This is a genomic window from Paraburkholderia sp. Ac-20342 (assembly GCF_017104985.1).
Lineage (GTDB): Bacteria > Pseudomonadota > Gammaproteobacteria > Burkholderiales > Burkholderiaceae > Paraburkholderia.
In genome coordinates this window covers 57,672-112,959 of sequence record NZ_JAAGPQ010000017.1, presented here as the reverse complement: position 1 = coordinate 112,959, position 55,288 = coordinate 57,672, and the positions used below count along the sequence as shown (strand labels likewise).

Below are 55,288 nucleotides of genomic sequence, written 5' to 3'. Positions count from 1 at the left end.
GTTCTTCGCTCGCCGCGGATGGCGCGGATTTGGCGGCCGGTGCCGCTGCGGGCGCTTCGGTATTCGTCGCGCCTGCGTTGCTACCGGGCGCGGCAGCCGCCGCGGCGCATGCGCCCGGCGGCAGCGCCAGCGTCATGCCCGCGCAGCCGAGCAGCCATACCGCGCATCGCGCCGCGCGGCCTGCCTCGACCGGGAAAGCGCGCGCCGCCGCGAAGCGCCGCATGCGTGTGATAAGCGTGACTGTCACGGCCGGGTTCTCCACGGCGCGATGCGCAGCAACAGCAGCATGCCGGGCACGGCCAGCGCGGTGCACACGAGGAAGTAGTCGAACCAGCCGATCTTCGCGACGACGTAGCCGCTCGCCGCCGACGCCAGCGTGCGCGGCACCGAGGCGAGGCTCGTGAACAGCGCGAACTGTGTCGCCGTGTAGCGCGGATCGGTGGTGCTCGCGATGTAGGCAGTGAACGCGGCCATCGTCAGGCCGGTCGCGAAGGTCTCGAAGCCGTAGACGAGCGCGAGCGCGACCGAGCGCGGATCGAGCTGCACCGACCAGTCGATGCCGACGAACGCGAGCAGCTTCGTCGTGCCCTGGCTGATTGCGACCGCGATGTCGTAAATCGCGGCGAGACCGGGCGAAGCCGGGCCGAGATGCGCGAGCCATGCGAAGCCGAGCGTCGATACGATCTGCAGCAAACCGAAAATCCACAAGCCGCGGCCAATGCCGATTTTCATCAGCCAGATGCCGCCGACGATACCGCCCGCGAGACTCGCGCCGAATGCCGTGGTCTTCGCGATCACGCCGATCTGCGTGCGCGAAAAACCGATGTCGAGGAAAAACGACGTGGACAGCGTGGTCGCCATCGTATCGCCGAGCTTGTACAGAAAGATGAAACCGAGCACGAAGAGCGCGCCGCGCCAGCCGTCGCGCTGAATGAATTCCCTGAACGGTTCGACGATCGCCTCGCGCAGATTCTTCGGTGGCTTGCCGTGCACCTCGGGCTCGCGCACCAGCAGCGTCATCAGAACGCCCGGCAGCATGAACGCGGCCGTCACGATGAACACGGTGCTCCACGGCAAATGGTCGGACAGAATCAGCGCGAGCGAGCCGGGCACGAGCGCCGCGATCTTGTACGCGTTGACGTGCACCGCATTGCCGAGGCCCTGCTGCGTGTCGCTGAGCAACTCGCGCCGGTACGCGTCGATCACGATGTCCTGGCTCGCGCCGAAGAACGCGACCAGCGCGGTCAATGCCGCAACGGTCCAGATCGATTCGCGCGGTGACACGAAGCCGAGCGTGGCGATTGCGCCGGCCACGAGAATCTGCGTGACCAGCATCCAGCCGCGCCGCCTGCCCGGACGCCAGCCCGGCGGACGCGGCACGTAGCGGTCCATCAGCGGCGCCCAGACGAACTTCCATGTGTAGGGAAACTGGATCAGCGCAAAGAGGCCGATTTCCTTCAGATTGACGCCTTCGGAGCGCAGCCACGCCTGCACGAGATAGACGAGCGTAAACAGCGGCAGTCCCGATGTGAAGCCGAGAAAGACGCAGATCAGCATGCGCGTATTCAAAAACGCGCGCCAGCCGGGATGTTCTTCGTGAGCGGTAAGTGCGGGCGCCTCGTGCGGCGGGTTCGACATGTGGATAACTAAGCTTAGCTTTTCGTGACGCGATAGACCGCAAGACTACCACGCCAGTTCACGCCCCAACGTACCACCTGCCCGTCGTGCAGCACGACGCGATCGAGAATTTCGATGCCGACCTCGGGCGCGAGCGCTTCGAAGTCCTTGATGGTCAGCACCCGCACGTTCGGCGTGTTGTGCCATTGATAAGGCAGCGACTTCGATACCGGCATGCGCCCGTTCAGCACCGACAGCCGATGCGCCCAGTAGCCGAAATTCGGAAACGAGACGATGCATTCCTTGCCGACGCGCACGGTCTCGCGCAGGATCGCGGCGGTCTGATGAATCGTTTGCAGCGTCTGCGACAGGATCGCGAAATCGAAGCTGCCGTCTTCGAAGAGGCGCAGGCCGTCTTCGAGATTCTGCTGGATCACGTTGATGCCGTTCTGCGTCGCCGCGAGCACGCCCGCGTCGTTGATCTCGATGCCGTAGCCCTGCACGTCGAGTTCCTCGTTCAGCAGCGACAGCAGCGAGCCGTCGCCGCAGCCGAGGTCGAGCACGCTCGCGCGCGGCTCGACCCAGCGGGCGATCGCGCGGAAGTCCGGGCGCGACGCCAGGTAATCAAGGGCTCGCTGGTTCATGCGTTCACCTCGTTGGCAATGCGTTCGTAATAGGCGCGCAGCAGGTTGTGATAGCGCGCGTCGTCGAGCAGGAAGGCGTCGTGACCGTGCGGCGCGTCGATCTCCGCGTAGGTGACCGTGCGCTTGTGGTCGAGCAGCGCCTTCACGAGTTCGCGCGAGCGCGCCGGCGCGAAACGCCAGTCGGTCGAGAAGCTCGCGATCAGATACTTCGCCGTGGTGTGCGCGAGCGCGGCGGTCAGGTCGCCGGCGAAGGCCTTGGCCGGGTCGAAGTAGTCGAGCGCGCGCGTGATCAGCAGGTAGGTGTTCGCGTCGAAGTAGTCGGCGAACTTGTCGCCCTGGTAGCGCAGATACGACTCCACTTCGAATTCGACGTCGAAGTTGAAGTTGTAGTCGTCGAGCGCGCCTTCCGCGCGGCGCAGCGAGCGGCCGAATTTCTCGGCCATGTCGTCGTCCGAGAGATACGTGATGTGGCCGATCATGCGCGCGACGCGTAAGCCCCGCTTCGGCTTCACGCCGTGCGCGTAGTAGTCGCCGCCGTGGAAGTCGGGGTCCGACAGGATCGCCGAGCGCGCGACCTCGTTGAACGCGATGTTCTGCGCGGAGAGCTTCGGCGTCGACGCGACCACGATGCAATGCGCGACGCGCTCCGGATACATCATGCTCCACGCGAGCGCCTGCATGCCGCCGAGGCTGCCGCCCATCACGGCGGCAAAGCGCGTGATGCCGAACGTGTCGGCGACGCGCGCCTGGGCGTTGACCCAGTCTTCCACCGTGACGACCGGAAACGTCGCGCCATACGGCTTGCCGGTGGCGGGGTCGAGGCTCATCGGCCCGGTCGAACCGAAGCACGAGCCGAGGTTGTTCACGCCGATCACGAAGAATTTGTCGGTATCGAGCGGCTTGCCGGGGCCGACCATGTTGTCCCACCAGCCGACGTCTTTCGGATTGTCGGCGTAGACGCCCGCCACGTGATGCGATGCGTTGAGCGCATGGCACACGAGCACCGCATTGCTGCGCGCGGCATTGAGCGTGCCGTAGGTCTCGACCATCAGGTCGTAGCCGGCGAGCGAGCTACCGTTGCGCAATGGCAGCGGCTCGGTGAAATGCATTTTTTGGGGAGCGACGATGCCGATGGATTCCATTCATTCCGCCATTGGGTCAACAGGGCGGCTAAACGGCGTCGGCGATGCACGGAGGAGAAGGCTGTGTGCGCAGCTGACGACCTCTTTAGCCGCATTTATAGTGAACCGCGGGCCGTTGGCCAGTGGTTCGCGCGCCCGCAATCGAGTCAGCAAATCGGCGCGTGGAAAGGTGTGAAGCAAGGGGTAAAGCCGGGTGCAGCGTGTTCGGGATGCCTTGGCGCGGTCCGTTGTGCATCGACGGGCCGCGGCGGCATCAGGCGCAAAGTATAGCGGAAAATTCCGCGCGGCAGCGGCGCGGGCAGACCGCGCGGACGACTGAAAGAACTACTGAAGAATCAGCAGCAGTTGCGCCTCTGCGTGTTCGGCGGGCGGGCGCGCGAAACCGCTGCGCACATAGCGGTGCCAGCGGCCGATCACGTAGCTCAGGAGCAGGCTCGCGCGGATCGTGGGATCGTAGCCGGCGGGCAGCGTGGCGTGTGTCGTGGCGTCCGGCTCGGCGGGTTGATCCGCGTGAGCGTGCGCACTGGCGAGTTCTTCCGTTTGCGCGAGCCGCAGGCACTGCTTCAGCGAGGCCTCGACGCGTTCGAGCATCTGGTTCACGCGCTCGGTCAGCCGCTCGTGTTCGCCGACCAGCGCCTCGCAGGTCAGCACGCGCGTCATGCCGGGATTTTTCGCGGGGAAATTGAGCAGCATCAGCGCGATCGAACGCGCTTGCAGCACGCCGTTGCTTTCGTGGCTGGTGATCTGATTGATGAGCCCGAAGAGCGTCTGCTCGATGAACTCGATCAGTCCTTCGAACATTTGCGCCTTGCTCGCGAAGTGCCGGTACAGCGCCGCTTCCGACACGCCGATCCGGGCGGCGAGCGCCGCCGTGGTGATCTTCTCGCCCTTCGGCGCTTCGAGCATGCCCGCGAGCGTTTGCAGGATATGCACGCGGCGCTCGCCCGGTTTCGGGCGCGGCGTACGTGTGGTGGGCGCCGCGGGGGAGCGTTCGGCTAAGGCTTCGTGAGGCTTGTCGATCGGCTGCATGGCTGTCCCCCGGCTGCTGTGGTGGCGGCTTCGTGGCTACTGTCCCGGCTTGCGTCCCTTCCATCGAACCGAGCGGGTGCCCAGTCGTAGCGATTTTAACGAACGAATGCTGTGATCGACATAATGCGGCCGGCCGGTGCCCGGCAGGCGCGTCGGCACGCCGTCCGCGTGCGGGCGGCGCGGCAGGTGGCCGGTGATCCACACCGTGCGGATGCCGAGCCGCCGGTAGTTCTTCAGGTGCGAGCGCGTGTCTTCGACGAGGATCGCGTCTTTCAGCGACACGTGCGCGTCGCGCATTGCGCGGCGCAGCATCGCGTGATCGGGCTTCGCGCGCCACTGGCGGCGGTCGCGCATGTGTTCGATCGCGATCACGCGTTCGAACAGCCGTTCGATGCGCAGTTCGGCCAGCACCGCGCGCGCGTATGCTTCGGGCGCGTTGGTCAGCACGATCTTGCGGCCCGGCAGCGCCGCGACGAGGCGCGCGACGCCGCGTTCGTGGCGGATCATCGAGCCGAGATCGGGGAAGGTGTGCACGACCTTCAGGAAGTCGTGCGCGTCGAGCGGATGGTGGCGTGTGAGGCCGAGCAGCGCGGCGCCGTAGCGCTGCGTGTAGCCGGTGCGCAGACGGTTCGCCTCGTCGATGTCCACGTGCAGCGCGTCGATGATGTACTGCGTCATCCCGTGATTGATCGCCGGGAAAATGGCGTGCGATGCGCGGTGCAGCGTGTTGTCGAGGTCGAACAGCCAGACGGGCTTGCCGCCCGCGATGTCGGGACGGCGGCGCCGTGAAGTGGGGGTGCGCATGGTGGAGACCTTCAGGCGCTGATGGGCGCTTCATGCCGCCAAGGCGGCCGGCCGGTTTGCCGCGGGGAAGCAGGGGAGCCCGGATGCAAGCACGGTGGCGGCACGAGGCGGGCGGTGTTACTCGTGTTGCCGTCCGCCGGTCGTGCCGGCGGGACGAACCGAATGGTTTGCGCGGGCGCCTGTAACGCCGTTGCGGCCACCGCGACCGCTGTTGCGGCATGACCGGCGCGATCCACACAACCGGCCAGCCGCGCCGTCCGGCACACGCGCCGCGTGTGGCCGGTGCTCGGCGCCGGAATCAATGCGAGCGGATCATCGTGCCGAACGGCTGTTCGGTCAGGATTTCCAGCAGCACCGAATGCTCGATGCGGCCGTCGATGATGTGCACCGAGCGCACGCCGCTCTTCGCCGCGTCGAGTGCGGACGAGATTTTCGGCAGCATGCCGCCGGAGATCGTACCGTCTTCGAACAGGCCGTCGATTTCGCGCGCCGACAGATCGGTCAGCAGATTGCCTTCCTTGTCCATCACGCCGGGGATGTTGGTCATCATTACGAGCTTTTCGGCGTTCAGCACGACCGCCAGCTTGCCCGCGACGAGGTCCGCGTTGATGTTGTACGACAGGCCGTCTTCGCCGGTGCCGATCGGCGAGATGACCGGAATGAACGCGTCGTCCTGCAATGCCTTCACCACGGCCGGGTTGATCGACTCGACCTCGCCCACCTGGCCGATGTCCACGTACTGGCCCGGATTGTCGCGATCCGGCATCAGCATCTTGCGCGCGTGGATCAGGCCGCCGTCCTTGCCGGTCAGGCCGACCGCGTGGCCGCCGAAGTGGTTGATCAGCATCACGATGTCCTGCTGCACCTCGCCGCCGAGCACCCATTCGACGACTTCCATCGTCTCTTCGTCGGTGACGCGCATGCCCTGGATGAACGTGCCTTGTTTGCCGATTTTCTTCAGTGCCTGGTCGATTTGCGGACCGCCGCCGTGCACGATGACCGGATTGATGCCGACCAGCTTCAGCAGAATCACGTCGCGCGCGAAGCCCTGCTTCAGGCGTTCCTCGGTCATGGCGTTGCCGCCGTATTTGATGACCACGGTCTTGCCGTGGTACTGGCGGATGTAGGGCAGCGCCTCGGCCAGAATTTCGGCCTTCAGGGTGGGCGCAATCTGCGAGAGGTCGGGAAGCTCGGACATGGCGGCAGGCTCGGGCAGGAAACAGTTAAAACAGCGCGAATTGTACAGGACTGGCGCGCTGCAACAGGGTTTTCCGCAACGGCGCGAGCGACGGGCAGGGCGCGATTGGCGTACCGCACCAGGACCACTTTCGCGGACGAAGCGAGGAGCAAGCTTAACGCGCCTGCATGACGGCTGTGAATCAGCCGGATGGCCGATGCACCGGCGCTGCCGATCGTGGCATCATTTCCCGAGCGATGCCTTTGGGGGCGTCCTTCCGCAATCCTCTTCCGGTCTGCAATGAACGCATCTTCTTCCGTCCTTTCCGGGCACAGCGCGCGCTGTTCGCGCTGCGGTAGCGCATTCGACTGCGGCATGCATGCGCAGCCGTTCGATTGCTGGTGCCGCGAGTTGCAACCGCTGCCGGCCGAACGGCTCGATCCGGCGAGCCGCTGTCTGTGCCCGGAATGTCTGGTCGCGGAGATCGCGCGCGCGAGGCAAGGAGAGTCCGGGACCGAGCAACGCCGATGATGCACCGAATCACCAACACCGGCCGGGTCAATCTCGGTCATCTGTTCTGGCTGCGCAGCCTCGCGATCATCGGTCAGCTGGTGACTATCGCGTTCGTGCAGATCTTCATCGGCGTGAATCTGCCGTTGCCGGCGATGCTGCTCGTCATCACGCTCGAAGTTCTGTTCAACGCGCTCACGTGGTGGCGCGTTGCGCAGCAGCGGCCCGAGTCCAACATGGAGCTGTTCGGGCAAATATGGGTCGATCTCGGCGCGCTGTCCGCGCTGCTGTTTCTCTCGGGCGGCACGACTAATCCGTTCGTTTCGCTCTATCTCCCTTCGCTCGCGATCGCCGCGGCCGTGCTGCCCTGGCGTCTGATGGCCTGGCTCGCGGCATTCGCGGTCGCCTGCTATGCGGTGCTCGGTTTCGATTCCGTGCCGCTCAATCTCGACAATCCCGCGAACCTGTTCGAGTACTACCGCGCCGGCATGTGGGTCAACTTCATGGTGAGCGTCGGGCTGATCGCATGGTTCGTCGCGCGCATGTCGCGCGCGCTGCGGCTACGTGACGCAGCGCTCGGAGAAGCGCAGCAGCGCTTGCTTCACGACGAACGCGCGGTCGCGCTCGGCGTGCAGGCGGCTACCGTGGCTCACGAAATCGGCACGCCTCTGTCTACAATCGCCATGTTGTCCGAAGAATTGCGCGACGCGGCGCGCACCGACGCGGGACTCGCGCCCTACAGCGCCGATCTTGAACTGCTCGAGCAGCAGATGACGCTCTGCACGTCCGCGCTCGCGCGCCTGCGCAGCCGCGCAACGACCACGACGAACCGCCAGCCGGTCGGCGAATGGCTCGAATCGTTTGCCGAGCAGTGGCGCCTGCGTCATCCGCACGTGAGGTTCGAGCGGATCGGCGCTCCGCCCGCGGACGTGAGCATCGACGATACGGTCGCCGTTGGCCAGATCCTGACGATCCTGCTCGATAACGCCGCGCGCGCGAGCCGCGATCACGTCACGCTGTCCTGCGCGCTCGCGGCGCGCGGCGATCAGATCGAGTTCGACGTGTGCGACGCGGGCCCGGGCATTCCGGCCGCGTTGCGCGGCTCGCTCGGCGCGATGCCGGTGGAGAGCACGCAAGGCGGACACGGTGTGGGGCTGTACCTGGCCTTCTCGGCGGCGGCGCGTCTGCGGGGCTCGATCGAGCTGACCGATGTCAAGGCGGCCAAACCGCGCGGCACGCGCGCGGTGCTGCGGCTGCCGCTGGCCGGGCGCAAATTTTCCGGCGCGAGCCCACGAGGCGCCGCGCCATCCAATAGGGAGAAACAGGCATGAGCGAAAAGAATTTTCTGGTGATCGACGACGACGAAGTGTTCTCCGGCATCCTTGCGCGCGGTTTGACGCGGCGCGGCTACACCGTGAGCGAAGCGCACAACGCGGACGAAGCGATCAGGCTGGCGAATCAGCAGAAGTTCAGCGAGATCACGGTCGACCTGCATCTCGGCGACGATTCCGGTCTCACGCTCGTGGCGCCCTTGCGCGATCTGCAACCCGATGCGCGCATGCTCGTGCTGACCGGCTATGCAAGCATCGCGACCGCGGTGCAGGCCGTGAAGGACGGCGCGGACAACTACCTCGCGAAGCCCGCGAATGTCGAGACGATTCTGTCGGCGCTGCAAAGCGAGGCGAGCGCGGTGCAGGCCGAAGAAGCGATCGAGAATCCACAGCCGCTGTCGGTTGCGCGGCTCGAATGGGAGCATATCCAGCGCGTGCTCGCGGAAAACGGCGGCAATATTTCGGCTACGGCGCGTGCTTTGAACATGCATCGGCGGACTTTGCAGCGCAAGCTCGCGAAGCGGCCGGTCAGGCAGTAGGCGGTACGGTAGGGCGAGGCGCGCGCGCTCGGCGTGGCGCGCGCGGTTCGAGGCGCTGCGACCACGTAGTGATGGTGAGCGGCATAAAACAAAACGGGCTGCCTTGTTGAAGGCCGCCCGTTTTTTCATGCATCGGCTTCGAGCGCGATTACGCGATCACAGCACGTAGCGGGACAGATCTTCGTCTTCCGCGACTTCGTTCAGCGCGCGATCGACATACGCCGCGTCGATCTGCACCGTGCGGCCCGAATGATTGCCGGCCGAGAACGACACTTCTTCGAGCAGTTTTTCGATGACCGTATAGAGACGCCGCGCGCCGATGTTCTCGGTCTTTTCGTTCACCGAGTACGCGATTTCGGCGAGACGGCGAATGCCGTCGTCGGCGAATTCGAGGTGCACGTCTTCGGTGGCGAGCAGTGCCTGGTATTGCTTGACGAGGCTCGCATCCGTCGAGACGAGAATCGACTCGAAGTCGTTGACCGACAGCGAATCGAGTTCGACGCGAATCGGGAAGCGCCCTTGCAGCTCGGGGATCAGATCGCTCGGTTTGGCGAGATGGAACGCGCCGCTCGCAATGAACAGGATGTGATCGGTCTTCACCATGCCGTACTTGGTGTTGATCGTCGTGCCTTCGACGAGCGGCAGCAGATCGCGCTGCACGCCCTGACGCGACACCTCGCCGCCGCTGCCTTCGTTGCGCGACGCGATCTTGTCGATCTCGTCGAGAAACACGATGCCGTTCTGCTCGACGTTCTGCACCGCCTTGGTCTTCACTTCCTCGTCGTTCAGCATCTTGCCGGCTTCTTCGTCGGTGAGCACCTTTAGCGCTTCCTTGACCTTCATCTTGCGGCGCGTCTTCTTGCCGCCGCCGATGTTGGCGAACATCGAGCGGATCTGCTCGGTCATGTCTTCCATGCCCGGCGGCCCCATGATGTCCATGCCGACCTGCGGCTGCTCGACGTCGAGCTCGATTTCCTTGTCGTCGAGCGTGCCTTCGCGCAGGCGCTTGCGGAACGTCTGACGCGTGGCGCCGCCCTCGTCGGCGGTGTCGGTCGCGCCCGAACCCGAGCCGAAGCCGACCGCGCGCGCGCTCGGCAGCAGGATGTCGAGAATGCGGTCTTCGGCGAGGTCGCCGGCCTTGGTGCGCACCTTGCGCATTTCGGTTTCGCGGGTCTGCTTGACCGAGATTTCGATCAGGTCGCGCACGATGCTGTCGACGTCGCGGCCCACGTAGCCGACTTCGGTGAACTTGGTCGCTTCGATCTTGATGAACGGCGCGTCGGCGAGCTTGGCGAGGCGCCGCGCGATTTCGGTCTTGCCGACGCCGGTCGGTCCGATCATCAGGATGTTCTTCGGCGTGATTTCCTGGCGCAGCGGCTCTTCGACCTGCTGACGGCGCCAGCGGTTGCGCAGCGCGACAGCCACGGCTTTTTTCGCGCGGCCTTGGCCGATGATGTGTTTGTCGAGTTCGGAGACGATCTCGGCAGGGGTCATGGTGCTCATCGTGGGTCCTTACTCGATTGTCTCAATGACGCGGTTGTGGTTCGTGTAGATGCACATGTCGCCGGCGATTTCGAGCGACTTTTCCACGATGTCGCGCGGCGAGAGTTCGGTGTTGTCGGCGAGCGCCTTCGCGGCTGCCTGCGCATACGCGCCGCCCGAGCCGATCGCGCAGATGCCGCCTTCGGGGTCGAGCACGTCGCCATTGCCGGTGATGACGAGCGTGGTGGTGGCGTCCGCGGTAATCAGCATGGCTTCGAGGCGGCGCAGCATGCGGTCGGTGCGCCAGTCTTTGGCCAGCTCGACGGCCGCGCGCGTGAGATTGCCCTGATGCTTTTCCAGCTTCGCTTCGAAGCGATCGAGCAGCGAGAAGGCGTCGGCCGTGCCGCCGGCGAAGCCGACCAGCACCTTGCCGTTGTAGATGCGCCGGACCTTCTTCGCGCCGCCTTTCATGACGATGTTGCCGAGGGTCACCTGGCCGTCGCCGCCGAGCGCGACCTTGTTGCCGCGGCGCACGGAAACGATCGTCGTGCCGTGAAATTGCTCCATATGCGTTCCTCTTTGCAAAACGGGTAGGACGCGATAGCGCGGCGCGCTACCGCATGAATCCTGTCAGCGGACGGCGCGCCGGCCGGCGCGCTCGTGAGCGCATGTCCGGTCTATTTTAGGGCGTGCGCGCCCATATCAAGATCGGCCAAAAGGCATAGGACGAAAAACAGGAAGCGTGGCGCGAGGGGGGCGCGAACGGCGGGCCGGGCACGGCGGCGGCTCGCGGCGGGAAGGTGGTGGCACCGGAAGGACCGCACCGAATGGACGACAAAAAAGACGACACCAAAAGAAAAGGCGCACGGCTTACCGTGCGCCTCTCGACGAAGCAGCGTTGTGGGGCGCGCGGCCGCAGCCCGCGCCACTGGCGTTCAGTCGCCGAACAGCTTCTGGCGCAGTTCGCGGCGCTCCTGGGCTTCGAGCGACAGCGTGGCCGTGGGCCGCGCGAGCAGACGCGGAATGCCGATCGGCTCGCCGGTTTCTTCGCACCAGCCGTAATCGCCCGCCTCGATGCGCGCGATCGATTGCTGCACCTTCTTCAGCAGCTTGCGCTCGCGGTCGCGCGTGCGCAGTTCGAGCGCATGCTCTTCCTCGATCGTCGCGCGGTCGGCCGGGTCCGGCACGATGACCGTTTCGCGCAGATTTTCGGTCGTCTGGCCGGCATTGCGGAGAATGTCCGCCTGCAACTGTTCGAGCCTGTTCTTGAAGAAGGCGAGCTGATCCTCATTCATGTAATCCTTGTCGCTCATCTTCAGGATTTCGGCTTCGGTCAAGAGTCGTTTCGTCGTCATCTGGCTTACTTCTTCAATGTGGGGCAAAACTCTTACATAGTGCCCGCACTCTCGTATTGCCCGCACAGGCATTGCGCGGACGCACAGCGCCGGGTGGCCACGAACGTTGGGCTGTCGTGACGCCGAAGCGCCTCGCGACCACGCGCCGGGCGTTGCTAGCTACGCCGCTGCGGGGCCGAACTCCTCTGGAAACCGATTCTCACATGCTCCCGAGGCATCGCTTGCCGGCAAGCGCGTGCCCTTTCGGGCCATGCTCGCCGACGTTTTCGGCGTGTCTCCGGACAAGATTTTCCGGCGCCATTTCAGGCCCGCCGCGGGATACGCGCGACCGGGCAATTCGTTGTCATTCTCCAGTGGGCCCGTATTGTAACTGAATCACAATACGGCACCGCAACTGGCGGAAATCTGTCTGTGGCGCATTGATATCCTGAAAATATAACGCGCACAAGGCCAAAAAGCGATGGTCGTGCGCTGTTTGATACAACAGGGTTTTCACGCGCTTTTCATACTATTGGCTTTCGACTGGCTTGGGCACCGCCGAGCCGTGCTTTTAGCAGAGGATTGCGGCCCGGTGCCGCGGTGCGCGGCGAGCGCCCCGGCACACCGTGGCCATGACACGCACTGCCTGCCGCACGGCGCGCGCGGCAGGCCATGTACCTTCCCGGGCCCGCCAGGGAGCGGGGCGGCCGCTCAGGCGAGACAGGCGTCGAGCCCGTCGGTGATGAGGTCGCGCGGCAGTTCGATGCCGATGAACACCATCTTGTTGGTCTTCTTCTCGGCGGGCTGCCATTTCGCGGCGAGGTCGCTGCCCATCATCTGGTGCACGCCCTGGAACACGACCTTGCGATCGACGCCCTTCATATACAGCACGCCCTTGTAGCGCAGCAGATGCTCGCCGTAGATCTGCAGGATGCCGCCGAGGAAGTCTTCGAGCTTGTTCGCATCGAACGGGCGGTCGCTGCGGTACACGAACGACTTGATCTTGTCGTCGTGGTGCGCGTGGTGGTGATGCCCGTGATCGTGGCCTTCGTGGTCGCAATGGCCGTGCTCGTGATCGCAGTTCGCGTGGTCGGCGTGCGTGTGGCCGTGCTCGTCGTGCGCATGCGCGTGGCTGTGCGCGTGCTCGTCTTCGGTGAGGAAGTCCGGATCGATTTCGAGCTTCGAATTGAGGTTGAAGCCGCGCAGATCGAAGATTTCCTTGATGTCCGCCTCGCCGAAATTGACGACCTTGATCGCCGCCTTCGGGTTCATGTGCAGCAGACGGTGGCGCAGATCGGCCACGTGCTGTTCGTCGACGAGATCGGCCTTCGTGACGAACAGGCGGTCGGCGAAACCGACCTGGCGCTGCACCACTTCGTGTTCGTCGAGCTGATGGTTCGCGTGCTTCGCGTCGACCAGCGTGATGATCGCGTCGAGCAGGAATTCGCCCGCGATCTGGTCGTCCATGAAGAAGGTTTGCGCGACCGGGCCCGGATTCGCGAGGCCGGTGGTTTCGATCACGACGCGGTCGAAGTCCACTTCGCCGGACTGCTTCTTCGCGGCCAGATCGCCCAGCACGCGCGAGAGGTCGCCGCGAATCGTGCAGCAGATGCAGCCGTTGCTCATCTGGATGATCTGCTCGTTGCTGTCCTGCACGAGGATGTCGTTGTCGATGTTCTCTTCGCCGAACTCGTTCTCGATGACGGCGATCTTCATGCCGTGCTTTTCGTTCAGGATGCGCTTGAGCAGAGTGGTTTTGCCGCTGCCGAGAAAGCCGGTCAGGATGGTGACGGGGATCATGTAGGTCGCCTGTAAGTCGTAAAACGGTGCGTACTCGAACGCTAGCCTGAGCTAGCCGGATGCGTGGGCCGGGCGCGGCGGCCGCATGGCGCGCAGCCCGTCTGGCCGGTTATTGAAACATATTTGCCGGGCGGGCGCAGGTCGGGGCCGTTTGCGCCCACGACGGCCAACCCGCGCCGATGCTGCCGCCGGCGCCTGCAATCCGCCCGTAAATAGGGGCGATCAGGCGATTTGCAACAGCAGACCCTTCAGGTATTCGCCCTCGGGGAAGGCCGTGAGCAGCGGATGGTCGACGCCCGCGCCGAGCCGCTTGAGAATGCGCGCGTCGACGCGGGCGTCGGCGGCCGCGCCGGAGACGATCTTCTGGAACAGCTCGGGGTCGATCGCGCCGGAGCACGAGTAGGTGAACAGCAGGCCGCCCGGGCGCAGCAGCTTCAGGCCGGTCAGGTTGATGTCCTTGTAGGCGCGCGAGGCGCGATCCACGTGCTCGCGCGACGGCGCGAATTTCGGCGGATCGAGCACGATCAGATCGAAGCGCTCGCCTTCGTCATAGAGGCGACGCAGCGTCTTGAACGCGTCGGCGTCGAGCCATGTGGCGCGTGCCGCGTCGAAGCCGTTGGCGGCGACGTTCTGCTGCGCGAGCGCCAGCGCTTCGCCCGACGAATCGACCGACACCACGCGCTTGGCTCCCCCCTTCAATGCCGCGAGCGAAAAGCCGCCGGTGTAGCAGAAGCAGTTCAGCACGTCGCGATCCTGCGCGAGCTGCTGCACGAGCAGGCGGTTGTCGCGCTGATCGACGTAGAAGCCGGTCTTATGGCCGTTGCGCACGTCGACGTGATAGCGCACGCCGTTTTCGCTCGCGATCAGCCGGTCCGACGGCGGTTCGCCCGCGAGCACGCCGGTGATCTGTTCGAGCCCTTCCTTCTGGCGGATCGAGACGTCCGAGCGTTCGTAGACGTTCGGGCAGCCGGTCGCGCCGACCAGCGCCGCGACGATCGCCTCTTTCCACGCCTCGACGCCCGCCGCCATGAACTGGCAGACGAGCTGGCTGCGCTGGCCCGCATCCTCGGCGACGTAGTGATCGACGATCAGACCGGGCAGGCCGTCCGCTTCGCCGAAAATCAGCCGCACCGCGCCGGTGTCGCGCACCATCGCGCGACGATGCGCGAGCGCGCGCTGCACGCGGCGCTTGAAGAACGCGTGATCGATCGGCTCGGCTTCGTCGAAGCTCCAGACGCGCGCGCGGATCTGCGAGTGCGGGCTGTACGCGGCGCGTGCGAGAAAGCGGCCGTCGCGCGCACGCACGAGCACGGTCGCACCCGGCTCGGGGTGGCCGTCGACGTGATCGATCGCGTTGGCATAGACCCACGGGTGGCGGCGCAGCAGCGATTTTTCTTTCGACGGTTTGAGCGTAACGGTATTCATCGGATGTCAGCGGGAACAAGGGGCCGCGGGGCAGGCCCGGCGCGGCGCATGAAGCGGGGGGGAGGGCCGCGTGCCGTGGCGGGCGGCGGCGGTCGTGTTGTCGGTGGCGCGATCCGTTGCGTGGTCAGTTGCGTGATCAGTTACGTTTTCTGGCGCGCGGATGCGCGCTGTCGTAGACGTGGGCGAGATGCTGGAAATCGAGCCCCGTATAAACCTGCGTTGCGGTGATGCTCGCGTGGCCGAGCAGTTCCTGCACCGCGCGCAGATCGCCGCTCGACTGCAATACGTGCGTCGCGAACGAATGCCGCAGCACGTGCGGATGCACGTTGGCGGGAATGCCGGCCGCGAGCGCCGCGCGCTTCACGCGCTCGCGCACGACGTTCGGCGAGAGTCGGTTGCCGCGTGCCGACAGAAAGAGCGGATGCGGATCGTGCTTCACCATCTGCCCGCGCACCGCGAGCCATGCGTTCAGCGCCGCCACCGCCTTGCCGCCGACCGGCACGACGCGGCGCCGGTTGCCCTTGCCGAGCACTTCGACTTCGGCCGAATCGAGCTTGAGCCAGCCGGCGGAGCGGTAGCCTTCGGTGTCGGCGAAACGGACGTCGAGGCCGACCAGTTCGGCGAGCCGCAGGCCGGACGAGTAGAACAGTTCGAGTATCGCGTGATCGCGCAGGCCCTCGGGCGAGTCGGCCGGCGGGTTGTCCATCAGACGCGCGGTGTCGTCGACGGACAGAGCCTTCGGTAGCGTTTTGGCCTGCTTCGGCGCGCGCACGGCCGCGACCGGATTGGCCGGCAGATCGACGCGGCCGGCGAGCCAGCGATAAAACGCGCGCCATGCCGACAGCCGGTGACCGATCGAGCGCGCCGTCAGGCCGCCCGCGTGTGCGCGCGCGACGGCGCCGCGAATGTCGACCGCCGTGAGGCTTTCGAGCGGCCGGCCGTTGGCGAGCCGCTTCAGTTCCTCGAGTTCGTGCGTGTAGCCGCGCAGCGTATGCGCCGAGAGCCGCCGCTCGTGCTCGAGATGCGACAGGTAGGCGGCGATCGGGTCGGCGGCGGTCACGGTGGGTTGCGGCGGCGAGTGCGCGAGCGGCGCGGAATCAGCGCGGCAGCAGCCGGCTCAGCGCGGCGCTCGCGAGCGCGCCGATCTGCGTGAGGAAATCGGTCGCCATGCCGTCGTGGAAACGGCGCGCGTCGGCCGAACCCATCACGAGCAGGCCGAACGTGGGGGCAGTCTCGGCGCTTTCGGGGTCGCGTAACGCGAGCAGGGCGACCGATTCGGTCGTGTGGGCCGCTTCATCGGGTATGGCGCCGTTTTCGTCGGCCGCGCCGGTTGCTCCGTTCGCGCCACTCGCGGCGCCGTTCGCCGCCGGCACGAGCCATTGCGCGGCCTCGAAGCCGGTGTTCGCGCCGCAGTACGGCGTCGTCAGGCTGCTCGCGAAAATGCGCACTTCCTCGCTGACGTGGCGCGCGAAATCGGCTTGCCCGTACGGCTCGGCGATGTCCCACACGCGCAGCGCCGCTTGCGGCACGTCGAAGATGTCGCGCAGACCGTTGGCGATCGTGCGCGGCAGTGCGTACGGATCGCGCTCCGCCATCACGCGGATGGTCCAGCGGTTGAACTTCGACGCGATGCTGTCGTTTTCGTGACCGTAGCGCAGCAGTTCGGCGAGGCGCCGTTCGAGATGCTTGTTCTTGTCGCGCAGCATCTCCATTTGCCGCTCCTGCAGCGAGACCGCGGCTTTGCCATGCGGATTCGCGAGCCGGATGGTCGCGAGCGTTTCCGCGTGTTCGACGAAGAATTCGGGGTTGGCGAGCAGGTATTCGGCGACTTCGCGATCGTTCATGGTTTCGGCTAAAGGACGACGGGACGGCCGCCGCGGGCGGCGCGCCGGTCAATGAGTTCAGGCAGCCGGCGCAACGGTGGTTCGTGTGCCGGATGAATCGTGCTGCGAATCGTTTTGCGACGTGGCGGACGGTGCGGCGGACGGTTCGTGGGCGAGGTCGGCGGCGAGCGTATTGGCCAATTCGTCGGCCAGCTCGTCGGCCAATTCGATCTCGCCTTCGAAGACGGTCGCCGCGGGGCCGGCCATCAGCAACGGCGCGCCTTCCTGCGCGCCGTCCCACGTGATCGTCAGATCGCCGCCGTGCGTATGCACGAGCACCGGCGAGTCGAGCAGCCCGCGCCGGATACCGGCCGCGACGGCCGCGCACGCGCCCGTGCCGCACGCGAGCGTTTCGCCCGCGCCGCGCTCGTAGACGCGCAGGCGGATCTCGCTGCGGCTGACGATCTGCATGAAACCCGCGTTCACGCGCTGCGGGAAGCGGGCGTGCCGCTCGATCACCGGACCTTCGACGAGCACGGGGAACGCTTCGGCATCGTCGACGATCTGCACCGCATGCGGATTGCCCATCGAGACGACCGAAATCCAGCGTGTCGTGCCGTTCACGTCGAGCGGCCAGAGCGTGTCCGCGCCTTCGCGGCGGCCTTGCAGACCCTTGGCTGCGAACGGCACGAGCGCGGGATCGAATACGGGCGCGCCCATGTCGACGATCACCTCGCCGTTGTCCTGCATCGTCAGCGTGAGCGTGCCTTTCTGAACCTGCACGCGCACGCTGCGCTCGTCGGTGAGGCCGCGGTCGCGCACGAACTTGACGAAACAGCGCGCGCCGTTGCCGCAGTGCTCGACCTCGCCGCCGTCGCAATTGAAGATGCGGTATCTGAAATCGACGCCTTCGACGGTCGGCTTCTCCACCAGCAGCAACTGGTCGGCGCCGACGCCGAAATGGCGGTTCGCGAGCGCACGCACCTGCGCCGTGGTGAGGTTGACCGGCTGGGTGTAGCCGTCGAGCACGACGAAGTCGTTGCCCGCGCCATGCATTTTGGTGAATTTAAGCTTCACGTTTTCCGTGTATCCGTTGCTGCAGAGGGCTTCGTGGGTTCGAGCGAAGCCGGAATCCGGGACGGACTGACGGCCTCGCCGTCGATGCGTTCGAGCCGTGTCAGACCAATAGTGGATGATACACGCAGTGCTCATGGCGCCGGTATCGACATCGCTCGGGGATGCGTCGCCGGGCGGCGATGTTGAACAGGTCGCCAGTGGCGAAAGTACTCCCCGCAGCAATCGGGCGCTCGAATTACGCGAGAGATCCTGCTTTGAAAAAACACCTACCAACCAAAGCCGATAGATGTTTTTTCGGCCACGCTAGGTGCGGGGCCGCTTGTTGAATTCGACTCGTTTGAAATAGAGTCGGCTTCGCCCACGGCAGTCGCGGACGCGTGATTGGCAAACGAAAGAAAGCGCGCGTTGCCAGGGACATCAGCTGCTTCGTTCAGAGCAACGCAGAACGGCGCGTGAAGCGCCGTCCGGGAAGAATGTGGGTTTGTGAGCTACCCTCGGCGCTTATGTTTGCCGCGGAGCCGATGCGCTGCCAATACGATCGATATTGCGAATGCGAGGGAAATCAGGAACGTTACATCAAGATAGAGGTCTTCCAGATTCTCGTCGCCATAGACGCGAAAGAATGAACCGAATTGCACCAGCGCATCGGTTGCCCAGTCGGAAAACTGGATATGCCCGAAGCACCACATAAAGCCTGATGTGAGGGCAAGCGTTAAGGCGGTATAGAGACAAACCTTAAAGACAGTTGTCATTGAACGTCAACGGTTCCATAGGCGAAGCCCTTGCCACCGGGTACGGCGATCCGCGATGTTGCCAGCAGCCGCGCGCGAAGTCGCTCGAAGCCGACTGGATCGTCCAGAGTAATGCAGCCTTCGCTCAAATTTTGAGGGCCTCGGGGATGCAGTCGAAAGTTGCCCCTTGCAATGCCGTTTACGAATGTCCTGTCATCGATCTCTCCATCGTCTTTATAGAGTCCGAACCATTTGCTTCGGTCAGTTCCGTATAGATGCTGCAGAAAGAAATCGCGAAGATGTGTGAAGATGCCGCCCGATCCACGATCAACTATGTAATAGCGGCCGGGCGGCAGCGGCCCGACGTTGGGAATGCGATATAAGCGGGATTGTCCTTGCCGGCCTTATCGCCTGAAAAGGCCGAGAAGTTTCCTACACCCGCGCAAGACAACGTCGACATCGTTTTTCCATTAAGACGGAACGTGCAGTTGATGCGCATATTTTTCTGGTTAGCGAGTTGTTAAATGGCCTATGAAGAGAACCACCCTAGCACTTGAGTGGTCCATTTATTGTCGAAAAATTGTCCGCGCGTCTTCCCGAACCGTGAGTCGTCGAATTTGCTGATGGTGTTCCAGGCAAGGCTAGGCGTGCTGCGGATAGGCGAACTATGCCGGGCGGGATCAACTTGCCGGAGTGTTGCGGATCGTTGCGAACTGCATTGGTGCGTCAAGCCGATTCGGCTGGCGGGAGCGGGCGGGACGGCACCTGTGCGATGAGTGAGGCAATGCCCGGCCGTGAAACGAAAAGCCGGCCTTTACAAGCCGGCTTTTCGTCTGGATATCTGGGTTCGCTTGCAAATCTGCGATATCACTCGCCCATCCGCCCCCCACCCCTCAATACACCCCCGGCACCCCCGGCGGCCGCGTCTTGAACCGCTTGTGCACCCAGTAATACTGCTCGGGGATCAGCGGAATCTGCTCTTCCAGAAATTCGTTCATGCGGCGCGCGTCGATGTCGTCGTCGCCGCTCGGGTAGTTCTCCCAGGGCTTGAACACCTTGAGCCGATAACCCTTGTAGTTCGGCAGCACCTCGCCGATGAACGGCACGACCTGCGCGTGCCCCACCTTCGCGAGACGGCCGACCGCGGTCAGCGTGCAGGTCGGCACGCCGAAGAACGGCACGAACGTCGAATTGCGCGCGCCGTAGTCCATGTCCGCGCCGAGCATGACCGGCTTGCGCTCGCGCAGCCAGCGCAGCACGATGCGCGCGCTGTCGGCGCGGCTCGCCATGTCCGCGCCGAAACGCGCGCGCGCCGCCTTGGCGACCGCCTCGAGTTCCTGGTTCGACATCGGCTGATAGAGCGAGCCGCATTGGCGCCTGAGCGAATAGTTCAGGAAGATCGAGCCGGCCTCGATACCGACGAAGTGAAAGCCGAGAAACAGCGTGGGCGGCAGATCCGGGTCCGTCAGATCGATTGCGCTATCGAGCTGGATCAGCTTTTCGAGCTTCTTCGCCGAGCCAAACCACTGCACGCTGCGTTCGAGATAGCTGCGGATCGCATGACGGAAATGCTTCTGCGCGACATCCTCGCGGCGCTCGTCGCTCCAGTCGGGGAAACACAGCTTGAGGTTAGTGTGGACGATGCGCTTGCGGCGGCTCGGGAGCTGATAGAGCAGCCAGCCGAGGCCGTCGCCGAGACGGGCGACGAAACCATACGGCAGCAGCGCAAAGAGTTTGAGCAGCCCGATCGCGAGCTTCGCGCCGTAGCGGCTCAGCATGCCGCCTCCAGGCGCGCGGCGGCGCACGTGGCCGGAGGCGGCGAATTCGGGACAGCGGAGAAATGGACGTGATGCCGCACTCGTGGACACTCTGTGACAATTATGGGAAGTCGCTATAATAAGGGCTTCGCCGAGTTAATAGACAACTTGCGGGGCGAAGCCGGCAGGTGCGATCCATGGGTTTCCATGCGATATCCGCGCCCAACGGTCAGGTAATCCGCTAAAGCGTCGCCGCTTCAGGCTCCCGAAGCTGGCTACGTGAAACTCAACCGTAACCACACAACAGGAGTCCGCAACGTGGCAAACGACTATCTCTTCACTTCCGAATCCGTTTCCGAAGGCCATCCCGACAAAGTCGCGGACCAGATCTCGGATGCCATCCTCGACGCCATCCTCACGCAAGACAAATACTCGCGCGTCGCAGCCGAAACGCTCTGCAATACGGGTCTCGTCGTGCTGGCCGGTGAAATCACCACGACCGCGAACGTCGACTACATCCAGGTCGCGCGCAACACGATCAAGCGCATCGGCTACGACAACACCGACTACGGCATCGACTACCGCGGTTGCGCGGTGCTCGTCGCGTACGACAAGCAATCGCCGGACATCGCCCAGGGCGTGGACCGCGCGCACGACAACAACCTCGATCAGGGCGCGGGCGACCAGGGCCTGATGTTCGGTTACGCGTGCGAGGAAACGCCGGAACTGATGCCGCTGCCGATCCACCTGTCGCACCGTCTCGTCGAGCGTCAGGCGAATCTGCGCCGCGACGGCCGTCTGCCCTGGCTGCGCCCCGATGCGAAGTCGCAGGTCACGGTGCGCTACGTCGACGGCAAGCCGCATTCGATCGACACGGTCGTGCTGTCCACCCAGCATTCGCCGGACATCAGTCTCGAAACGCTGCGCGAAGCGGTGATCGAGGAAGTCATCAAGCCGACGCTGCCGGCCGAACTCATCAAGGGCGACATCAAGTTCCTCGTGAACCCGACCGGTCGCTTCGTGATCGGCGGTCCGCAGGGCGATTGCGGTCTGACGGGCCGCAAGATCATCGTCGATACGTACGGCGGCGCAGCGCCCCACGGCGGCGGCGCGTTCTCGGGCAAGGACCCGTCGAAGGTCGACCGCTCGGCGGCTTACGCCGGCCGTTATGTCGCGAAGAACATCGTGGCCGCGGGTCTCGCGTCGCGCTGCCTGATCCAGGTGTCGTACGCGATCGGCGTGGCTCAGCCCACTTCGGTGATGGTCAACACGTTCGGCACGGGCCGCGTGTCGGATGCCACGATCACCGAACTCGTGCGTCAGCATTTCGATCTGCGTCCGAAGGGCATCATCCAGATGCTCGATCTGCTGCGCCCGATCTACGAGAAGAGCGCGGCCTACGGTCACTTCGGCCGCGAAGAGCCGGAATTCACGTGGGAAGCGACCGACAAGGCACTGGCACTCGCCGAAGCTGCCGGCACCGAGCCGGTTGCCGCACTCGCCGAATAAGCGCGAGTCGACCGCATCAAGCTAAAAAACCCCGCCGGCGCGAGCCGGGCGGGGTTTTTCTTTATCGGACGTAGGTGATGTACCGGATGCGCTTGCTACTGCGTTTGCCGCCGCGTTTTCCGTGTTACCGGCTCGCAAACGCAAACCACCCGCTGCTGCTCGTCGACAGCCGCCGCGGCCGGCGGCTCGTATGAACCTGCACGGCAGCCGGCGCGCGTTTCGCGGCGGCGAGACGCTGCGGCGTCGGCTTGCGCAGCAGCGTGCGCAGCGAGAAACGGCGCGCGCCGCTTTGCTGGCGCAGCGCCGAGAAGAACGTATGGAACCAGGTGCGGATGCCATCGACGGCCCTGGCGTCGCGCCATTGTTCGCCGAGCGCGCGCGTGCGGGCGGCATGGTGACGCAGCGCCCGCATCAGATGGCGGCGCGCAGGACGCGCCGCTTTCAGCGCGGCGCGAGTGAGACGGGTGCTCAGAAGAGTATGCATGGCTTCACAAGTAGGCAAAGTACCGCACGCCGAGACGCGCACCGGGATGTGCACGCGACGCAGCCCCCAACGTGCCGATGACGGGGTTGCGGTGAACGGCGTGAAAGCCGGAAATTCGATGGGAAAACGCGAAGAAACCGGCGGCATGGGTCGCAATGGCCCGCGCGCGGCGCAGAAGTGCGTAAGCAGCGATCAACATGACACAGTAGGCTACACGCGATTCGTGACGTCAGAAAGTCCGTTTTTACCCTGCGGTTGCGGGTTTGCCCTGGATCGACGCGTCGCCCGAATCGTTGCGCGAGGCGTGCCGTTGTCCGCGAAAAAAGCCTGCTCGAAACACTTGGCAAAAACGTTCGGCAAAAACGTCCCCTCGAAAGAACGCAGGCCGATCGCGCCCGTTTTACAATCGAAGATCAGTTAGCCGACAGTCATGGAACACCATGTCACTCCATTCGAAAAAAGAGCAGATTCACACGTTGCGGGAGCAGGGTTTTGTCGTGGTGCCGGGCCTGGTGGCGCCCGAGCGTTGTGAGGAACTGAAGCGGATCGCGCAGCAGCAGTTGCACGAAGCCGCGGCGCCGATCGAGTTCGAAGCGGATCTGCAGTATCCGGGCGCGCCGTCGTCGAAAGATGCCCTGGGCGGACATACGGTGCGACGTCTGCTCGACGCGTACGGGCGTCATCCGGCTTTCGCGCAATGGGCCACCGCGCCGGAAATTCGCGGCTGGATGGAGCTGTACTTCGGCGAGGAGCCGCGGTTGTCGCGCGCGCATCACAATTGCATGATGACCAAGCATCCCGCATACGGCAGCCTGACCGGCTGGCATCGCGACGTGCGCTACTGGTCGTTCGAGCGCGACGATCTCGTGTCGGTATGGCTCGCGGTCGGCCCCGAGACCGTCGACAACGGCGCGTTGTGGTTCGTGCCGAAGTCGCACGGCGCGGCGTTGACGTCGGACCGTTTCGACGAAGCCAGATTTTTCCGCGCCGATCTCGAAGAGAATCAGGCCGCGATTCGCACCGCGGTGTCGCCCGAGCTGAAGGCCGGCGACGTGGTGTTCTTCCACTGCAATACGCTGCATTCGGCCGGCAAGAATCTCAGCGATCAGGTGAAGTTTTCGCTGGTGTACACCTATCACGGCGCGAGCAACGTGCCGCTGCCCGGCACGCGTTCGGCCGCCAAGCCCGAGATCGCGTTCTAGGCTCGTGAACGACGACGGCGCCTGTCGCTCGCGTTCGCATTCGATCATCATGCGAACGCGAGCGACAGGCGCCGCATGTTCGGCAGGGCCTTTCCTATTGTTTATTGCGCGCCTTGGCCGCACATCTTCGTGACGGCCTCACGCGTGCCCTCAACGCTTGCGCCCTGACAACGCCACGCCCGTCAGTCCCGCCAGCGTCGCCACCACGCCCGCGACGATCAGCACGATCGCCTTGTTGGTCGGCGAACCGGTAAAGAAGCGCGATACGTCGCTGCTCACCGAGTTGAACGCTTGCCCGCCGAAATACAGCAACACGATGCCGCCGACAATCAGCGCGATCGAAATCGCTTTCGTCATCTGCTTCTCCCATCAGCTTGATCCGGCCAGAGTGTAGGTGAGCCGTTCGCGATCGTCCATCCCGCATACTGGGTCCCTGCAAGGATGAAGTCGATTGGCTACCATAGCGGTCTCGCCGTACCACGACGACACCACCACAACAATCCTTCGAGCAGTACGCCTCTCGCATCGCGCGAATCCTCGAGCCCGCAATCGCCGGGCGATCTCATCGACAAGGACACTAGCAATGGCTTACGAAGCAGCTTCAGAACGCTATTCGGACATGCAATACCGCGTCTGCGGCAAATCGGGTCTCAAACTGCCGGCACTGTCGCTCGGCCTGTGGCACAACTTCGGCGACACCACGCCGATCTCCACGCAGCGCGACATCCTGCGCACGGCCTTCGATCTCGGCATCACCCACTTCGACCTCGCGAACAACTACGGCCCGCCGTACGGCAGCGCGGAAACCAACTTCGGCCGCCTCTTCAAGGACGATTTCAAACCGTATCGCGACGAGCTGCTGATTTCGTCGAAGGCCGGCTGGGACATGTGGCCGGGTCCGTACGGCCAGGGCGGCGGCTCGCGCAAGTACGTGCTCGCGAGTCTCGATCAGAGCCTCAAGCGCATGGGTCTCGATTACGTCGACATCTTCTATTCGCACCGCTTCGATGCGAATACGCCGCTCGAGGAAACCGCGGGCGCACTTGCGAGCGCGGTGCAGCAGGGCAAGGCGCTGTATATCGGCATCTCGTCGTACTCGTCCGCGAAGACGCGCGAAATGACGAAGCTGCTCGCCGAATACAAGGTGCCGCTGCTGATCCATCAGCCGTCGTACAACATGCTGAACCGCTGGATCGAGCGCGACCTGCTCGATACGCTCGAAACGGTCGGCGCGGGCACGATCGTGTTCACGCCGCTCGCGCAAGGTTTGCTGACCAGCAAGTACCTGAACGGCGTGCCGTCCGATGCGCGCGTCAACAAGGCGGGCGGCGGTTCGCTGAAGCAGGAGCATCTGAGCGAGCAGAACCTCGAACACGTGCGCAAGCTCAACGACATCGCGCAACGTCGCGGCCAGAGCCTCGCGCAGATGGCGCTCGCGTGGGCCTTGCGCGATCAGCGCGTGACCTCGGTGCTGATCGGCGCGAGCCGGGCGGAGCAGGTGCGCGAGAACGTCGGCGCGCTGAAGAACCTCGCGTTCTCCGCCGACGAACTCGCCGAGATCGACCGCTACGCGACCGAAGGCGGGATCAACCTGTGGGAAAAGCCGTCGACGGATCAGGCAATCTGATCGCGTAACGGACACGCGACGGACGCGCCGGCGACAAGTGAGTCAGCCGGCCGTCCACCGTGTTAGCAGAGACGAAAAAAACCGCCGACGCTTCACGCGAAGGCGGTTTTTTATATGGCTTGCGCTAGACGAGCGCGGGCAGCCCTTCGACCAGCGCCACCGCGCACACGACGCCGATCAGCGCGCCCAGCACGCGCAGCGCGTTGTGCCGCACTTCGGTCTTGCAGGGCAGCGCGCCGACGAACAACGCGCCCGCCAGCGCCATCGGAATGACCAGAATGAAATCGCTGATCGTAAAGTACGTCGTCATATTCGTCTCCTCGCATGCAAGAGTGGCTATGCATTTCCGGCGCGGACTGCGGGCTGAAACTCTGCCGCGTCCGAACTCGTTTCGAGTATAGGAGACCGTTGGACGGCCATCACGGCGCGAGATGGCGTCCAGGGGGCTCAACGGTGCTTATTCGCAAACCGCTGAACCCCGTCCAACAGGGCTTGCGGCGATTGATGCGGCGCAGCAAGCATGGTCGAAAACTATGAAGTGTTCGTTTACGTACGCCTTACGTTCAGGCGCGATTCGATGCGCGCTGGTTCGATACGGCATCGTTCGCCGGCTACTCGCGGCGGCGCAGCCGCATCGCGGCAAGCAGTCCGATGACGAGCAGCGTTCCCACCAGCCCGGCCACCCCATTCCAGCCATGACTGGCCCACACGCGGCCGCCGTACGAGCCGACCACGCTCGAACCGATGTAGTACGCGAGCAGGTACAGCGCGGCGGCCTGGCCTTTTGCCTCTTTCGCGAGCCGGCCGACCCAGCCGCTCGCCACCGCGTGGCCGGCGAAGAAACCGAACGTCAGGCAGGCGATGCCGGCGGCGATCGCCGCGAGCGGATGCAGCATCGTCAGCGCGAGACCGAACGCCATCAGGAGCAGGCTCGCCATCAGCACGCGCGCGCGGCCGAACGTATCGGCCATGCGCCCCGACCACGGCGAGGCGACCACGCCGGTCAGATACACGACGAAAATCGCGCCGATCTCCGTCTGGTTCAGGCGATACGGCGGCGCGAGCAGCCGGTAGCCGATGTAGTTGTACAGCGTGACGAAGCTGCCCATCAGTACGAAGCCGAGCAGGAACAGCAACGGCAGCCCGGGCCGCGTGAACTGCTTGAGCAGCGCGGTGCGGTGATGGGCGAAGCCGAGTCCGCGACGCGGCACGAAGTGGCGCGACGGCGGCAGCAGCGCGCGGAACGCGAGCATCGACAGCAGGCCGAGCACGCCGATCGTGCCGATCGCGACGCGCCACGAGAACAGATCGGCGACCACGCCGGTAATCACGCGCCCGGCCATGCCGCCGATCGCCGTGCCGCCGACGTAAAGCCCCATCGCGAGGCCGAGGCCGTCGGGATGCACTTCCTCGGCGAGATAGGCCATCGCGACGGCCGGTACGCCGCCGAGCGCGAGCCCTTCGAGAAAGCGCAGCGCGAGCAGCTGATGCCAGTGCGGCGCGATCGACACGCCGATGGTCAGCACCGCCGATACCGTGAGCGATGTCGTCATCAGCTTGTGGCGGCTCCAGCCTTCGGAGACGAAGCCCGCGACGAAGATCGAGAGCGCGAGCGCGGCGGTGGAGAGCGACAGCGACAGGCTGCTCTGCGCGGGCGTCACGCCGAACGCATCGGAAAACGACGGCAGCAGCGGCTGCACGCAGTAGAGCAGCGAGAACGTCGCGTAACCGGCGAACAGCAGTGCGATAGCGGCGCGCCAGTAGGCGCGCGTGCCACGTTCGAGATAGGGGATGTCCGCCGCCGCCGGGGCGGCGGCCGGGGAGGGAACGGCAGAAGCAGTCCGCTGGGATTCCGGCGGGAGGGTCACGACAAGACTCCTTGGGGCACGCAAAAAAGCACAAAAGCGTTAAGAATACGCGGAAAAGCGGATTCGGGACGTTGGCGCGGGCAAAGCGGCGCCGCGCGCAGCCAGCAGGATGGGCGGTTGGCGGTGCCGCGAAAGCGACTGCCGCGAACCGACTGCGCGGCCCTTGTCGCCAATACCGCTAGCCGCGCTAACCGCTTTTTGCCACCGCGCCGGCCGGCGTTGGCGTCGAGGCCGGCGGATGCACGATCTCGTCCTCGCCCGGCAGCGCCGACACATCCCAGCCACCGCCGAGCGCCTTCACGAGCGCGACGCTCGCGGCCATCCGCCGGCGCGCGATTGCTACCGCGTTGCGTTCGTTGGTGAGCGCGGTCGTCTGCGCGACGACCACGTCGAGATAGGTGATCGCGCCGTTCCTGTAGCGGTCCGACACGACCGCGAGCGAGCGCTGCGCGGCGGCCACCGCGTCGTCCTGCGCGGCGGCTTCCTGTTCGAGCACGCGCAGCGCGGCGAGGTTGTCCTCGACCTGGCCGAACGCGTCGAGCACCGTCTGCCGGTATTGCGCGACGCTTTCGTCGTAATGCGCGCGCGCCTGTTCCTTGACGGCCGCGCGTCCGCCGAAGTCGAGCAGCGTGCCCGCGAGCGTCGGCCCGAGCGACCAGAGCCGGCTCGGCGCGAGCAGCCACTGGCTGTAGTTGGTCGCTTCGAGGCCGCCCGTCACGGAGAGGATCAGGTTCGGGAAAAACGCCGCCGTCGCGACGCCGATCTGCGCGTTCATGGCGGCGACGTGCCGCTCCGCCGCCGCGATGTCGGGCCGCCGTTCGAGCAGATCCGACGGTACGCCGCTCGCCGCGACGACCGGCGCGGCCACGAGCGGCGCAACGGACAGCGTGAAGGTCGAGGGCGGTTGGCCGATCAGGATCGCGATCGCGTGTTCGAGTTGCGCGCGCTGCACACCGAGGTCGAGCGCCTGCGCCTGCGTGGTCTTCAACTGCGCTTGCGCCTGCGCGACGTCGGCGTCGGTGGCGATGCCGCCCGCGTAGCGATGCTGCGTCAACTCCAGCGCTTCCTCGTAGGCCTTGATCGTGTCGTCGAGTAGTCGGCGTTCCTGATCGAGTCCGCGCAGCTCGAAGTAGTCGGTGGCGAGTTCGGCCTGCATCGACAGCAGCGCGGCGTCGACGTCGGCGGCACTCGCCTGCGCGGCGGCCTTCGCGCCTTCGACGCTGCGCGAGATGCGGCCCCACAGGTCCGGCTCCCACGAGGCGTCGGCCTGCACGATGTAGTCGTTCAGCGTGAGGCCGGCGGTCGATTTATGCAGCACGTTCTCCGAGGTTCGCGTGCGCGAAAAGCCGGCGCCCGCCGTGACCACCGGGAAAAAATTCGAGCGATATTGCGCGACGGTCGCGCGGGCCGCGCGAAAACGCGCTTCGGCGGCCTGCACGTCCTGGTTCTCGCTCGCGACCCGCTGTTCGAGCGCATCGAGCGACGGGTCCGCGTAGATGTGCCACCACGCGCCGCGCGTGAGCGTGTCGGCCGGTTGCGCGGGCTTCCAGCCGGTGCCTTCGAGTTCGCGCCAGGTCGCGGGCGTGACGGCGGCCGGCTTCACGTAGTCGGGGCCGACGGTGCAGGCGCTCAGTGCACAGGCGAGTGTGAGCGCGAACGTCAGCGCGAGTGCCGGGGCGAATGCCTGGGCGCGGCGCGAAACCGGCCTCTTCATGATTGCGTCCTCGCGGCCCGCTTTGCGCCACCCTGCACGGCTGGCGCGCTCGCCGCCGTGCCTGTTGCTCCGGCTGTCCCTGCCGCATCGCTCGCAGCGTCCTCCCTGTTCCCTTCCGGCTTGCGCGACACGATCCGCACCGGCGCGCCATCGACGATCGAATCCTGCGGATTCAGAATCACCTGCTCGTTGCCCTGCAAACCCGAGGCGATCGCCACGCGCGTGCCGAAGTCCGTGCCGAGCGACACCGGCAGCAGCTTCACCTTGTGCTGCGCGTCGACGGTCGCGACCTTCACGCCGTCGGGCCGGAACAGCAGCGCATTGCCCGGCAGCGTGAACGGCGCCGCGCCCGCGCCGAGCGCGAAATGCACCTGCGCATAGGCACCCGGCAACAGTTCGCCGCCGCGATTGTCGACGTCGACCTCGACGAGCATCGTGCGCTGCTGTGCATCGACCGCGCCCGCCGTGCGCGCGACCGTGCCCGGATAATGCCGCGACGGCGTTTCGGTCAGCGTCAGATAGGCGCTCTGCTGCGCGCGCACCTGCTGCGCGTAGGCCTGCGGCACGTTCACATAGACACGCAGACGGTCCGCCTGCGCGACATGAAACAGCTCCTTCGCGGGACCGCCCGCGCTGCCCGCGTCGATCAACGCGCCGACGTCGACGTTGCGCGCGGTCACGGTGCCGTCGAACGGCGCATAGACCTTCTGGAACGACTGCGTTTTTTCGAGCCGCGCGACGTTGAAGTGCGCGGCATCGAGCGTGGCTTTTTTCGCGAGCATGTCGCCGACTTTCTCGTCGGTCTCCTGCTTCGAGACCGACTTGTTCTTCAGCATGTCGCTCCAGCGGTCGGCCGTGCTTTTCGCGAGCGCGTAGTTCGCCTGCGCATTCGCGAGATCGGCGCGGGCGGCGCGCAACTGGTCGTCGACTTCCGGGGTGTCGATTTCCGCGAGCAGCTGGCCGCTTTTCACATGCGCGCCGATATCGGCGTACCACTTCTTCAGATAGCCGTTGGTGCGCGCGTAGATCGGCGTATCGAGAAAGGCCTGCACGTTGCCGGGCAGCACGAGATCGAGCCCGGCCGACGACTTCTGCGGCAGCACGACTTCGACGCTCGTCTGGCTCGCGTGCTCGGCATCGCGTTCGAGCGCCGCGTGCGCATCGCGGCGCGACCAGATGCCTTGCGCGGCGAGCGCGAGTACCGCGACCGCCACCCCGATCGCGAGCCAGCGCGTGCGCCGCGCTTTCGCGGGATCGTGCGCCGCGCCGTGCTCTGCACCCGAGCCCGATCCCGAGCCGTTCGGACGTTGTGCTTCCATCAAACTTCCCCTCTGGAAATGCATGGGCAGTCGACGCTGCCTTTCGTATGGCCGCGGCCTGCGCCTGCATCGGTGCCTATGCCTGTAAAGCGCAGGCGGCGCAGGTCGCGGCCGGCGTTTGCCGCGGGTGTCGCGCGCTTCGTCTTCATGGCTTCTGCACCACGTGTTCGGCCGCGCGCTGATGCCGCGCCTCGAGCCGCCGATAGATCATCGAGAACACGACCGGCACGAAGATCAGCGTCGCGATCGTGCCGACCGTGAGGCCGCCGATCACCGCGCGCCCGAGCGGCGCATTCTGCTCGCCGCCCTCGCCGAGACCGATCGCCATCGGCACCATGCCGATCACCATCGCGAGCGCGGTCATCAGCACCGGACGGAAGCGCGTGAAGCCCGCTTCGATGGCGGCGCGCGTCGCATCGCCGTGCAGCAGCAACTGCTCGCGCGCGAAGCTGATGACGAGAATCGAGTTCGCGGTCGCGATGCCGATACACATGATCGCGCCCGTGAGCGCCGGAATCGACAGCGTGGTGTGCGTGAGGAACAGCATCCACACGATGCCCGCGAGCGCGCCCGGCAGGGCGGTGATGATGATGAACGGATCGAGCCACGACTGGAAATTGACGACGATCAGCAGATACACGAGCAGCACCGCGAACAGCAGACCGGCGAGCAGACCCGAGAACGAATCGTTCATCGTCTGCACCTGGCCGCGCAGTTCGATGGTCGAGGTTTTCGGCAGCTCGGCTTTCGATGCGTCGATGATCTTGCGGATGTCGTCGGACACGCCGCCGAGATCGCGGCCGTCGGCGGTGCCGTAGATATCGATCGTGGTCTGCGCGTTGTAGTGCGTGAGCACCGCGTTGCCGGCTTCGCGGCGCATCGTCGCGAGCGAGCCGAGAATGTTGCTGCGGCCGTTCGCGTTCAACGGAATGTTCGCGAGCGCTTGCAGCGAATCGATCGTGTATTGCGGCGCTTCCGTGATGACGTTGTAGCTCACGCCATTGCGCGGATTGAGCCAGAACGTCGGCGTGGTCTGCTGGCTGCCCGACAGCGTGATGAGCAGATCGCTGGCGATATCGCGCTGCGAGAAGCCTGCCTGCTGCGCGCGCGTGCGATCGACGTCGATGAAGATACGCGGCAGATCGGCGGGCTGCTGGATGCGCGCGTCGGCAAGGCCCGGCACCGTGCGCAGACGGTTCAGCAGCGTCGCGGCGAATACGCGATTCGCGGCCACCTCACGGCCGACGATCTGGATGTCGATCGGCGACGGCATGCCGAAGTTCAGCGTCTGACTGACGATGTCGGCCGGCAGGAACGCGAACTGCACGCCGGGGAATTCGTCGCTGAGCGAGCGCCGCAGCGTGCGCACGTAGCCGGCGCTCGGATGATGCTCGGGATTCAGCGTGATGAGCACGTCCGCATCCGAGGTGCCGATGGTGCCCGTGTTGCTGTACGAGAGGTTGATGCCCGACACCGGCAGGCCGATGTTGTCGATGATCGAATGCAGTTCGCCGGCCGGAATCAGTTGGCGGATGCGCGTGTCGACGCGGTCGGTCAGCACCGCGGTTTCCTCGACGCGCATGCCGGTTTTCGCGCGCAGGTGCAGAGCGATCGTGCCGGCATCGACGGCGGGGAAAAAGTCGCGGCCGATAAACGGCAGCAACAACATCGACGCGCCACAGCAGACGAGAAACAGCGTCACGAACCCGCCCGGCCGTGCCACGCGCGCGACGAGAAACACGCGATAACGCTCGCGCAAATGCGCGAAGCCGCGCTCGAACGCATAGTGCACGCGCATGAACGGATTGCGCGTGGGCTTCGGCGCGTGATGCAGATCCGCCGGCTTGTGGTGATAGCGCAGCAGATATTTCGCGAGCGTCGGCACGAGCGTGCGCGAGAAGAAATACGAGGCGAGCATCGCGAACACGACGGCTTCGGCGAGCGGAATGAACAGATAGTGAGCGACGCCCGTGAGCAGAAACATCGGCACGAACACGATGCAGATCGACAGCGTCGAGACGAGCGTCGGAATCGCGATCTGATGTGCGCCGTCGAGAATCGCCTGTTCGAGCGTCTTGCCCTGTTCGAGCTGATGGCTGATGTTCTCGATCGCCACGGTCGCATCGTCGACGAGAATCCCGACCGCGAGCGCGAGCCCGCCGAGCGTCATGATGTTGATCGTCTGCCCGAGCGCGGAGAGCGCGATGATCGAGGTGATCATCGAGAGCGGAATCGATACGGCGATAATCAGCGTCGCGCGCCAGTTGCCGAGGAACAGCAGGATCATCAGACCCGTCAGGCACGCGGCGATCAGCGCCTCGCGCAGCACGCCCTGCACCGAGGCGCGCACGAACAGCGACTGGTCGGCGACGGGGTCGATATTGAGCGACGGCGGCACGAGATTGCGCAGCGTCGGCATCATCGTCTTGATGCGATCGACGATGTCGAGCGTGGACGTGTTGCCGCTCTTGTTGATCGTGAGCAGCGCGGCGCGCTGGCCGTTCACGCGCACGATGTTGGTTTGCGGCTGGAACCCGTCGCGCACGTGCGCGACGTCGCGGATATACACGGTGCCGTTCGCGGTGCTGCGAATCGGAATGTTGTTCAGGCCCGCGAGCGAATCGGGACTGCCGTTCATTTCCACCGAGTACTCGGTCGAGCCGATCTTCGCGGTGCCCGACGGCAGGATCAGATTCTGCGCGGTGACGGCGTTGACGACGTCCATCGGCGAAAGATTGCGCTCCTGCAGCTTGCGCGAATCGATATCGACCATGATCTGCCGCTGCTTGCCGCCATACGGCAGCGGCGCGGATGCGCCGGGCACGGTGGCGAGCTGCGTCTTCAGGAAGTTGTTGCCGAAGTCGTATAGCTCCTGCTCGGTCAGCGACGCCGACGACAACGCGAGCCGCAGGATCGGCACCGTCGACGCGTTATAGCGCAGGATGTTCGGCGGCGTGATGCCGGGCGGCAGCGAGCGCAGTTGCGTTTGCGAGAGCGCGGTGACCTGGGCGAGCGCTTCGTCGATGTTCGCGCCCGGCTGGAAAAAAATCTTCACGACCGTGATGCCGTTCAGCGAGGTCGATTCCGTGTGCTCGATATCGTTGACCGCGACCGACAGGCCGCGCTCGTAGTTCAGCGCGATGCGCCGCTCCATCTCGTCGGCGGGCAGGCCGTTGTACGACCAGATCACCGAGAGCACCGGAATGTCGATGTTCGGGAAGATGTCGGTGGGCGTGCGCAGGATCGTCAGCGGTCCGACGATCAGCAACAGCAGCGCTAGCACGACGAACGTATAGGGGCGCCGCAGCGCGAGACGAACGATCCACATGACTAGTGCAGACGAATGACGTAGGACATGGCGGGATGGGCCGCGACGGCGCACACGCGGCGCAGCGGCGCACCGCCGCGCGCGCGGAACGTGCCGCGTGTGCAGCGGGTGCCGTGAAAGCGAGCGTTCGCCGGTGCCGCGCTCGTGTCGGCCGGATCATGAAGGCAATGCACGTTTTTGTGGTCTCCGCCCCGCAGGGTTTATGATGATCTTCGTTACGAGGTCTTACGCCGAGATCATCGGCTGTGCGCAGTGTAATTGGAATAGGGCGAAACGACGGGTGAAAAGCCGTCTGATCGCGCTTCCCAAAGCCCCGCAAAACGGGAACAATGACCCGAACCTTTCACGCGTAAAGCGCGCGGCAGATCAGGTGCGCTCGCAACGTCAGCGGCGAAGCGGCGCTTTTTATCATCACCTCGACCGGCGTGCAGCCATCAAGCCGGCATCGGGAAGCGGGGAAATATCATGCAAGTCGGTTCCATCGTCCGATCGGTACATATCGCCGTGCCGCAAGGCGCGCGCGGAATCGTCATGCGCATTCTTGGCGACATGGCGATGGTCGCGTGGTATGCCGGCGAACCCGGCGCATCGCGGCAACTGAATACCGAACCCTTTTTTCTCGAAGACCTCATCGACACCGGAGAACTCGTGCGCCCCGCCGGCGCGCAGATGCATTGAACGCAGTAGCTCGTGGCCGTGCGCGGTCGCTCGCGAGTGGGTCGCAGTTTCGAGTGACATGCGTGTGTCAGCCGTCGTGATGCTGTAAGGCGCAATTGATGCGCGCGCTACATTGTGAGGCCGTGCCCTCGTCTTTACGCGCGGCGCGGCGCACAATGCGGGCATGAACGACATCATTCCCGACATTCCCGAGGCCGGCGCCGATGGCGCCGTGCCGTTCGCCCGTCTCACGCCCGAGACCGTGCTCGACGCGCTCGACGGCGTGCTCGTCACGGCAGGCGTGCGTACCGACGGCCGCCTGCTGCCGCTCAACAGCTACGAAAACCGCGTGTACCAGGTGGGCGTCGAAGACGGGCCGCCCGTGGTCGCGAAGTTTTATCGTCCCGAGCGCTGGAGCGATGCCGCGATTCTCGAAGAACACGCGTTCGTTGCCGAACTCGCCGCGCGCGAGATTCCGGCCGTGACCGCGCGCGTGCTCGACGGCCGTACGCTGCATGCGTTCGACGGCTTCCGCTTCTCGGTCTTCGAGCGGCGCGGCGGCCGCGCGCCCGATCTCGACCGGCGCGATACGCTCGAATGGCTAGGCCGTTTCATCGGCCGCATTCATGCGATCGGGCAGACGCGCAACTACGCCGAGCGTCCCGCGCTCGACATCGAAACCTTCGGCTACGAGCCGCGCGATTTCCTGCTCGCGCATCGTTTCGTGCCCGACGACGTGCGCACCGCGTGGGAAACCGTCGTCAACCTCGCGCTCGAAGGCGTCGCGCGCGCGTTCGAGCGTGCCGGCGAGATTCGTACGCTGCGTCTGCACGGCGACTGTCATCCGAGCAACGTGTTGTGGACCGACGCGGGCCCGCATTTCGTCGATTTCGACGACAGCCGCATGGGTCCCGCGATTCAGGACCTGTGGCTGCTGCTGCCGGGCGAGCGCGTCGAGGCATCACGCGCGCTGGCCGATCTGCTCGCCGGTTACGAGGATTTCTGCGAATTCGAGCCGCGCGAGCTCTATCTGATCGAAGCGTTGCGCACGCTGCGGCTAATTCACTATCAGGCATGGCTCGCGCGTCGCTGGAACGACCCCGCGTTCCCGGCGGCGTTTCCGTGGTTCAACACGCAGCGCTACTGGGAAGATCGCATTCTCGAGATGCGCGAGCAGATCGGCGCGATGCAGGAAGGGCCGCTCTGGCCGGTCTGACGTTTTCGCTTTCGCGCACGCGCAGGGCGTTGGCTATCCGCCGCGTGCTACACGCTGCACGCGGCCCCGTCCGAGGCTGAGATTTCGCGCGCGGCTTTCGCGCCTTCCACTTGCAGCAGTGTCGGCAGCGAGACGCCGTTTTTCGCCGCCGTCACTTCGGCAAGAATCGAGACCGCGATCTCGGGCGGCGTCCTGCTGCCGATATAAATGCCCACTGGCCCATGCAGACGGGCCAGTTCGGTCTCGTTCAGATCGAACTCCTTCAAGCGCTCGCGCCGCGCCTGGTTGTTCCTGCGCGAGCCCAATGCGCCGACGTAAAACGCCGGCGTTTTCAACGCTTCCATCAGCGCGAGATCGTCGAGCTTCGGATCGTGCGTGAGCGCGATCACCGCGCAGCGCTCGTCGAGCTTCATGTCGATCACGGTGTCGTCGGGCATCGTGCGCACGATCTTCGTGCCGGGCAGGTCCCATTCCTCGGTGTACTCCTCGCGCGGATCGCACACGGTCACCTGATAATCGAGCCCCACCGCGATATTGCACAGATAGCGCGACAACTGTCCCGCGCCGATCACGAGCATGCGGTAGCGCGGGCCGTGAATCGTCAGCAGACGCTCGCCGTCGAAATGCACGCCGTCGGTGGCGAGGGCGTCGTCGAGCCGCGCGTGTCCGCTCGCCATGTCGACCTCGCGCGCGACGAGCCGCCCGCTTTCCACCGCATGACAAAGTTCGGCGATGCCGCTTTGCCGCGTCAACGGTTCGAGCACGAGCTGGATCGTGCCGCCGCATGGCAGCCCGAAACGATGCGCTTCCTCGGCCGTGATACCGTACTTGACCGCTTCCGGATGCGTCTGCTCGATGCCTCGTTGCCGCACACGATCGATCAGATCGTCTTCGATGCAACCACCCGATACCGAGCCCACCACGAGTCCGTCATCGCGCACCGCGAGCATCGCGCCCTCGGGACGCGGCGACGAGCCCCACGTCTTCACCACCGTCACCAGTAGCGCGCGATGTCCTTCGTCCAGCCAGCGGGCGCTGGACTTCAGAACTTCGAGATCCACGCTGTCCATGATTTCTTTCCTTTCGTTGTTTCGCCGCTGGACTCGCCGTCCGCGGCTTCCTGCGATGGCGTCGATGCGTTGGCGTCGGTATCGGTTGCAGCCGATGCGCTGCCGTCCGCCGCGGCTTCGCTATTTTCGCCCGAGAGCTGGGCACTGAAGCGCTTGAAGAATTCCCCGGCGATCTTGCGCGCCGCGCCGTCGACGAGCCGCGAGCCGATCTGCGCGAGCTTGCCGCCGACCTGTGCGTTCGCGGTGTACGAGAGCTTCGTCGCGGTGTCGCTCTCGGCTTCGAGCGAGACGTGCGCGTTGCCTTTGGCGAAACCGGCTGCGCCGCCCTGGCCTTCGAAGACGATCGTGTAGCTGGTCGGCGCGTCGATCTCGGTCAGTTGCATGCGCCCCTTGAAACGCGCCCTGACCGGACCGACCGACGCGCTCAGCGCCACCAGGTACGCGTTTTCGCCGTCGGGGTCGATGCTTTCGCAGCCCGGGATGCAGGCGCGCAGAATCTCGGTGTCGTTCAGCGCGTCCCAGGTTTGCTGCTGTCCGACCGGCAGCGTGTGAGTTTCGGTCAATTCCATGAGCTTGCTCCTGCGAATGTCGTCGCGGCGAACGTGCGGCGAGGCGCGCGCGTGAGTTGCGCGAGATCGTGGCCGAACGCGGCGAGGCTGTCCAGATTATGAACCGGGCGATGCGCGTCGACATACGGCAGGATCGCCTGTACGCCGCGCGCTTTCGGCGTGAAGCCGCTGAAACGCAGCAGCGGATTGAGCCAGACGATGCGATGCGCGAAACGCGCAAGTCGCGCCATTTCGGTGTCGAGCACGTCGATCGCTTCGTGATCGAGGCCATCGGTGACGAGCAGCACGGTCGCGCGGCCTGTCAGCACGCGGCGCGCCCAGCGCCGGTTGAATTCGGCGAGCGCCGCGCCGATGCGCGTGCCGCCCGACCAGTCGAGCACCTGATCGCTGAGCGTCGCGATGGCCACGTCGGGGTCGCGTTCGCGCAAGGCGCGCGTCGCGTTGGTGAGCCGCGTGCCGAACAGAAACACCTGCAAGCGTTCGCGCGATTGCAGCAGCGCATGGCAGAAGTACAGCACCGCGCGCGAATAGCTGCTCATCGAACCGGAGATGTCGAGCAGCAGTACGAGCGGCGGCTTGCGTTCGACGATCGCGCGATATTTCCACACGGTCCAGTCGCCGCCCGCGCGCACCGCCTGCCGCGCGCTCGCGCGCAGGTCCGCATGTGTGCCGTGCGAGGCGGCCTTCAGACGGCGCGTCGGTTCGGTCGCGAGCGGCAGGCGCTGAGCGCGAATCAGATGACGCAGGCTGCGCCATTCGTCGGCGGTGAGCGTGTCGAAATCGCGATGACGCAGGCGTTCCTCGGCGCTGAACGTGAGATGCGCGCGCAACTCGTGCTGCCCGGTTTCCTGTGGCGCGTTGACGTTCGGAGATGGCGGCATGCGTACCGCGAGCGCATCGGCAAGACGGTTGTTGCGTGTCGGCGGCGGCAGACCGTCGCGAACTGTTGGCAGCAGCAGCGCGCGCAGCTTGCCTTCCCAATCGGGATCGCGCCAGAACAGATCGAAGGCGGCGTTGAAGAGTTCGCGTTCGTCGGGGGCGGTGACGAGCACGGCGGCAAGCGCGGCGCGCACGTCGTCGCGGCGGCCGAGGTCGATCCAGTGCAAGGCCGCGAGCGCATCGACCGCTTGTGCCGGCGACATCGGCAAGCCCGCGCCGCGCAGCACGCGCACGAAATGGACGACGTTGCGCGCGAGCGTCGGCGCGCTGTCGGCCGGTGCAAAGCGCGGCTGCATATCGTCGCGTGGGTCGTCGCGTGAGTCGAGGCCGGTTTGATGCGCCATGCCGACGATCCTCAAGCCGACAGACACTGCGCGATCTGCGCGGCGTCCACGCGCGCGAGATCGTCCTGGTACTTGAGCAGCACGCCGAGCGTGTTCTGTACCGATTGCGGATCGAGTTCCGTCACCGAGAGCGCTTCGAGCGCGCGGCACCAGTCGATCGTTTCGGCGATACCAGGCGCCTTGAACAGGTCCATGCCGCGCAGCCGGTGCACGAAATCGACCGCGCGCCGCTGCAATTCCGCCGACGTTTGCGGCGCGCGCGCGGCGACGATCTCGAGTTCGCGCTCGCGATCGGGATAGCCGATCCATTGATAGAGGCAGCGGCGCTTCAAGGCGTCGTGAACCTCGCGCGTGCGATTTGACGTCATGATGACGAGCGGCGGCTGCGCCGCGCGCACGGTGCCGTATTCGGGAATCGATACCTGGAAGTCCGACAGCAGTTCGAGCAGAAACGCCTCGAACGGCTCGTCGGCGCGGTCGATTTCATCGATCAGCAGCACGCGCCGCGCGTCGGGGTGATGTTCGTCGGGCATCAGCGCCTGCAGGAGCGGCCGCTTGAGCAGGAATTCGCCGCGATACAGCGTGTCGTTGCCAAGGCGCTCGCCGGTGGCCTCGGCGAGCCGCAGCGCCATGATCTGGCGCGGGTAGTCCCATTCGTAGAGCGCGCTCGCGGTGTCGAGCCCTTCATAGCATTGCAGTCGCAAGAGCGTGGTGCCGAGCAGGCCCGCGGCGGCCTTGGCGAGTTCGGTCTTGCCGACGCCGGGCTCGCCTTCGACGAACAGCGGCCGCTCCATGCGCAGCGAGAGATACAGCGCGGTCGCGAGTTCGCGGCTCGCGAAATAGCGTTGGGCGGCGAGTTGGGTGAGGGTGTCGTCGATTGAAGCCGGCTGCATGGTGGTCCTGAATCTGTGCGAACTTGCCTCACGTGCAACGTGAGCGAAGCCGGCTTGCCTGCGCGGTTGAAGTCAACTAGCGCGCGGCAAGCCGGCCACGATTGGTCAAGATCGCTAACTATTCGCCTTCGTGACCGCGCGCGCGGCGAGCACCGGAATCAGATGCGCGCGATAGGCCGCGCTCGCGTGCATGTCCTCGTTCAGCGCGTCGGGCGACACGCTGACCGCGCGCGCGGCATCGGGCGCGAAGTTCGCCGACAGCGCGCTTTCGAGCGCCGGCACCCGAAACACCGACGACGCCGCGCCCGTCACCGCAACGCGCACGCCGCTCGCGAACTTCGCGACGAACACGCCGACGAGCGCAAAGTGCGACGCGGGATTGTTGAATTTCTCGTACGCGGCACGTTCGGGCACCGGAAACTCGACCGCGACGATCAGCTCGTCGGGCGCGAGCGCGGTCTCGTACATGCCGACGAAAAAGTCCCCCGACGCGATGCGCCGCCGGTCGGTGACGAGGGTCGCGTCGAGCGCGAGCGCCGCCGACGGATAGCATGCGGCCGGGTCGTTGTTGGCGAGCGAACCGCCGATCGTGCCGAGCGCGCGCACCTGCCGGTCGCCGATGTGTCCCGCGAGATCGGCGAGCGCGGGCAACACGCGCCGCACGTCCGCGTGATCGGCCACGTCCGAGTGGCAGACGGCCGCGCCGATCGTCACCGTTTGCGCGTTGACCGCAATCGTCTTGAGCGCGGGAATGCGCGTCACGTCGATCAGTTGCGACGGCTGCGCGAGCCGCAGGCGCATGGTCGGCAACAGGCTCTGGCCGCCGGCGAGGAATTTCGCGTCGCCGTCGGCGGCGAGGGCTGCGGCGGCCGCTTGCGAATCCGTCGCGCGTTGATACTCGAATGAATACATGTCGAATGCTCCGCTCAGGATCGATGGTCAGGGTTGCTTGGCCGCTTGAATCGCGGACCACACGCGATGCGGCGTGGCCGGCATCTGTATGTCGGTCACGCCGAGCGGCGCCAGCGCATCGATGATTGCGTTGATCACCGCCGGCGGCGAGCCGATCGCCCCCGCTTCGCCGCAGCCTTTGACGCCGAGCGGATTGTGCGTGCACGGCGTGCCCTTCGCGGTTTCGACCGTGAAGTCGGGCAGATCGGACGCATGCGGCATCGCGTAATCCATGTACGAGCCCGACAGCAACTGGCCGCTCTCGTTGTCGTACACGCAGCGTTCGAGCATCGCCTGGCCGATGCCTTGCGCGAGCCCGCCATGCACCTGACCCTCGACGATCATCGGGTTGACCACGTTGCCGAAATCGTCGACGGCGGTGAACTGCTCGATGCGGCTCACGCCCGTATCCGGATCGACTTCGATCTCGCAGATATACGCGCCCGACGGATACGTGAAATTGGTCGGATCGTAGAACGCGCTTTCTTCGAGGCCCGGTTCGAGCACGTCGAGCGGATAGTTGTGCGGCACGTAAGCGGCGAGCGAGATTTCCGCGAACGCCTTGGTGCGGTCGGTGCCGGCGACGCTGAACACGCCGTTTTTGAACTCGATGTCTTCGGCCGACGCTTCGAGCAGATGCGCGGCGATTTTCTTCGCCTTCGCCTCGATCTTATCGAGTGCCTTCGAGATTGCCGAGCCGCCGACCGCGAGCGAGCGCGAGCCGTACGTGCCCATGCCGAACGCGATGCGGCCGGTGTCGCCGTGCACGATCTCGACGCTTTCGAGCGGGATGCCGAGGCGGTCCGCGACCACCTGCGCGAAGGTCGTCTCATGCCCCTGGCCGTGACTATGCGAGCCCGTGAACACGGTGACCGAACCGGTCGGATGCACGCGAATCTGCCCGACTTCGAACAGACCCGCGCGTGCGCCGAGCGCGCCCGCGATGTTCGACGGCGCGAGCCCGCATGCCTCGATGTAGCACGAGTAGCCGAGGCCGCGCCGCTTGCCGTTCTTTTCCGAGGCCTGGCGGCGCGCGGCGAAGCCCTTCACGTCCGCGAGTTCGAGCGCGCGCGAGAGCAGCGTGTCGTAGTCGCCGGTGTCGTAGGTGAGGCCGACCGGCGTCGCGTACGGGAACGCGGTGATGAAATTGCGGCGGCGGATTTCGGCGGGGTCGAGCTTCATCTCGCGCGCGGCGGCTTCGACCAGACGCTCGACGACGAACGTCGCTTCCGGGCGGCCCGCGCCGCGATAGGCATCGACGGGGACCGTGTTGGTGAAGACCGCCTTCACTTCGGCGTAGATCGCCGGTGTCGCGTATTGCCCGGCGAGCAGTGTCGCGTAGAGGATCGTCGGCACGCTCGAGGCGAACGTCGACAGATACGCGCCCATGTTCGCGATCGTATGCACGCGCATCGCGAGGAATTTGCCGTCGGCGTCCATCGCGAGTTCGGCGTGGGTCACGTGATCGCGGCCGTGCGCGTCGGAGAGGAAGGCCTCGGAGCGCTCGGCGGTCCATTTGATCGGCCGGTGAATTTTCTTCGACGCCCAGGTGAGCGCGACGTCTTCAGCGTAGAGGAAGATCTTAGAGCCGAAGCCGCCGCCGACGTCCGGTGCGATCACGCGTAGCTTCGATTCCGGCAGCGACAGCACGAACGCGGCCATCAGGAGCCGCTCGACGTGCGGATTCTGATTCGCGACATAGAGCGTGTAGCTGTCGTCCTGCGCCGAATAGTTCGCGTTGACCGCGCGCGGTTCGATCGCATTCGGCACGAGCCGGTTGTTGACGATGTCGAGCGTGGTCACGTGCGCGGCTTTCGCGAACGCGGCGTCGGTCGCGGCCTGGTCGCCGTGGCCCCAGTTGTAGCAGACGTTGTCGGGCACTTCGTCGTGTACTGCTGCCTGACCCGGGTCGGCCGCATGCGCGGTATCGACGACGGCGGGCAGCACGTCGTAATCGACGTCGATCAGTTCGGCCGCATCTTTCGCGGCCTTGATCGATTCGGCGATCACGAGCGCGACCTGGTCGCCGACGTGCCGCGCCTTCGTATGCGCGATCACCGGATGCGGCGGCTCATTCATCGGTTTGCCGTCGATGCTGTGGATCAGCCAGCCGCACGGCAGGCCGCCAACGTTTTCAGCGGCGAGGTCCGCGCCGGTGAAGATCGCGACCACGCCCGGCGACTGCTTCGCGGCGCTCGTGTCGATGCGGGTGATCTTCGCGTGCGCGTGCGGCGAGCGCAGGAATACCGCGTAGGTCTGCTGCGGCAGGACGATGTCGTCGGTGTACTGGCCTTTGCCGGTCAGGAAGCGATAGTCTTCCTTGCGCTCGACGGCCGCGCCGATCAGGCTGTGAGTATCGGGTGCGTTCATCGTCGGCTCCTCAGGCTGGGGTCGCGGCGGCGGTGCCCGCGCTCGCGCCGGTGTTCGTGGCGGTGGCCGCTGCGGCGGACTTCATGCCCGCGGCGCCTTCGAGCACGGCCTTGACGATGTTGTGATAGCCCGTACAGCGGCACAGATTGCCGTCGAGCTGCGCGCGCACGTCGTCGCCGGTGAGGCCGGGTTGGCGCTCGACCAGCGACACCGCGCTCATCACCATGCCCGGTGTGCAGAAGCCGCATTGCAGACCGTGGCAATGCTTGAAGGCGGCCTGCATCGGATGCATGGCGCCGTTTTGCGCGAGCCCTTCGATGGTGGTGATTTGCGCGCCGTCCGCCTGCACCGCGAGGATGTTGCAGGACTTGATCGCGCGGCCGTTCAGGTGCACGGTGCAGGCGCCGCACTGGGCCGTATCGCAGCCGATGTGCGTGCCGGTCAGGCGTAGTTGCTCGCGCAGGAACTGGACAAGCAGAGTGCCGGGGTCGATTGAGGCGCTGATGGGTGCGCCGTTAACCGTCAGACTGATGCTGATCGCCATGAAGCTGTCTCCTATGTCGATCGGAGTTAGCGCTTGAGCGCTTACTCCGATCCCATGCGTTTACCGCGGTCGATCGGAGTTAGCGCTTTAGCACCTGCCCCGATCTCATGCGTTCACCGCACTCGATCGGCGTGAGCACTTCGGCGCTTGCCCCGATCTCGTGAGGATGAGACCGGACCTGTGATTTTTCTGCCCTGCTTTCCTTCGACTGCGTGCTGGCTGCGATGCGCGAGGTCCGATGAGGGTGCTGCGGGTTTTTATAGGTCTGCCGAAAAGTAAAACACAAATCGCGCGAGCGCGCTATGAGGGGAAGTGTGTTCGGCGCGGCGGCGCATCTGGGCGCGCGGGGAAGAGCGAGGCGCTTGCGCAATCGGCGGCCGAAAAAGAAGCGCCCCGCATGCAGGGCACGGCGGGGCGCATGAATAGGGGCAAGCGGAAGGCGTCGCGAACAACCCAACCCGGCCGCCGCCGCAAGCATTCAGCCCACTCGCGCGGCTCGGCCAAAGCGGAGCGTTACTTCGCCAGTTTCGAATGACGGCGCGAGTAGCCGAAGTAAATCGCCATGCCGATCAGCAGCCAGATCACGAACGCGATCCACGTGACGCCTTGCAGATTGATCATCAGAAACAGGCACGAGGCGACCGCGAGCACCGGCACGACCGGCACGCCCGGGCAACGGAACGCGCGCGGCAGCTCGGGGTGGGTCTTGCGCAGCACGAGCACCGCGATCGACACCATCGAGAAGGCGGCCAGCGTGCCGATATTGATGAGTTCGGCGAGCACGTTGAGCGGCACGAGCGCGCCGATCAGGCCGAAGAAGATGCCGACGAGCCACGTCGTGAAGAACGGCGTCGCAAAACGCGGATGCAACTTCGAGAGCTTCGCGGGCAGCAGGCCGTCGCGCGACATCGCGAAGATCACGCGCGTCTGTCCGTAGCCCATCACGAGGATCACGGTCAGCATGCCGAGCACGGCGCCGAGATCGATGAAGCCGGCAACCCAGTTCTGCCCCGCCAGTTGCAGCGCATACGAGACCGGGTGCGTGATGCCCATGAATTTCGCCGACGGCACGATGCCGGTGACGACCGCCGCGACCGCGACATACAGCACCGCGCAGACGCCGAGCGACGCAATGATGCCGATCGGCAGATCGCGCTTAGGATTCTTCACTTCCTCGGCCGCCGACGATACCGAGTCGAAGCCGATGAATGCGAAGAACATCACCGCGGCCGCGCCGAACACGCCGCTCCAGCCGTTCGGCATGAACGGATGCCAGTTGGCCGGCGTGACGTGAAACACGCCGACGCCGATCACGAGTAGCACGACGACTACCTTGATCGCGACCATGATGTTGTTGATCCGCGCGGATTCGCGCACGCCGAGCGACAGCAGCGTGGTGATCGCCATCATCACGAGGAATGCGGGCAGGTTGAACAGCGTGTCGTGTCCGGGGACGGCGCCGGGAGCCGCGGTCAGCGCCATCGGCAGCGACACGCCGAAACCGGACAGCAGCGACTGCAGATAACCCGACCAGCCGACCGAGACCGCCGAGGTCGCGAGCCCGTATTCGAGCATCAGGTCCCAGCCGATGATCCACGCGGCGAGTTCGCCGAGCGTCGCGTACGAGTAGGTGTAGATCGAGCCGGCGACCGGAATCGTCGAGGCGAATTCGGCGTAGGCGAGCGCGGCGAAGCCGCAGGCGATCGCTGCGATCACGAACGAGAGCATCAGTGCGGGGCCGGCCTGCACGGCGCCTGTGCCGGTCAGCACGAAGATGCCGGTGCCGATGATGGCGCCGACACCGAGGAACGTGAGGTCGAGTGCGCCGAGCGCCTTCTTCAGGCCGGCGTTTTGAGCGCTTGCCGTGAGCATGTGCTCGACGCTCTTTTTGCGAAACAGGGACATTGGCGTGGGTCTCCAGTAGTGCACGCGTGTTGCGCGCCGAATGTCGGGAAAAACCCGGCATTCTAGCGGATCGGTGCCAGATCCCTGTTCGGATGCGCCGTGACGTGGGGCGGGGGCGGTGGGCGGAAACTCCCGCCAGGACGGAACTTCGAGGAGAGGTTTGCGCGCGGAGCGCAAGCGGGGATAAAGCTTTTACCGAATCGACGACGAATGGGGCGGGAGTCTCTCCCCAGGCAGGCTACGCGGCGTGCCGCATTTTCGTGGCAGATCGTTGCGCGCGCGGCGGCCGTTCAGCCCGCCATCGCCGGATTCAGGTCGACCAGACGGTTGCTCATGACGTAGAACGTCAGTTCGGCGTTGTTGCGCAGCTTCATTTTCTCGAGCAGCCGCGTGCGGTACACGCTGACCGTCTTCACAGACAGCGACAGCGCCGCCGCGATGTCGGTGAGCCGTTTGCCCGATGCGAGCATGCACAGCGTCTGGTATTCGCGGTCGGACAGTTTTTCGTGCGGCAACTGCTCGCCGTCGAACGACACGTAATCGGCGAGCGCCTCGGCCATCGCCGGGCTCACGTATTTGCGGCCCGCGGCGACCTGCTGGATTGCGCCGATCATCTGCGCGACGTCGACCGTTTTCGACAGATAGCCGGACGCGCCGGCCTTCAGCGCGCGCACCGCGTACTGGTCCTCGCGGTACATCGAGAACATCAGGACCGCCACGCGCGGCGCCTTGCGCTTCAGGCGCTTGAGCACTTCGACGCCGTTCATGTCGGGCAGCGAAATGTCGAGCAGCACGACGTCGAAGCTCTGCTGGCCGAGCGCGTCGAGCGCTTCCGCGCCCGTTTTCGCCTCGGCGACTTCGCGCGCGACGCCGCGGTCGAGCAGCAACTGGCGAACGCCCTGGCGGACCACGGCGTGATCGTCGGCGAGCAGGATGCGCAGGCTCATGATGGCGCGCTCACGATTGCAGCGCGCGCCGGCCGGCGCGGGATGCGGGGGCGAGCAGCGCGTCCCAGGCGAAGCTCGCCTGCACGAGAGTGCCGCGCGGGGCTTTGCTGCCAGCCTTGCCGGGGCTGAGGGGGCTGACGTCGGCGTGGCCGGCGCTGGCGCGCCGGGCGCTCACCCGCAGCGTGCCGTCGAATGCGGCGCAGCGCGCCTGCATTCCGGCAAGGCCGAAGTGGCCGCTTTGGCTGTCTTTCCCGCTTTGTCCGCTGCGCTGGCGCGCGCCGCGCGGCAGGCCGATGCCGTCGTCGCCGATGAGCAGCGTCAGGTGGCGCGTGCTGGTTTCGAGGCGCACGTCGGCGCAACTCGCGCGCGCGTGTTTCGCAATATTGTTCAGCGCTTCCTGGACGACGCGGAATACGGCGAGCGCCGCGTCGGCGGACAGGCGCGCGAGCCGCGCATCGTCGGCGCAGGTGAAGGTGGCGCGCAAGTGCGTACGGGTGGCGAATGCGCCGACCCAGCGCGCGAGCGCGCCTGCGACGCCGGCCTCGAACGACGGCGCGTGCAGTTGCGCGACGGCCTCGCGGCTTGCCGCGCAGACCGCGTCGAGCGAGCGGTTCGCGACCGCGAGCGCGGCCGAGCACTGCGGTGGCGCGTCGGCGGGCAGCCAGGTTTCGATGCCGGCGAGCGCGAAGCGTGTCGCGGTCAACTCGGCGCCGACGCCGTCGTGCAGTTCGCGAGCGACGTGACGGCGCGCGCTTTCCTGTGCCTGCACGAGTTCGGCCGACAGTTCGCGCACCCGCGCGCGCAGTTGTTCCAGCTCGCGCACCGCGGCGCGCGACGGCGCGTCGACGCCATCACGCGCTGCGGGCGATGCCGGCGGCGCGTTGAACGGGACGGCAGTCGACGAATCCATGATTTTCCCTCTCAGGACGCGATGCGGACAGCGAAGCGGGCGCGGACAGGCAGCGTGAAGGAAGAACGCATGCGATTCTCAGGCCTTCGGGTGCGTCTCTCGCGCGAGCGTGAAACAGACAGATCACTATGCCGGAACGTAACGAAATTTACATTCGGTAATAACTAGGTCGGACCATGAGAGGCTAGCCGATTCGTCGTAACTGGCGGCGCGATAATATCTCAAAAAAAGAAAAAATGCAGTCGTACCAACGGTTAGCGACGATTTTTCATACTTTGCTTGATGTATTTCGCATCGCCGTCTGTAGGAATAATGCCGACAGGGAAAGTGAAATGATTCACGGCGATTTGTAACGGCAACAAAAAAGGAGCCCGGAGGCTCCTTTTTGCGGGATTCGCGGCGCCGAAAGGCCGCGAATGGTATTGCCTGCCTAGCCGACGAAGGCCTTTTCGACCACGTAGTGACCCGGGTCGTTGTTGCTGCCTTCCTTGAAGCCCGCGTCGTCGAGCAGCTTGCGCGTGTCGCGCAGCATGTGCGGGCTGCCGCACAGCATGATGCGGTCGTTTTCGAGCGAGAAGCCCGGCACGCCGAGGTCGGCGAACAGCTTTTCGGTTTCGATCAGCTCGGTGATGCGGCCGCGGTTCTGGAACGCCTCGCGCGTGACGGTCGGGTAATACAGCAGCTTTTCCTGCACCAGCTCGCCGAGGTGCTCGTGTGCCGGCAAGTGCTCGGTGATGTATTCCTTGTACGCGAGTTCGTCGACGAAACGGCAGGTGTGCGTGAGCACCACGCGCTCGTAGCGGTCGTAAATGTCCGGGTCCTTGATGATCGACATGAACGGCGCGAGGCCCGTGCCGGTGGAGAGCAGCCACAGCGTCTTGCCGGGCAGCAGGTTGTCGGCGACCAGCGTGCCGACCGGTTTCTTGCCGATCAGCACTTCGTCGCCGACCTTCAGGTGCTGCAGACGCGAGGTGAGCGGGCCGTCCTGCACCTTGATGCTCAGGAATTCGAGATGTTCTTCGTAGTTCGCACTGGCGAGGCTGTAAGCGCGGATCAGCGGCTTGCCGTCGACCGGCAGGCCCACCATCGTGAACTGGCCGTTTTCGAAGCGGAACGACGGGTCGCGCGTGCAGGTGAAGCTGAAAAGCGTATCGGTCCAGTGATGGACGCTCAGGACGGTTTGTGAATTGAGGTTGCTCATGGCTTCTTGGATAGTGCGAAAACAAAGGCGGCCAGTCGTCTGAGCCGGCCGGCACGGCAAGGGCGATGCTGCGCTAACCCGTGGTCGGGAATCACGCGCAATCCGCTATTTTACCGCGCCTACTGGGCGGGCCGCGGCGGTTGAGCGTGGCGAAGCGGGTTGCCGCCAGGCAAGCGGCGCCACCGGCTGTCCGGCGTCGCAAAGTACGTTGGCGTGAGTGCGGCCGTGCTTCAGCGGGGTACGGCGATTCGGCGAGTGCCGCGCAGGGCGGCTGCCATCGGCTGTCCGGCTTGCGCGAAAGCAGCGCGCCGCGCGGACGACAATTTCAAGATCATACCGAAAGGCGGCTTGCGCTGCAGCATTGACCCTGCTGATAAAACTGGCAAACGGGGCGGGCAAGGCAGCGCCGGCGGCGGGGTGCGTGCGGGGGCTTGCAGGTGTTTACGCTGTCCGCTTAGTGATTTTTTAGGTACACAGTTACCGTTGTGGAGTGCCACATGGCGAGCTAGGGCCTTATAAGAGAAGGATTTTTGACGTCTGTGCTTTGATGACGCCAGACGCGCAAAATAACCGTCCGGCTCATTCTCACTCGAGCCGCAAGCGCGCCATATACGGCAAATGGTCCGACAGCCACGCAGTCTCCTGCGTCGGCTGGATCCATTCGACCGGCTGCATGCCGCGCACGAACATCTTGTCGAGCGACAGCGCCGGCGAGAACGCCGGAAACGTGCGTGCCGGTTCGCCGAGTAGCGTCGCCACTTCCTGAAGGCCGTGTTCGCGAAAGAGCGGCACCGAGTCGTTGCGCCAGTCGTTGAAATCGCCGGCCAGCACGAGCGGACCGTCGGGCGCTTCCTTGGCGATCCAGTGCGCGATCCAGTTCATCTGCCGCAGGCGCGCCGGGCGTGTCAGCGCGAGATGCGCGCACAGCAGCGTGACGAGGCGCCCGCCGAAGGTCGCGCGCGCGACCAGCAGGCCGCGCTTTTCGAAGCGATGCGCGGAGATGTCCCAGCGGCCGCCGAGATCGAGCGGATGCGGCGACAGAATCGCATTGCCATGCCGCCACGACGGCTTGAACACGTTCGGCCCGAGCGCGACTTCGAGTTCGAGCGAGCGGGCGATCTCGGTCGCCTGGCAGTGCCAGACGTCGGTCAGCGGATCGTCCATCGGCGCGCCGAAGCTGCTCGCCAATACCGGCGACGGCATGCGCCGCGCCATCGCTTCCTGCAGGAAATAGGCGTCCGCGTGGGTCGATTGGACCCAGCGCTGCATCGCCTGCCAGGCCTGAAAGCCGAGCGGCGTGCGGCCCTTGTGCAGGTTCCAGCTCACCGCGACGAAATCGTTCGGCGCGAGATTCTCGCGGATCAATTCTTCTGGGTTTCGCATGCCGCGTTATCCACGTGTTCTGTTTGAAGGCTTCGATAAGAGGCGTTGTTCGGGGGCGCCGTGCATGTCGGCCAGGTCAGTTCGATGCGCCGTTCGGCGTACTGGCGGCGTGGCTGTTCGGACTACCGTTCGTATCGCCGTTCGGCGCACCGGCCGCGCTGCCGTTCGCACCGTCATTCGCACTGCCGTTCGTACCGTCATTGCCGTTCGCGACCACGCTCGCATGCAAGCGGTAAACCAGCTTCGGATTGCTCGCGACGATCGTCCAGCTCGCCCATTGATCCGGCGGCACGACGAGGCCCGGATGGCTTCCGCTCACCAGACGCGGTTGCGGCGGCAGCTTGCAGCCGATGTCGGTGCGCTGGGGGGCGGCGTCTTCGAGCGTTTCCTGCGTCTCGATCGACATCGTCACGCCCTCCGGGTCCACGCGCAGCGGCGAGACGGTCAGCGTGCGCGACAGATCGATGCTGCCGGCCGGCTGGTCCTTGCAGCCGACGTGATGCTGCACGACCCGATGATGCGTATCCGTGTGCGCCTGGCCGACGGTGGTGGTGCCCTCGAACGAGTCGACCTGCTGATCGTCCTGCATCACCTGCAACTGCCATTGCACGACCTGCTGCGCCGGCCGTTGTTGCGCGTGTGCGAGCAACGAAGCGCCAAGCAGCATGGCCACGATACTGGTTTTCCACATGGAAGGAATCTCCGCTCACGGCGTCGGCCCGCATAGTGGGCAGGTAAGTTGCGAGGCCGGTGGCCGGTTGGTCAGAGAGCCATCTTACCCCTGATGGCCGCAACGTTTTCTGACCGGTCGAACGGGAAAGCGGTTCAGCAACAATGCATTTCAGATAAGGACGGGAATCTTCGAAACAATCGTTCGAGGCCGCTGGAAAGCGCCGCGGCGGCGTACCTGAAACGCCCGCGCTGTTAGCAGCAGAGCCGCATGACTGCTGGCTTGCACGCAATCACGCCGCCGTTACACTGGTCCTGAACCGGCGCTCACAAGGCGCCGCCGCAGCAGGACCAGCAAGACGGGGTGAGCGATGACGACAGCAATGGTCAAACAGGAAATCGCCGTGGCCTCGTTCAGCCGGGTGTACGACCTCGATCAGGTCGAAGCCGCGCTGAACGGTCTCGGCGAGGGCGCGAGCGAGGCGCTGCGCGCGACCTACGAGAAGATGCTGAAGACCGGCAATCTGCGTTTCTGCGTGAAGCCGAACCGCATGCCGTCGATCGACGATCTGCTCGACGCGCTGCCCAATTTTTCCGCACCGCTCGACGACATCCGCAGGCAGGTCGCGCTGTGCCTCGAAACCGAAGACCGGCTCGAACTGATGCCGATGCTGCTGCTCGGCGACCCTGGCATCGGCAAGACGCATTTCGCGAAGCAGCTCGCGCGCCTGCTCGGCACAGCCTACCAGTACGTGGCGATGAGTTCGCTGACGGCGGGCTGGATTCTGTCGGGCGCGTCGTCGCAATGGAAGAACGCGAAGCCGGGCAAGGTGTTCGATGCGCTCGTGAACGGCAGCTATGCGAATCCGGTGATGACGGTCGACGAGATCGACAAGGCCACCGGCGACTCGCAATACGATCCGCTCGGCGCGCTCTACGCGCTGCTCGAACACGACACTGCGCAAAGCTTCATCGACGAATTCGCCGAGATTCCGATCGATGCCGGCAACGTGATCTGGATCGCGACCGCCAACGACGAGCGCGCGATTCCCGAGCCGATCCTGAACCGCATGAACGTGTACGAGATTGCGCCGCCGGACCACGACGGCGCGCGGCGTATCGCGCAATCGATCTACGACGAGATCCGCTCGGCGCACACCTGGGGGCTGCGCTTCCCGGCGCTGCTCGGCGACGCGACGCTCGACGCGCTCGAGCGCGCCTCGCCGCGGGAAATGCGCCGCGCGATCCTGAACGGCTTCGGGGCGGCGCGGATCGCGGGCCGCGACGAGATCGAGCCCGCCGATATTCGCCTCGATTACGGAAACCGGCGAAAACCGATTGGTTTTTGAGTTTTCGGGCCATTTTTTGGATAAAAAACGGCCTTTTTCTCACTTTGACGGGCGACAGGCGGCAATTCATACGTCGTGCGACATCAATGTCGCAGCAATTATTGCTGTTTTTGAGATACATCTTGGGCAGGTAAATCGGCACCGAGCCCTCAGGCGACATACACTGAAACTTTCCGACCGCCGCATCGTGTGCGCGCCCGAGACAGAAATGCCCGCAGTTGAGCGAACTGCGGGCATTTCTGTCTGTACCGCGTCGTACAATTTTGCGTGACAGGGGTAGCAGGACACGAGCGGACAGAGGTGGCGCCATGGGCTCGACGGCGGCGTTCGGCAGCGAGCGGACCGCGGCACGCAGGCGCGGCATCCTGTCTTCCTCTCCATCGGCTGAACGAGGCAGCGCGCGGCGCAGCAGGCCGCGTCAACGGATATGGATCAGATCGAATGCGTAGTGATCGGCGCCGGCGTGATCGGCCTCGCGACGGCGCGCGCGCTGGCGGCGCGCGGGCGCGAGGTGATCGTGCTGGAAGCGGCCGAGGCGATCGGCGTGGGCACCAGCTCGCGCAATAGCGAAGTGATTCACGCGGGCATCTACTACCCGCGCGGCTCGCTGAAGGCCGCGCTGTGCGTGCACGGCCGAGAAATGCTGTACGACTACTGCGTCGAGCGCAACGTGCCGCATTCGCGCTGCGGCAAGCTGCTCGTCGCCACGTCGCGCAGCCAGATTCCGCAGCTCGAAAGCATCATGGCCAAGGGGCGCGACAACGGTGTGCTCGACCTGATGCGCATCAGCGGCGATCAGGCGCAGGCGCTCGAACCGGCGCTCGAATGCGTGGAGGCGGTGTTTTCGCCGCAGACGGGCATCGTCGACAGTCACCAGTTCATGCTCGCGTTGCAGGGCGACGCCGAGCGCGACGGCGCAGTGTGCGCGTTTCACGCGCCGGTTCAGGCGATCGAGGCGCGCAACGGGCGCTTCGTCGTCACGGTCGGCGGCAATGCGTCGACCACGGTCAGCGCCGCGTGCATCATCAATAGCGCGGGCCTTCACGCGAACGCGCTCGCGCGCAGGATTCGCGGACTCGATGCGCGGCATGTGCCGCCGCTCTATTTCGCGCGCGGCAGCTACTTCAGCATCTCGGGGCGCGCGCCGTTCAGCCGCCTGATCTATCCGATGCCGAACGAGGCCGGCCTCGGCGTGCATCTGACACTCGATCTCGGCGGCCAGGCGCGCTTCGGTCCCGACGTCGAATGGGTCGACACGATCGATTACAACGTCGACCCGCGGCGCGCGGACTCGTTCTACTCGGCGATTCGCACGTACTGGCCGGCGCTGCCCGACGACGCATTGCAGCCCGCGTATGCGGGCATTCGTCCGAAGCTGTCCGGTCCCGGCGAGCCCGCCGCCGATTTCGTGATCCAGGGGCCGGCCGCGCATGGCGTGCGCGGGCTCGTCAATCTGTTCGGCATCGAGTCGCCGGGTTTGACGGCATCGCTCGCGATTGCGCAGCGCGTTTGCGAGCTGGCCGGGCGCGGCTGATGTTTCGCGCGGCGCGCGGGTGTGCTCCGGATGCACCTCGAATGCGCGCGGCGTAGTGTCGCGCCTTGCCTCGCGTCGCGGCCCATTCCACCGGTCCGCTCGCACCGCTTCCCCGTACCGAACCGCTTATCTCCACCATTTGAGTCATCACGCGCGCGGGCTTCGTTGCTATGCTTGGGGACCGTCGTCATCAGAACGGCGTTAGTTCAATATAAATGGAGTGAGTCCCCATGAGATCGTCCCGTCGTACGTTTCTGATTACCAGTATTGGTGTGGCATCGACGCTCGCGCTGTCGCGCCAGGCGTTTGCCGATGCGCCGAAGGTCACCGAAGCCGATCCGACCGCGCAGGCGCTCGGCTACAAGGAAGACGCGAGCAAAGTCGACAAGGCGAAGTTCGCGAAATACGCGGCAGGCCAGGACTGCGGCAACTGCAGTTTCTTCCAGGGCAAGGCGGGCGATGCCTACGGCGCCTGTCCGATGTTCGCGGGCAAGCAGGTGTCGGCGAAGGGGTGGTGCAGCGCGTATAACAAGAAGGCCTGACGCAAGCCGGGGCCAACGTTATTGGCCGGTTTGCGCGAGAGTGCGCCGCAGCATCGCGGCGCACTCTCGATGGCGGCCTATCGCCGCGCGTTCAGCAGCGGCGGCCGCCGGTCGAACCACGGCCGCGCCGCTTCGAGTTGCGCGGCGAGCCGCAGCAGCGTCGCTTCGGCGCCGTTGCGCGCGGCGAACTGCACGCCGATCGGTAGCCCGCGCGCATTCCAGTAGAGCGGCACCGACATCGCCGGTTGCCCGCTCAGGTTGAATAGCTCCGTGCAGCCCGCCCACGCGAACGCCTTGTTCGACGCTTCGAGCAGCAGCTTCTTCATCAGCCCTTCGAACGGCACCGCGGTGACCGCGCGCATCTGCACGCGCTCGAACTGCGTGGGCTGCATCTCGCCGATCTTGATCGGCGCGGCCGCGAGCGTCGCGCACAACAGCACGTCGTAACGGTTCAGCAGATCGGTAAGGCGTTCGGTGATGCGGCGCTGTTCCTCGAGCGCTGTCGGCAAGCCTTGCTCGCCGAGCTTGCGGCCGATGTGCGCCATCGCCCACGTCGAAATTTCGAACTCGCCGCGCACGGGCTTGTGGCCGCTGATGCGCTCCGCGTTCAGCACGATGTCGTCGGCGACGACCGACCACAGCGTGAGAAACGCCTGACGGACCGCCGCGAAATCGATGCCGAGCGACACCGGTTCGAGACGATGGCCGAGCGAGCTGGCAAGTTGCGCGGCGTCGTCGAGCGCGGCGCGCGCATCGGCGGACAGCGACGGCGCGAGCATCGGCTCTGTCACGTAAGCAATGTTGAGCGGTTTGAAGGGCTCGCGCGTTGCGTCGAGCGTCGCGCCGAGAAACGTGCCGGGCGCGCCGCTCGGCCGCTCCGCGTGGCCCGACAGCAGATCGAGCAGCAGCGCGCTGTCGCGCACGCTGCGCGATATCGCGTGATCGATGCCGAGTTCGCCCGCGGTCGGCGGGCTCGCGCGCGGCACGCGTCCGCGCGACGGCTTGAGGCCGAACAGTCCGCAGCACGAAGCCGGAATGCGGATCGAGCCGCCGCCGTCCGAGGCATGCGCGAGCGGCACGATGCCCGCGGCGACCGCGGCCGCCGCGCCGCCGCTCGAACCGCCCGGCGTGTGATCGAGATTCCACGGATTGCGGCACGCGCCGAATAGTTCGGGTTCCGTATAAGGCATCTGTCCGAGTTCGGACGTGCTGGTCTTGCCGAAGATGTTCAGGCCCGCCGCTTTCGCGAGCGTGACGACGGGCGCATCCTGGGTGGGAACGAAGTGGCGATAGTGACGGCTGCCCATCGCCATGCGCAACCCGGCGATCGGCGCGCCGAGGTCCTTGATCAGAAACGGCACGCCGGCGAGCGCCGCGTGTGCGTTGTCCGCGCCGTCGAGGCGCCCGGTGCCATGCGCATTGTCGTCGCGGCGGGCGTCGTCGCGCGAGGCGCGCTGGCGTGCCGCGTCGTAGTCCTTCAGGACGACCGCGTTGATCGCGGGATTGACGGCTTCGGTGCGCGAGATCGCGACGTCGACCAGTTCGCGCGCGCTGATCTGACGTGTGCGTACGAGTTCGGCGAGGCCGATGGCGTCATGAGCGAGATAGTCTGAGTGCACGGCGTAGGAAGCCTCGTTGTCGGTTTGGGTTGCGCGTCGACTGCGGGTGTCGACTGCAGGCGGCGGCCGCGTCGAGTCGGGCCGGCTGTCCGCGCGGGCGATGAAGCGCTGCGCCGGGTTGCGCGTTGTCTCGCTGAGGGTTGCCCATGAAAAAGACGGCGTGTCGCCGACCCGCCGTCTTGCCGAGCGTACCCGAGTGACGCGCCCGGCGTGACTCGCCGCGCTCCTTACATGCGCTCGCCGAGGAACGTCAGCGTGCGGCCGTGCGCCAAGGCCGAGGCGTGCTGGTTGTACGAGGCGCGGTCCGAGCAGTTGAAGCCGTGATCGGCGTTCGGGTAGATGTTGAACTGCACGTCGGCGCGGCCCGCGAAGCGCTCCTGAATCTGGCCGATATCGGACAGCG

The 55,288-nt window shown here is 65.4% G+C and carries 51 protein-coding genes and 1 pseudogene (1 of these 52 running past the window's edge); 12 read left to right on the top strand and 40 right to left on the bottom strand.

The genetic code is table 11. The annotated features are described in order from the left end of the window. The 7 genes and pseudogenes from G3N58_RS09840 to argB form a co-directional block, all read right to left on the bottom strand. Nucleotides 1-247, bottom strand: a pseudogene (locus tag G3N58_RS09840) (short-chain dehydrogenase); the annotation flags it as partial. Continuing rightward, the gene (locus G3N58_RS09835) at nt 244-1,638 is read right to left on the bottom strand and encodes an AmpG family muropeptide MFS transporter (RefSeq protein WP_205999053.1); all 1,395 of its coding nucleotides are present in this window, start codon (nt 1,636-1,638) and stop codon (nt 244-246) included. The pseudogene G3N58_RS09840 and the gene G3N58_RS09835, both read right to left, overlap by 4 nt. 14 nt (nt 1,639-1,652) lie before the next feature. Beyond that, a complete protein-coding gene (gene metW / locus G3N58_RS09830; protein ID WP_167042152.1) occupies nt 1,653-2,261 on the bottom strand; it encodes a methionine biosynthesis protein MetW in 609 nt (202 codons plus the stop codon). Further along, nucleotides 2,258-3,403, bottom strand: a complete 1,146-nt coding sequence (locus tag G3N58_RS09825) for a homoserine O-acetyltransferase (RefSeq protein WP_167042154.1) — start codon at nt 3,401-3,403, stop codon at nt 2,258-2,260. The genes metW and G3N58_RS09825 overlap by 4 nt, the downstream gene beginning before the upstream one ends. 324 nt (nt 3,404-3,727) lie before the next feature. After that, entirely contained in the window at nt 3,728-4,432 is a 705-nt protein-coding gene (gene slmA / locus G3N58_RS09820) for a nucleoid occlusion factor SlmA (protein ID WP_205999052.1), read from the bottom strand. Nucleotides 4,433-4,468: 36 nt separating this feature from the next. Then, nucleotides 4,469-5,236 (bottom strand): pyrimidine 5'-nucleotidase, encoded by a 768-nt coding sequence (locus G3N58_RS09815; protein ID WP_205999051.1) that lies wholly within the window; start codon nt 5,234-5,236, stop codon nt 4,469-4,471. Nucleotides 5,237-5,534: 298 nt separating this feature from the next. Further along, nucleotides 5,535-6,434, bottom strand: coding sequence for an acetylglutamate kinase (gene argB / locus G3N58_RS09810; RefSeq protein ID WP_167042160.1), 900 nt, complete (start codon nt 6,432-6,434; stop codon nt 5,535-5,537). Nucleotides 6,435-6,713: 279 nt separating this feature from the next. Here argB and G3N58_RS09805 point away from each other — a divergent pair, with 279 nt between their 5' ends. The 3 genes from G3N58_RS09805 to G3N58_RS09795 are packed head-to-tail and all read left to right on the top strand — an operon-like array spanning nt 6,714 to nt 8,793. After that, on the top strand, nt 6,714-6,944 hold the full coding sequence (locus G3N58_RS09805) for a cysteine-rich CWC family protein (RefSeq protein WP_167042501.1): 231 nt from the start codon (nt 6,714-6,716) through the stop codon (nt 6,942-6,944). Next, nucleotides 6,944-8,254 (top strand): ATP-binding protein, encoded by a 1,311-nt coding sequence (locus G3N58_RS09800; protein ID WP_205999060.1) that lies wholly within the window; start codon nt 6,944-6,946, stop codon nt 8,252-8,254. The genes G3N58_RS09805 and G3N58_RS09800 overlap by 1 nt, the downstream gene beginning before the upstream one ends. Then, a complete protein-coding gene (locus G3N58_RS09795) occupies nt 8,251-8,793 on the top strand; it encodes a response regulator transcription factor (protein ID WP_167042162.1) in 543 nt (180 codons plus the stop codon). Before G3N58_RS09800 ends, G3N58_RS09795 begins: the two co-directional genes overlap by 4 nt. A 156-nt stretch (nt 8,794-8,949) precedes the next feature. On the opposite strand, the gene hslU is transcribed toward G3N58_RS09795, so the two are convergent. The 11 genes from hslU to G3N58_RS09740 form a co-directional block, all read right to left on the bottom strand. Next, nucleotides 8,950-10,296 carry an ATP-dependent protease ATPase subunit HslU gene (hslU, locus tag G3N58_RS09790; protein ID WP_167042164.1) on the bottom strand — a complete coding sequence of 449 codons (1,347 nt, stop codon included), beginning with the start codon at nt 10,294-10,296 and terminating at the stop codon, nt 8,950-8,952. Nucleotides 10,297-10,305: 9 nt separating this feature from the next. Continuing rightward, nucleotides 10,306-10,842 (bottom strand): ATP-dependent protease subunit HslV, encoded by a 537-nt coding sequence (gene hslV, locus G3N58_RS09785; protein ID WP_013088078.1) that lies wholly within the window; start codon nt 10,840-10,842, stop codon nt 10,306-10,308. 368 nt (nt 10,843-11,210) lie between these two features. Beyond that, the gene (dksA, locus tag G3N58_RS09780; RefSeq protein WP_008923580.1) at nt 11,211-11,630 is read right to left on the bottom strand and encodes an RNA polymerase-binding protein DksA; all 420 of its coding nucleotides are present in this window, start codon (nt 11,628-11,630) and stop codon (nt 11,211-11,213) included. A gap of 690 nt (nt 11,631-12,320) precedes the next feature. After that, entirely contained in the window at nt 12,321-13,409 is a 1,089-nt protein-coding gene (locus G3N58_RS09775) for a GTP-binding protein (RefSeq protein ID WP_167282221.1), read from the bottom strand. A 222-nt stretch (nt 13,410-13,631) separates the two neighbouring features. Next, on the bottom strand, nt 13,632-14,834 hold the full coding sequence (locus tag G3N58_RS09770) for a class I SAM-dependent rRNA methyltransferase (protein ID WP_167282223.1): 1,203 nt from the start codon (nt 14,832-14,834) through the stop codon (nt 13,632-13,634). 136 nt (nt 14,835-14,970) lie between these two features. After that, complete coding sequence (xerC, locus tag G3N58_RS09765) at nt 14,971-15,894, bottom strand: tyrosine recombinase XerC (RefSeq protein ID WP_167042170.1); 924 nt, start codon at nt 15,892-15,894, stop codon at nt 14,971-14,973. 37 nt (nt 15,895-15,931) lie between these two features. Next, entirely contained in the window at nt 15,932-16,678 is a 747-nt protein-coding gene (locus G3N58_RS09760) for a DUF484 family protein (RefSeq protein WP_167282225.1), read from the bottom strand. Between the two features lie 57 nt (nt 16,679-16,735). Next, entirely contained in the window at nt 16,736-17,734 is a 999-nt protein-coding gene (dapF, locus tag G3N58_RS09755) for a diaminopimelate epimerase (protein WP_205999050.1), read from the bottom strand. A 488-nt stretch (nt 17,735-18,222) separates the two neighbouring features. After that, entirely contained in the window at nt 18,223-18,486 is a 264-nt protein-coding gene (locus G3N58_RS09750) for a non-ribosomal peptide synthetase (RefSeq protein ID WP_240158935.1), read from the bottom strand. Beyond that, nucleotides 18,483-18,800 (bottom strand): DUF2778 domain-containing protein, encoded by a 318-nt coding sequence (locus G3N58_RS09745; protein WP_346778257.1) that lies wholly within the window; start codon nt 18,798-18,800, stop codon nt 18,483-18,485. Before G3N58_RS09745 ends, G3N58_RS09750 begins: the two co-directional genes overlap by 4 nt. A 558-nt stretch (nt 18,801-19,358) precedes the next feature. Beyond that, complete coding sequence (locus G3N58_RS09740) at nt 19,359-20,243, bottom strand: lipid A biosynthesis lauroyl acyltransferase (RefSeq protein ID WP_167042176.1); 885 nt, start codon at nt 20,241-20,243, stop codon at nt 19,359-19,361. Between the two features lie 297 nt (nt 20,244-20,540). Between G3N58_RS09740 and metK the strand changes: the two genes are divergently transcribed. Then, a complete protein-coding gene (metK, locus tag G3N58_RS09735; protein ID WP_167282231.1) occupies nt 20,541-21,731 on the top strand; it encodes a methionine adenosyltransferase in 1,191 nt (396 codons plus the stop codon). A 124-nt stretch (nt 21,732-21,855) separates the two neighbouring features. On the opposite strand, the gene G3N58_RS09730 is transcribed toward metK, so the two are convergent. Next, nucleotides 21,856-22,215, bottom strand: a complete 360-nt coding sequence (locus G3N58_RS09730; protein WP_167282233.1) for a hypothetical protein — start codon at nt 22,213-22,215, stop codon at nt 21,856-21,858. On the opposite strand from G3N58_RS09730, the gene G3N58_RS09725 reads away from it, so the two are divergent. Both G3N58_RS09725 and G3N58_RS09720 read left to right on the top strand, forming a co-directional pair. After that, nucleotides 22,214-22,636: a hypothetical protein gene (locus tag G3N58_RS09725; protein ID WP_167282235.1), complete on the top strand. Its 423-nt coding sequence runs from the start codon at nt 22,214-22,216 to the stop codon at nt 22,634-22,636. The genes G3N58_RS09730 and G3N58_RS09725 overlap by 2 nt on opposite strands. Before the next feature lie 19 nt (nt 22,637-22,655). Beyond that, nucleotides 22,656-23,417: a phytanoyl-CoA dioxygenase family protein gene (locus G3N58_RS09720; RefSeq protein ID WP_167282237.1), complete on the top strand. Its 762-nt coding sequence runs from the start codon at nt 22,656-22,658 to the stop codon at nt 23,415-23,417. A 150-nt stretch (nt 23,418-23,567) separates the two neighbouring features. On the opposite strand, the gene G3N58_RS09715 is transcribed toward G3N58_RS09720, so the two are convergent. Then, the gene (locus G3N58_RS09715) at nt 23,568-23,774 is read right to left on the bottom strand and encodes a DUF3185 family protein (RefSeq protein ID WP_167282239.1); all 207 of its coding nucleotides are present in this window, start codon (nt 23,772-23,774) and stop codon (nt 23,568-23,570) included. A gap of 226 nt (nt 23,775-24,000) precedes the next feature. On the opposite strand from G3N58_RS09715, the gene mgrA reads away from it, so the two are divergent. Further along, nucleotides 24,001-25,044: an L-glyceraldehyde 3-phosphate reductase gene (gene mgrA, locus G3N58_RS09710; protein WP_167282241.1), complete on the top strand. Its 1,044-nt coding sequence runs from the start codon at nt 24,001-24,003 to the stop codon at nt 25,042-25,044. A gap of 124 nt (nt 25,045-25,168) precedes the next feature. On the opposite strand, the gene G3N58_RS09705 is transcribed toward mgrA, so the two are convergent. The 5 genes from G3N58_RS09705 to G3N58_RS09685 all read right to left on the bottom strand — a co-directional run bounded on the left by G3N58_RS09705 (nt 25,169) and on the right by G3N58_RS09685 (nt 33,273). Continuing rightward, on the bottom strand, nt 25,169-25,354 hold the full coding sequence (locus G3N58_RS09705; protein ID WP_167042188.1) for a hypothetical protein: 186 nt from the start codon (nt 25,352-25,354) through the stop codon (nt 25,169-25,171). Between the two features lie 301 nt (nt 25,355-25,655). Further along, nucleotides 25,656-26,912 carry an MFS transporter gene (locus G3N58_RS09700; protein WP_205999049.1) on the bottom strand — a complete coding sequence of 419 codons (1,257 nt, stop codon included), beginning with the start codon at nt 26,910-26,912 and terminating at the stop codon, nt 25,656-25,658. A 187-nt stretch (nt 26,913-27,099) separates the two neighbouring features. Next, on the bottom strand, nt 27,100-28,626 hold the full coding sequence (locus G3N58_RS09695; protein WP_205999048.1) for an efflux transporter outer membrane subunit: 1,527 nt from the start codon (nt 28,624-28,626) through the stop codon (nt 27,100-27,102). Beyond that, a complete protein-coding gene (locus tag G3N58_RS09690; RefSeq protein ID WP_205999047.1) occupies nt 28,623-29,945 on the bottom strand; it encodes an efflux RND transporter periplasmic adaptor subunit in 1,323 nt (440 codons plus the stop codon). Before G3N58_RS09690 ends, G3N58_RS09695 begins: the two co-directional genes overlap by 4 nt. 145 nt (nt 29,946-30,090) lie before the next feature. Continuing rightward, nucleotides 30,091-33,273, bottom strand: coding sequence for an efflux RND transporter permease subunit (locus G3N58_RS09685; protein ID WP_205999046.1), 3,183 nt, complete (start codon nt 33,271-33,273; stop codon nt 30,091-30,093). 465 nt (nt 33,274-33,738) lie between these two features. Here G3N58_RS09685 and G3N58_RS09680 point away from each other — a divergent pair, with 465 nt between their 5' ends. Both G3N58_RS09680 and G3N58_RS09675 read left to right on the top strand, forming a co-directional pair. Next, complete coding sequence (locus G3N58_RS09680; RefSeq protein ID WP_167042197.1) at nt 33,739-33,951, top strand: hypothetical protein; 213 nt, start codon at nt 33,739-33,741, stop codon at nt 33,949-33,951. 163 nt (nt 33,952-34,114) lie between these two features. Beyond that, nucleotides 34,115-35,146, top strand: a complete 1,032-nt coding sequence (locus G3N58_RS09675) for a serine/threonine protein kinase (protein ID WP_167042199.1) — start codon at nt 34,115-34,117, stop codon at nt 35,144-35,146. Nucleotides 35,147-35,193: 47 nt separating this feature from the next. On the opposite strand, the gene G3N58_RS09670 is transcribed toward G3N58_RS09675, so the two are convergent. The 13 genes from G3N58_RS09670 to G3N58_RS09610 all read right to left on the bottom strand — a co-directional run bounded on the left by G3N58_RS09670 (nt 35,194) and on the right by G3N58_RS09610 (nt 49,863). Further along, the gene (locus tag G3N58_RS09670; RefSeq protein ID WP_167042202.1) at nt 35,194-36,216 is read right to left on the bottom strand and encodes an XdhC family protein; all 1,023 of its coding nucleotides are present in this window, start codon (nt 36,214-36,216) and stop codon (nt 35,194-35,196) included. Further along, entirely contained in the window at nt 36,189-36,785 is a 597-nt protein-coding gene (locus tag G3N58_RS09665) for a carbon monoxide dehydrogenase subunit G (RefSeq protein ID WP_167282251.1), read from the bottom strand. Before G3N58_RS09665 ends, G3N58_RS09670 begins: the two co-directional genes overlap by 28 nt. Then, the gene (locus G3N58_RS09660; protein ID WP_167042509.1) at nt 36,776-38,020 is read right to left on the bottom strand and encodes a VWA domain-containing protein; all 1,245 of its coding nucleotides are present in this window, start codon (nt 38,018-38,020) and stop codon (nt 36,776-36,778) included. The genes G3N58_RS09665 and G3N58_RS09660 overlap by 10 nt, the downstream gene beginning before the upstream one ends. A 59-nt stretch (nt 38,021-38,079) precedes the next feature. Beyond that, on the bottom strand, nt 38,080-38,961 hold the full coding sequence (locus G3N58_RS09655) for a MoxR family ATPase (protein ID WP_205999045.1): 882 nt from the start codon (nt 38,959-38,961) through the stop codon (nt 38,080-38,082). Nucleotides 38,962-39,075: 114 nt separating this feature from the next. Next, nucleotides 39,076-39,873, bottom strand: a complete 798-nt coding sequence (locus tag G3N58_RS09650) for a xanthine dehydrogenase family protein subunit M (protein WP_167042208.1) — start codon at nt 39,871-39,873, stop codon at nt 39,076-39,078. A gap of 27 nt (nt 39,874-39,900) precedes the next feature. Then, nucleotides 39,901-42,282, bottom strand: coding sequence for a xanthine dehydrogenase family protein molybdopterin-binding subunit (locus G3N58_RS09645; RefSeq protein ID WP_205999044.1), 2,382 nt, complete (start codon nt 42,280-42,282; stop codon nt 39,901-39,903). A 10-nt stretch (nt 42,283-42,292) separates the two neighbouring features. Further along, nucleotides 42,293-42,826: a (2Fe-2S)-binding protein gene (locus G3N58_RS09640; protein WP_205999043.1), complete on the bottom strand. Its 534-nt coding sequence runs from the start codon at nt 42,824-42,826 to the stop codon at nt 42,293-42,295. Nucleotides 42,827-43,339: 513 nt separating this feature from the next. Then, nucleotides 43,340-44,731: an amino acid permease gene (locus tag G3N58_RS09635; RefSeq protein ID WP_167282256.1), complete on the bottom strand. Its 1,392-nt coding sequence runs from the start codon at nt 44,729-44,731 to the stop codon at nt 43,340-43,342. 290 nt (nt 44,732-45,021) lie between these two features. After that, nucleotides 45,022-45,678 carry a response regulator transcription factor RqpR gene (gene rqpR / locus G3N58_RS09630; RefSeq protein ID WP_167282258.1) on the bottom strand — a complete coding sequence of 219 codons (657 nt, stop codon included), beginning with the start codon at nt 45,676-45,678 and terminating at the stop codon, nt 45,022-45,024. A gap of 10 nt (nt 45,679-45,688) precedes the next feature. Further along, nucleotides 45,689-46,588 carry an ATP-binding protein gene (locus G3N58_RS09625; protein ID WP_205999042.1) on the bottom strand — a complete coding sequence of 300 codons (900 nt, stop codon included), beginning with the start codon at nt 46,586-46,588 and terminating at the stop codon, nt 45,689-45,691. A 430-nt stretch (nt 46,589-47,018) separates the two neighbouring features. Beyond that, nucleotides 47,019-47,789 carry a ferredoxin--NADP reductase gene (locus tag G3N58_RS09620; RefSeq protein ID WP_167282260.1) on the bottom strand — a complete coding sequence of 257 codons (771 nt, stop codon included), beginning with the start codon at nt 47,787-47,789 and terminating at the stop codon, nt 47,019-47,021. A 585-nt stretch (nt 47,790-48,374) separates the two neighbouring features. Further along, entirely contained in the window at nt 48,375-49,172 is a 798-nt protein-coding gene (locus G3N58_RS09615) for an endonuclease/exonuclease/phosphatase family protein (protein ID WP_167042222.1), read from the bottom strand. Between the two features lie 76 nt (nt 49,173-49,248). Next, entirely contained in the window at nt 49,249-49,863 is a 615-nt protein-coding gene (locus G3N58_RS09610) for a hypothetical protein (RefSeq protein ID WP_205991000.1), read from the bottom strand. A gap of 349 nt (nt 49,864-50,212) precedes the next feature. Between G3N58_RS09610 and G3N58_RS09605 the strand changes: the two genes are divergently transcribed. The 3 genes from G3N58_RS09605 (at nt 50,213) to G3N58_RS09595 (ending at nt 53,266) form a co-directional block, all read left to right on the top strand. Beyond that, nucleotides 50,213-51,190: an AAA family ATPase gene (locus tag G3N58_RS09605; RefSeq protein WP_167042226.1), complete on the top strand. Its 978-nt coding sequence runs from the start codon at nt 50,213-50,215 to the stop codon at nt 51,188-51,190. Nucleotides 51,191-51,617: 427 nt separating this feature from the next. Beyond that, nucleotides 51,618-52,724, top strand: coding sequence for an NAD(P)/FAD-dependent oxidoreductase (locus G3N58_RS09600; RefSeq protein ID WP_205999041.1), 1,107 nt, complete (start codon nt 51,618-51,620; stop codon nt 52,722-52,724). A 230-nt stretch (nt 52,725-52,954) separates the two neighbouring features. After that, nucleotides 52,955-53,266: a high-potential iron-sulfur protein gene (locus G3N58_RS09595; RefSeq protein WP_167042230.1), complete on the top strand. Its 312-nt coding sequence runs from the start codon at nt 52,955-52,957 to the stop codon at nt 53,264-53,266. 77 nt (nt 53,267-53,343) lie between these two features. Here G3N58_RS09595 and G3N58_RS09590 read toward each other — a convergent pair whose 3' ends face one another. Continuing rightward, complete coding sequence (locus G3N58_RS09590) at nt 53,344-54,885, bottom strand: amidase family protein (protein WP_205999040.1); 1,542 nt, start codon at nt 54,883-54,885, stop codon at nt 53,344-53,346. Nucleotides 54,886-55,112: 227 nt separating this feature from the next. Then, nucleotides 55,113-55,288: the final stretch of a dienelactone hydrolase family protein gene (locus tag G3N58_RS09585; protein WP_205999039.1), read on the bottom strand. 523 nt of this gene lie beyond the right edge of the window; the window shows 176 of its 699 coding nt (coding positions 524-699); its start codon lies off the right edge, out of view — the gene reads right to left on this strand; its stop codon occupies nt 55,113-55,115.

What these genes read in the sequence shown, in the direction of transcription:
- G3N58_RS09665 (WP_167282251.1), bottom strand. Translation starts at nt 36,785, where the DNA reads ATGGAATTGACCGAAACTCACACGCTGCCGGTCGGACAGCAGCAAACC.
- G3N58_RS09725 (WP_167282235.1), top strand. Translation starts at nt 22,214, where the DNA reads ATGGCTTCACAAGTAGGCAAAGTACCGCACGCCGAGACGCGCACCGGG.
- G3N58_RS09695 (WP_205999048.1), bottom strand. Translation starts at nt 28,626, where the DNA reads ATGAAGAGGCCGGTTTCGCGCCGCGCCCAGGCATTCGCCCCGGCACTC.
- G3N58_RS09800 (WP_205999060.1), top strand. Translation starts at nt 6,944, where the DNA reads ATGCACCGAATCACCAACACCGGCCGGGTCAATCTCGGTCATCTGTTC.
- G3N58_RS09680 (WP_167042197.1), top strand. Translation starts at nt 33,739, where the DNA reads ATGCAAGTCGGTTCCATCGTCCGATCGGTACATATCGCCGTGCCGCAA.
- mgrA (WP_167282241.1), top strand. Translation starts at nt 24,001, where the DNA reads ATGGCTTACGAAGCAGCTTCAGAACGCTATTCGGACATGCAATACCGC.
- G3N58_RS09620 (WP_167282260.1), bottom strand. Translation starts at nt 47,789, where the DNA reads ATGAGCAACCTCAATTCACAAACCGTCCTGAGCGTCCATCACTGGACC.
- G3N58_RS09685 (WP_205999046.1), bottom strand. Translation starts at nt 33,273, where the DNA reads ATGTGGATCGTTCGTCTCGCGCTGCGGCGCCCCTATACGTTCGTCGTG.
- rqpR (WP_167282258.1), bottom strand. Translation starts at nt 45,678, where the DNA reads ATGAGCCTGCGCATCCTGCTCGCCGACGATCACGCCGTGGTCCGCCAG.
- G3N58_RS09720 (WP_167282237.1), top strand. Translation starts at nt 22,656, where the DNA reads ATGTCACTCCATTCGAAAAAAGAGCAGATTCACACGTTGCGGGAGCAG.
- G3N58_RS09795 (WP_167042162.1), top strand. Translation starts at nt 8,251, where the DNA reads ATGAGCGAAAAGAATTTTCTGGTGATCGACGACGACGAAGTGTTCTCC.
- G3N58_RS09640 (WP_205999043.1), bottom strand. Translation starts at nt 42,826, where the DNA reads ATGGCGATCAGCATCAGTCTGACGGTTAACGGCGCACCCATCAGCGCC.
- G3N58_RS09705 (WP_167042188.1), bottom strand. Translation starts at nt 25,354, where the DNA reads ATGACGACGTACTTTACGATCAGCGATTTCATTCTGGTCATTCCGATG.
- G3N58_RS09600 (WP_205999041.1), top strand. Translation starts at nt 51,618, where the DNA reads ATGGATCAGATCGAATGCGTAGTGATCGGCGCCGGCGTGATCGGCCTC.
- G3N58_RS09835 (WP_205999053.1), bottom strand. Translation starts at nt 1,638, where the DNA reads ATGTCGAACCCGCCGCACGAGGCGCCCGCACTTACCGCTCACGAAGAA.
- G3N58_RS09670 (WP_167042202.1), bottom strand. Translation starts at nt 36,216, where the DNA reads ATGGACAGCGTGGATCTCGAAGTTCTGAAGTCCAGCGCCCGCTGGCTG.
- G3N58_RS09660 (WP_167042509.1), bottom strand. Translation starts at nt 38,020, where the DNA reads ATGCAGCCGCGCTTTGCACCGGCCGACAGCGCGCCGACGCTCGCGCGC.
- dksA (WP_008923580.1), bottom strand. Translation starts at nt 11,630, where the DNA reads ATGACGACGAAACGACTCTTGACCGAAGCCGAAATCCTGAAGATGAGC.
- hslU (WP_167042164.1), bottom strand. Translation starts at nt 10,296, where the DNA reads ATGAGCACCATGACCCCTGCCGAGATCGTCTCCGAACTCGACAAACAC.
- G3N58_RS09605 (WP_167042226.1), top strand. Translation starts at nt 50,213, where the DNA reads ATGACGACAGCAATGGTCAAACAGGAAATCGCCGTGGCCTCGTTCAGC.
- G3N58_RS09635 (WP_167282256.1), bottom strand. Translation starts at nt 44,731, where the DNA reads ATGTCCCTGTTTCGCAAAAAGAGCGTCGAGCACATGCTCACGGCAAGC.
- G3N58_RS09675 (WP_167042199.1), top strand. Translation starts at nt 34,115, where the DNA reads ATGAACGACATCATTCCCGACATTCCCGAGGCCGGCGCCGATGGCGCC.
- G3N58_RS09750 (WP_240158935.1), bottom strand. Translation starts at nt 18,486, where the DNA reads ATGACAACTGTCTTTAAGGTTTGTCTCTATACCGCCTTAACGCTTGCC.
- G3N58_RS09650 (WP_167042208.1), bottom strand. Translation starts at nt 39,873, where the DNA reads ATGTATTCATTCGAGTATCAACGCGCGACGGATTCGCAAGCGGCCGCC.
- G3N58_RS09760 (WP_167282225.1), bottom strand. Translation starts at nt 16,678, where the DNA reads ATGAACGATCGCGAAGTCGCCGAATACCTGCTCGCCAACCCCGAATTC.
- G3N58_RS09740 (WP_167042176.1), bottom strand. Translation starts at nt 20,243, where the DNA reads ATGCTGAGCCGCTACGGCGCGAAGCTCGCGATCGGGCTGCTCAAACTC.
- G3N58_RS09690 (WP_205999047.1), bottom strand. Translation starts at nt 29,945, where the DNA reads ATGGAAGCACAACGTCCGAACGGCTCGGGATCGGGCTCGGGTGCAGAG.
- G3N58_RS09775 (WP_167282221.1), bottom strand. Translation starts at nt 13,409, where the DNA reads ATGATCCCCGTCACCATCCTGACCGGCTTTCTCGGCAGCGGCAAAACC.
- G3N58_RS09645 (WP_205999044.1), bottom strand. Translation starts at nt 42,282, where the DNA reads ATGAACGCACCCGATACTCACAGCCTGATCGGCGCGGCCGTCGAGCGC.
- slmA (WP_205999052.1), bottom strand. Translation starts at nt 4,432, where the DNA reads ATGCAGCCGATCGACAAGCCTCACGAAGCCTTAGCCGAACGCTCCCCC.
- G3N58_RS09825 (WP_167042154.1), bottom strand. Translation starts at nt 3,403, where the DNA reads ATGGAATCCATCGGCATCGTCGCTCCCCAAAAAATGCATTTCACCGAG.
- G3N58_RS09625 (WP_205999042.1), bottom strand. Translation starts at nt 46,588, where the DNA reads ATGGATTCGTCGACTGCCGTCCCGTTCAACGCGCCGCCGGCATCGCCC.
- argB (WP_167042160.1), bottom strand. Translation starts at nt 6,434, where the DNA reads ATGTCCGAGCTTCCCGACCTCTCGCAGATTGCGCCCACCCTGAAGGCC.
- G3N58_RS09610 (WP_205991000.1), bottom strand. Translation starts at nt 49,863, where the DNA reads ATGTGGAAAACCAGTATCGTGGCCATGCTGCTTGGCGCTTCGTTGCTC.
- G3N58_RS09770 (WP_167282223.1), bottom strand. Translation starts at nt 14,834, where the DNA reads ATGAATACCGTTACGCTCAAACCGTCGAAAGAAAAATCGCTGCTGCGC.
- G3N58_RS09615 (WP_167042222.1), bottom strand. Translation starts at nt 49,172, where the DNA reads ATGCGAAACCCAGAAGAATTGATCCGCGAGAATCTCGCGCCGAACGAT.
- metW (WP_167042152.1), bottom strand. Translation starts at nt 2,261, where the DNA reads ATGAACCAGCGAGCCCTTGATTACCTGGCGTCGCGCCCGGACTTCCGC.
- G3N58_RS09730 (WP_167282233.1), bottom strand. Translation starts at nt 22,215, where the DNA reads ATGCATACTCTTCTGAGCACCCGTCTCACTCGCGCCGCGCTGAAAGCG.
- G3N58_RS09715 (WP_167282239.1), bottom strand. Translation starts at nt 23,774, where the DNA reads ATGACGAAAGCGATTTCGATCGCGCTGATTGTCGGCGGCATCGTGTTG.
- G3N58_RS09815 (WP_205999051.1), bottom strand. Translation starts at nt 5,236, where the DNA reads ATGCGCACCCCCACTTCACGGCGCCGCCGTCCCGACATCGCGGGCGGC.
- G3N58_RS09655 (WP_205999045.1), bottom strand. Translation starts at nt 38,961, where the DNA reads ATGCAGCCGGCTTCAATCGACGACACCCTCACCCAACTCGCCGCCCAA.
- G3N58_RS09805 (WP_167042501.1), top strand. Translation starts at nt 6,714, where the DNA reads ATGAACGCATCTTCTTCCGTCCTTTCCGGGCACAGCGCGCGCTGTTCG.
- G3N58_RS09595 (WP_167042230.1), top strand. Translation starts at nt 52,955, where the DNA reads ATGAGATCGTCCCGTCGTACGTTTCTGATTACCAGTATTGGTGTGGCA.
- hslV (WP_013088078.1), bottom strand. Translation starts at nt 10,842, where the DNA reads ATGGAGCAATTTCACGGCACGACGATCGTTTCCGTGCGCCGCGGCAAC.